This is a genomic window from Polymorphobacter multimanifer, assembly GCF_014205635.1.
Lineage (GTDB): Bacteria > Pseudomonadota > Alphaproteobacteria > Sphingomonadales > Sphingomonadaceae > Sandarakinorhabdus > Sandarakinorhabdus multimanifer.
The window spans coordinates 1-55,643 of sequence record NZ_JACIIV010000014.1 but is presented as its reverse complement, the minus strand read 5'-3'; the positions used below and the strand labels follow the sequence as shown (position 1 = coordinate 55,643).

The following is a 55,643-nucleotide window of genomic DNA, read 5'->3' as shown; positions in this document are numbered from 1 at the left end:
CCCGGCAACAACGATGCCGCCTTCCTCCGCATCGGCTCCGATGGCCATGGCGGTCGCCTCGGCGAGCCGGTGTCGCTCACGCTGCTGCCCGATACGCTCGACATCAAGGTCTGGGCCTTCCTCATGGTCGAGGCGCGCGAGCTGCTCGATCTGGGCGGCATCGATGATTTCGACCTGCGCGGCTTCTCGATCGGTTTCGGGGCTGGCTGGACGATGCAATGGGGTGCCAGGCCGATCGTGCTGCGCGTCTCCGCCAAGCTGCTCGCCGGCATGGGCACCAAGCCGCTCACCATCGTCGCCGGGCTGTTCGTCGAGGGCGAGCTGCGGCTGTTCGTGGTGTCGCTGTCGGTGCGCGGCGAGGTCAAGGCGCTCATCACCGAGCAGTCGCAGAGCTTCACCGGCAAATTCTGCGGCAAGGTCGATCTCTTCCTCGTCTCCTACGAAGGCTGTGTGGACGTCCGCTTCGGCAGCGGCGACGATCCCGGCATTCCCGTGCCCGACCATCCGCTCACCCAGGTCGATCTCACCGCGCGCGACGGCAGCATCACCGGCCGCGCCTACAAGCCGGGCGAAGCGCAGCAACCCGATCTCGGAAACATCGTCTGGCCGGACACTGTACCGGTGCTCGGCTTTGCCCAGCCCATCGCCAATGCCCTGCAGGGATCGGCCTTCGCGCCCGATCCTGCCGAGCTGCCCGGCGTCGCCTGGAGCGGGAGCACCGAGCTCAAATACGCCTTCCGCCTGAAGAAGCTTGTCCTGCGCCGGCGTGGCGGTGCCGCCCTCGCCGGGCCGCTCGAAAGCGTGTGGTGGTGGCCCACCCACCGCGGCGGCGTGCTGCTGCCCGATGATCCCGCCCCGTCGGAGCAGGAAGGCCGGCAGCTTGCCCTGCTCAGCTGGCACCCCGCCCCCTGGAGCCGTTCGATGATCGGCGGCGGCGAGAGCACCTCGGCCGATCCGGTGAACACGATCGAGGCGCTGTGCAAAGCGGCGCCCGGCGCCACCCGTGGCTGTGTTCGCGCAGACCGTGCAAGCCGCGATGGCTTCGGGCGCACGCGGCTCGTCGGCGACGCGGGCACACGCTTTGCCGCGCACATCACCGAGGCCATGCCGGGCGCCTCCTCGATCGCCGATGCCATGGCCGCGGTGTCGATGGCGGGCTGGGAAATCGAGCCCGGCGGAGCGCGCCCTCTCGCCACTGCGATCGACCTTCCCGGTGGCCCGCGCGGCCTCACCGCCGGCTACCGGCTGGCGCGGATCAGCAATGGCCAGCAGCTCGTCTCCAGCCTCGGCGCCAGCATCCTGCCGACGACGGCGCTGTTCGGCGCGGTGTTGACCTTGCGCGTGTGTGCCGAAGCGGGGCTCGCCACCCAGCAATCTCGCTGCGACGATTTCAGCGATCTCAAGCCCGGTGACAAGGTGCCCGACGGCCAGTTGCGGCGCGGCGATACCCGCTATGAATGGAAATCGCCGGACGTGGCCGCCACCTCGCCGATCGTGGACCATTTCCCCAGGGAAGGCGATGGCGCGGCCGAGCTGTGGTTCGGGAGCAAGGGCATGATCGCGCGCTTCCTCAAGCCCGTCGACAGGGTGCTCGCCGAAGTCGCCTTTGCCGAGGGTGGACCGGTGACGATGATGGCACATGATGCCAACAACCGCCGCATCGGCCTGGTGCAGGGCAGTGCCACAGCGGAAAAGCCGCATGAGCTGCTGATCGAGGCCAAGGACATCGCCTGGGTGCATTTCGTCGGCGGGGCCGCGCCCAATTCGCGCGGTATTTCGCGCAAATCCGGCGGCTCGCTGCTCCGCCTGTGCCTTGGCGCGGAGGGCAGCGACGAAGACATCGCCGCCGAGCTGCTGGTTGCGGAACTGCTCAAGGCATCGAGGGATACCGATCACGCCGGCAGCACGACACCGCCGGTGCGCGGCTGGACTGCCGATGGCAAGCCCGTGCGGCTCGCCATCAAGGCCGAGCCGCATCCGGAGCCCGGCGAACGCTGGCCCCGCTGCTCGCTGTTGCGCATCGAAGCCGATCCGGGCGTGGCGGTCGCGCGCTTCGAGGTGGCGGCCTGGCCGCACGGCGATGTGTCGGTGCTGGCACTGTGCGGCACCGATTGGCAGAGCCAGATGCTGCAGCAGGCCGATGCCGCAGCGCGCACCGACACCGCCGCCGCCCTCACCGACAAGGCCGACCCCGAGACGAGCAGCGAACGGCCCAACCTGCTCGACGCCGGCACCGAATACGAGATCGTCGTCGGCGTCGAATGGACCGGCTGGCGGCGGGACCGCGATGCCCCTCCAGGCACCCTCCCGCCGCCGCTGGGCGATGGCCTGCGATGGACGGCCTTTCTGGATGTCGTCCACCGCTTCAGCACCGCCCACCTCGCGCTACCGCCCGTCGCCGCGCTGCCGATCGATGTGCGCAAGGAGAATGTCTTCGATCCGCGCGCCCTTTCCCGCCACATCATCGGCTTCGCCCCCGATGGCACCGGTGCGCCGCACTTCCTCGATGATCGGCTGCGCGTGTTCCTGCGCGTCGATCATGTCGAGCCGATGCTGGCCCGCTATGGCCGCGCCCTCCGGCTCAAGCTGCGGCGCACCGATCCGCCCGCCTCCAGCCTCGCCGCGCCGAACGGCAGCGGCCCCTCGCTGCGCCCGCCCGATCTCGCCATATCCCTGTCGGTCGCCCGGCTCGACACCGACCGGATGCAGACCGCGGACCGGCGCTTCGTGAACGCCGCCCAAGTCGCCCCCTGCCTCAAGCCGCCGGCGCTGGGCGGCCGCACGCTGCTCATCCAGGCCGACATGGCCCCCGATGCCGCCTATGATCTTATGTTCACCGCCCCGCCGCTCGCGAGCCCGGACGAGGACGCCGTGGTGATCGCCCGCACCAACTTCCGCACCTCGCGCTACCGCGGCCCGGCGGACATGCTCTCCGCCATGGATTTCGCGGTCGACGACCTTGCCGTCGATCCGCGCCTGCCCTTCGATGCCATGGTCCAGCCCGACACCGCGCCAACGAGTGCAAGCGCCGACGATGCCAGCTTCGAAACCCGGCTGCGCGCGCTGGGGCTCGATCCCTGGCCGCTGCCCCCCGCTCCGCGCGCCGTCGCGCTGTGGCATTTCGGCGGCGGCGTCTTCCGCCTCCACGGCGTGATGCTGGAGACCGACGAACCCATGGACCGCCAGGGTCGCATGGCGATCCGGCGCATTTCGCTCGGCCAGGTCCGCTCGCGCCGCGATCCCGCCACCGGCACCACCGCTCGTGAATGGGTGCAAGGCCCCGCGCTGCAACGCATCGTCCGCAATGCCGCCACCACCAGGGCAATCTGGATGGCAGCCGCCCCCATCGCTGCCGCCGCCGGGCAAGCCATCCGCATCGATTTCGACGATGGCACGGCCTCGTCCTTCGCGCTCAAGGCCATCGGCAGGGCACCGCGGCTCGCCTTGCAACAGGGGCTCGCATGAAGGCGCTCGCTTCCACCACGCTGCTTGGCGGCATCGCCATCCACGACAAGGCGGATCCCCACCTCGCCCCCGGCGGGCACCTCCGCCTCATTCCGCACCCCGCCCTCGGCCTGCCCATCGCCCCGCTGGTGCTCCGCAAGACCGTCATCGATCCACGCCAGCTCGCCGCCAACGCACGCACCGATATCGTCTGGCGCACCGACAAGGGCATACAGCTCACCCCGCCGTTCACGCTGCGCGCCGGCATGGTCGTCACCGGCATTCTGCCGCCCGGCAGCCGCTGCCTGTGGATCGAGGTCGATGCCACCCCCGGCCGCACGCAACTCCTGCCGCTGCCCGGCATCGCGCGCACATTGCCCGGCGCAGTCGTAGCGCTCCCCATGCTCGATCGCGGCCTCGCCCTCCGCCCCGAACTGTTGGCAACCCTCACCAAGAACACGCTCCAGGTCGCCCAGATCGAGCCGACTGCCCGCGGCGATGCCATCACCCAGAGCCGCTCGGCTGCGCCCTATGCGCTGGCCGCCGGCCGCATCCGCCGCATCCGCCTCACCGGCAGCGGCGTGGTGCGTGGCGTGCGCTGGCTCGAGGAGCGCGAGCTGGTGAAGGAAAATCTCTACGCCAAGGAATGGCGCCGCTGGTCGCTGCCGGCAAAGCCGGGCGCCCGCTATGCCGCCCCGGCGACCGCGCTTGCCGATGCCGAAACCCGCGTCGGCAGCGGCGCGCCGCAGCGCGAGCAGATGCCCGATGTGCCGGGCGCCACGCCTGCCACCGCCCCAGCCTATGCCGCCAACGGCGCCGCGCGCGCAGCCCGCGAACTGAACCGCATCAGGAAACGCTTCGAGGAAGGCGCCACCGGCTCCCCCGCCACCGACCACTCGCTCGCCGCAGGCCTCGAACGCCTCATCAACGATCTCTCCGCCCCGGCCGGCACGCTCGAAGTGCAGGTCCCCAGCTTCGACGAGGCAACCGGCCAGCCGGTCGGCCGTGTCGATGTCAACCTGCTCTCGGCCCTCCAGATGGCACAGCTCGATCCCGGCATGGCACGCTGGCTCGGCTTTGCCGATACCGATCTCGAAGTCCTGCACCTGCCCCCAGGCTCGCTGGTGGTCTATTGGGTGGACGGCTGGTGGGAAGGCCCCGACGCCAAGCGCAGCCTGCGTGGCCGGCTCATGGCCCGGCTGGCGGGCAACAAGGACGATACGCTGAAAGCCTTCGAGGCGACATTCAAGACAGCAGTTCCGAAGGGCATCGGCGACATCGTCCAACTGCAGTCGGTCATCCCCATGCTCGTCGGCCAGCCGCCGACACGTCCGCAGCCGCCGGTCATCGGCGCGCTGCGCTCGGGCGGCTGGACCACCGATCTGGTGCCCCCCGCCGCCGCCCGCCAGATCACGCTGCCGCTCGGCCGCCTGCTGCCCGGCGGCCTGCTCGCCTTCGCCCGCCTGGGCGGCCCCGCCCCGCAGAGCCTGCACGAAAAGGCCGCCGATGGCACCGCAATGCCGCTCATCGCCGCCGAGCTGCCCGATGCCGCCGCGCCGGGCCAGGGCGAACTCTTCGACCGCATGGCCCCCGCCGATCCCGTGCAATACCGCGTCGCCCAGTCCGACTGGGCCGGACGCTGGAGCGAGTGGCGACAGGCGCAGGCGCCGGTTGCCGAGCGCCCCGCGCCGCCGCGCCCGGTGCCCGAGCTGTTCTACACCCAGCCCGCAGTCAACGGCGTCGGCCCAGTCGGCAGCCTGCCCGGCAAGGTGAGCATCCGCCTCGATGTGCCCCGCCCTTCCCAGCTCGCCCCCGGCAGCCTCGCCATCACCACTCTCGAATTCACCCTCGACGGCACCACCGAAACAATGCCTGTCGGCAACAGCAGCAGACTCGAATTCAGCCGCAAAGGTCCGCCGCTGCCGCGCGGCGGGCAAGGCGTCACCACGCTCACCGCCCGCTGGAAGGACAGTGCCGACCGCTTCTCGCAGCCCTGCCCCCCCACCGAGCGCCGGATCTTCGATCCGCGTCCGCCACTCGGCCTCACCATCGCGGAAGACCTCGCCTATGGCTCGCGGCCCGATGTCACCGGCAAGTCACGCATCGCACTGGCATGGAAGCCGACCACCGGCCAGGCCACCACCCGCCTCTACCAGAGCGACGAGACCACCCTCATCCGCACCCTTGAAAAGCGTGGCGGCCATGACGCCCTGCTGGCGCGGATCGCCGCCGCCGCCGATGCGCCGGCGCGCGCGGCGCTGTTCGTCAAGCACAAGGCGCTGTTCGGCCGCGGACAGTTCGGCCTCATCAACCCCGATGGCTTCACCGGCACGACCTTCGAGCATCGAGTCTCGGGCAGCCTTCGGGTGCTGCTCTTCTACCGCATTCTCCCCGTCAGCACCGCCGGCGTCGAAGCCGATTTCGCCACCAGCGCCCTCATTCCCTATGCCATCCCCAACAGCGGCCCGCCCGCCCCGCCGATGCTGGTGGTCCGCCCGGTTCGCGATGGCAGCGTGCTTCGCCCCGCCGTCGCCATCAGCGTGCCGCAGGGCGGCGTGGCGGCGCGCGAGTTCCGGCTGCGGCGCTCACCGTCCGAAAGCCGTGATCCGCTGCGCATGCCCATCGTCCACCAGGGCCCGGTGCCGCCGCTCCCCGCCAACGCCGGCCCCGAAGCGCGGCAGGAAGTGCCGAGCTTCTTCGATACCGGCGGCAGCATCGAACCCTTCAACACGCCGCTGCAGATGTGGAGCCGATACAGCTGGGCGGCCGAGGTCCGCGGCGGCCCCGAGCCCGGCGGCACCACGGCGGGCGAATGGTCCGATGCAAGCGCTGCCGTCTCGCTGGCGCTGGTCCCCGATGGGCCGCCCGCCCCTCCCGGCGCCGGGCGGCTGGAAGCCGCGGCGCCAGGCACGACCCGGCTCAGCTTCGCCCATGCCGAGCCGCTGCAGGGCGGCGCGCTCGGCAGCTACAGCATCGATCTCTTCCGCGCCCACCCCGATGCGCCGCTCGAATTCGCCGCGAGCGTCGGTGCCGATGCCGCCCGCACGCCCGATCCAGCCGGCGGCTTCCGCTTCGCCTTCACCCTGGCCGAAGTGCTGCCCCCCGGCACCCGGCTGGTGGCGATGGTCATCGATCCGGCCGGCCGCAGCAGCGCGCCCTCGCTCGCGCTGATCATGCCATGAGGAGGCGAGGATGGGACGCGCGCTGACCCCTGCCCCCTCGGGCCTCGGCCTGGCATCGCCGGCGCTCGGCCCGTGGTTCAGCCGTGACGATATCCGCCTGCAAGCCCCCGATCCCGACCTGTCGGTGGCCTTTTCGCCCTCCACCGGTACCGACTGGCTGCCGCCGGCGCGCGGCATCTTCTCGTTGCATTTCGCCACCTCTCCGCGCCCGGCCGCCCTCGCCCCGCTGCGCGCCGCCGCCGGCACCCCGGCCTTCACCGACAATAGTCTGGTCGGGCTGTTTCGCCTGCTCCCCGAAGTCGAGGTGCGCCTCGCCGCCCTTCTCGCCTTCCTGCCCTCCCCCGATGGCACCGCCGCCACGTCGCCGCCCGGCGCCGCCACCCGCCCGGCCCCGCGCTGGTTCGCCACCGAATTCACCACCATCGACACTGCCAGCAGCATGGCCGCCCTCGAAGCCGTCTGGCCGCACGGCTTCACCGTCGACGAAGACACCGAGGCGAAAAAGCTCGCCGCCATGGGCCTCGGCGGTGCCTCGGGGGCGCTCGTCAACGCCGCGCGTCCAGCCGCGATCCTGCTCGGCCCCGGCGAGGTCATCAGCAGCAGCGACAAGCTGATGGTGCTCAGCGCCGCCCGGCACCGCCTCTGGGCGTTCGACGCGCTGGGCCGCGCCATCGATCCCGGCGCAGTCGCCGCGTGGCTCGCCTGGCTCGCCACCGACCAGTTCGACAATCTCTGGGCGCCGCGCGTCACCGAGCGCACCTGCCCGGTCGATGCCGCGCGCACCGTGGCGCTGGTCGGCGCCCACCAGGGCCCGGTGCCTGCTGCCCTGCTGGCGCGCACCGAGGTCGGCAATGTCGGTGGTGCGGCCACCGATGTCGTCCGCGCCGCCTCGGACGCCAATGCCATCACCATCGGCTTTTCCGCCGCCCCCGATCCCGATGACGCGCCGCTGCCGCGCGCCGTGCTGCTGCCCGCGGCTGCGGCGGCCACCACCCTGTCGCTCTGGCCCTCCGGCGCGCTCGCCACCGGCCTCGAGCGCGATGCAGCACGCGTGCTGCTCGTCGATGTCGAGGCGCATCTCACCGGCCAGCCGCGCATCGCCGCCGGCACTACCCCCAGCGCCGGCGCCAACCGCCGCGCCGCCATCCAGAACCAGGCCGCCAGCCGCATTAACGTTGCCCGGGCACTGCGCGGCGATGCTGCACCCCAGGCCGTCGCCCCCAGCCTCGATCTCGCCGCCGCAGCACTCGTCACGCTGCTCGAAACCGCCCTCCCCGTCACCCTCGTCGCCCCGCAGCTCGATCGGGATTTCGGCCCCTTCGCGCCGATGGAGGAGGTCAGCGCCACCTTGCCCGATGCGCTCCCCACTCCGGTCGTGCAGGCGCTCGGCGGCGGTGGCTCCGGCGGCGATGCCGTCAGCAGCCAGCGCGTGCTGATGACCTTCAGCTTCGATGCCGCCCTGGCCGGCGCCATGCTCCGCATCTGGCCCAACGCGGTCGATCTCGACAGCGGTCGCCGCCGCGCCGCCGATGGCGGCACCGGCCGGGTGCGCGCCGATGGCACCGCCAGTCTCGTTGTCCAGCTCGCCCCCGGCGCCAACACTGCCGCCCTGCTCGGCGGCGTGGCGCTCCTCGCCCATGCCGGAGGCTCGCGCCTCTATGGCGAGTTCCGCTTCGAGCGGCCGCTCGCCAGCACCGCGTCCACTACCGACTGGAGCAATGCCGGCGGCGCCATCATCGCCTGCGAGCAGGACAGGTTCGACACAAGCGCCGCTGCCGAGGCCGCCGGGCTTCTTCCCGGCGTCACGCTCGTCCATGACGATGGCAGCGCTGCCGCGCTCATCACGCCGGGCACCGCCCCCGCCGCCACCGGCTCGGTGGGGGCAGCTCTTGCCGCCGGCGACCGGGTGGAACTCAGCGTCCCCGCCTTCCGTGCCGAGCCGCGCGGTGCCGCCCCCGCCATCTTCACCGCCACCGGCGCCACCGCCACCGAGCTGGCCCGGAATGGGAGCTTCCGCGCCGGCGGCGCTGGCATGCCGCTGCCCAGCCAGCGCATGCTCGTCAGCGCCGCCGCCGGCTTCGATGCAACATCGGCCCGTGCCGTGCTGGTGCCACCCTCGGCGCTCGCCCGCCTCCACGAGATCGGCCCGGTGCAGCTCGGCCACCCCGGCGCCCCCGCCGCCGCCGAGCATATCGGGGTCGGCGCCGACATTGCCGGCCCGGCCGCCCTGCTCATCGCCGAGGCGCTCGCCGCCGGCGTCGATGCCGACACCCCGGCGCTCGTCGCCGCCGCCACGGAACGCGCCGCCAGCGTGCCTCCCGATCCGGCGGGTGCAGCACTCTGGGTGGCAGCGCTCCGCACCGAAGCCGCCGGCGCCGAGGGCGAGCCCGGAATCGCCGCCCATGTCGATGATGCCAGCCACCCCTATCCGTTCGATGGCGACGAGGCCGCCCAGAGGCAATGGTATGCCGATCATCCGAACATCACCGTGCCCGCCCCCGGCAGCAACGATGCCGCCGCCCGCCAGCGCGCCATGGCGCGCCGCGCCCTCGCCGCCGGCCGCGGCCTGCAGGAAGCCGCCATCGCCCTGTCCGCCGCCTTCGCCCGCGCCGAGGATCTCGTCTATATCGAAACCCCCTGGCTCGATCTGGAAACCGCCGGCAGCAGCGACGACGAGCGCAACCCGGTGCAGGCGCTGGTCGATCGCCTGCAGGCGCAACCCGCCCTCCATGTCGTGCTCTGTGTGCCCATCCAGCCCTTCACCGGCGCCCCCGCCGATCTCGTCCGCGTCCGCGCCCATGGCCTGCACACCGCCATCGCTGCGCTGCGCGCTGCCGGCGGCGAGCGCTTCGCGGTGTTCTGCCCCAGCGCCGGCATCGGCCGCACCCCGCGCCTCGCCAGCAGCGTCGTGCTCGTCGACGACGCCTGGGGACTCATCGGCTCGGGCGATCTCAGCCGCCGCGGCCTCAGCTTCGATCGCAGCCTGGCGGTCGCGCTGTTCGACGAACAGGCAAGTGCCGGGCGCAGCGAGACGCTGCGCCGCGTGCGCCGCATCCTCATCGGCGCCCGGCTCGGCCTCGAAGCCCGGCTGGTGCCCGACGAAGGACCAGCCCTCGTCCGCGCCCTGACCGACCTCCAGCTGCGCGGCAGCAACCGCGTCAGCGACGCCAAGCTGCCCGAGGAAAAGATCCCCGTCACGGCCGGCGATCGCAGCTTCTGGACGCGCGACGGCTCGCAGCCCCCCAATCCCGTGGATCTCGCCGCCCGCCTGCAAGCGCTTTTCGCCGCCAGCCACCTCAATTGACCGGCAGACCGGGGCCAGGGCCGCAGCGCCCGATTTGCGCCGCCTGCCCCAAGCCTCTACACCGCCCGCAAAACCAGCGCCCCCTCGCGGCAGACCATCGAAAGGCCCTTTCTTGAGCAACGAAACCAAGGCCAAAGTCGGCGCGCGCCTGACGCTGCGCAACGCCACCTTGCGAGACGCCAAGGACATTCTCGCCCTTGTCGATCGCTCCTACACCGATGTGGGCGGCTACACGCTGGGCATGATCCAGGGCCAGATCAGCACCTTTCCCGAAGGCAAGATCATCGCCGAATATGATGGCGTCATCGTCGGCTATTGCGCCACCTTCATCATCGATGAAACAACCGGCTTCGCGCCGCACAGCTGGCTGGAGATCACCGGCAGCGGCTATGGCTCGCGCCACGATCCCGATGGCGACTGGCTCTATGGCATGGACGTCTGCGTCGATCCCGCCTTCCGCCGCCTGCGCATCGGCCAGCGCCTTTACGATGCCCGCCGCCGGCTGTGCGAGCATCTCGAACTCAAGGGCATCGTCTTCGGCGGCCGCCTCCCCGGCTATGCCAAGCGCCGCAAGAGCTTCGAAACCCCCCACGCCTATCTGGAGGCGATCCAGGCGCGAAAGGTGCACGATCAGGTCGCATCCTTCCAGCTGCGCTCGGGCTTCGAGCCGATGGGGATATTCGACAATTACCTCAGCTCCGACAAGCAATCGCTCGGCTTTGCCGCCAAGATGGTCTGGCGCAATCCCAATGCCGCCCAGGAGCCGCAGCCCAAGCGACTGCTCCGCGCCGATTCCGAAGCGGTGCGCATCGCAACCGTCCAGCTGCAGATGCGTGCGGTCAAATCCTATGAGGAATTTGCCAGCAACATCGAATATTTCGTCGATGTCACCGCCGATTACCGCGCCGATTTCGTCGTCTTCCCCGAGCTGTTCACGCTGCAGCTGCTCTCGATGATGGACCGCAAGCTCAACCCCGAGGAATCGATCGAGGCGCTCACCGCCTTCACCCCGCAGATCATCGAAACCTTCCAGAAGCTGGCGATCAGCTACAACATCAACATCATCGGCGGCTCGCACCCCACCCGCGTCGATGGCGATATCCACAATGTCGCCTATGTCTTCCTCCGCGATGGCTCGGTCCACAGCCAGGAAAAGATCCACCCCACCCCCAACGAACGCTATTGGTGGAACATCAAGGGCGGGGACAGCATCGAGACGATCGACACCGACTGCGGCCCGATCGGCGTGATGATCTGCTACGACAGCGAGTTCCCCGAAGTCGCCCGCCGCCTTGTCGACCAGGGCGCCCGCCTGCTGTTCGTCCCCTTCTGCACCGATAGCCGCCAAGGCTATCTCCGCGTGCGCTATTGCAGCCAGGCCCGCGCCATCGAAAACCAGTGCTTCGTGGTCATGTCGGGCAACGTCGGCAACCTGCCCGGCGTTGAGAACATGGACATCCAGTACGCCCAGTCGTGCATCCTCACCCCGTGCGATTTCCCCTTCGCCCGCGACGGCATCGCCGCCGAAGCGAGCGAGAATGTGGAGACCGTCACCGTCGCCGACGTCAACCTCGCCGATCTCAACTGGGCACGCGCGCAAGGCTCGGTTCGCAACCTGCGCGACCGGCGCTTCGATCTCTACCGGATCGAGTGGCTCAACCCCTGAGCTGCAAGGGCACGGCCGCTCGCCCAGAACAGCAGGATCGCCGCCAGGCACAGCCCGGCAGCAGCGGCAAACACGCCGCTGCTGCCATGCGCGCCCTGCACCAGCCCCAGCTGCTGCGCCCCGAACGACGTGCCCAGGTTGAGCATCGCCATGAAGGCGGAAAATTGCGTCGCCGCCACCAGCCGGTCACACGCCGCCATGGCGCGCGCATAAACCGACACCGAAAGCAGCACGAACAGCAGCGCATGCACCACGAAATAGCCGCCGAATAGCAGCGGCTGCGGCCAAAGCGGCCCGGCCAGCGCCATGCCGCCATGCAGCGCCGCCAGCAGCAGCAAGGACACCACCACCGCCCGGCCATACCCCAGCCGGTCCGCAATCCAGCCTGAAGCCGCAATACCGAAAAGTCCGCCGGCAATGTCCGCCCCGCCCGCAAGCCGCGTGAAGCCCTGCTGGTCCCAGCCCAGTTGCTGCACCGCAAAAACCGGCACCAGCGCCGTCTTCAGCCCATAGGCCGCAAACGCCACGAAAATCCCCAGCGCCAGCAACACATTGGCCGGCCGCACCATCACCCCGGCCAGCGTCGCCAGCAGCCGCCACAACCGCGGCGGCGCCGGCACTGCCCCATCGGCATCCCCCGGCGTCCATGGCAGCAACCGCTCGCCGGCACGCTCGCGCAGCAGCAGCGGGAGCAGCAAAATGGCCGCAATCGTCGCCGCCGGCGCCAGCACCGCCGCGGCAAAGCCCCAGTCGGCAATCAGCGCGCCGCAGATGATGGCAGAGCCGGCAATCCCCAGCGTCTTGCCGCCCCACATAAGTCCATTGGCGGTGCCGCGTTCATCCTCCGGCACGATATCGATCGCCATCCCGTCGATCGCCACGTCCTGGAAAGCCGCCGCCATGTTGATGAGGAAGCCGCTCAGGCTGAGCAGAAACAGGTCGCCCGGCTGCGGCGCCTGGAGGCTCATCGCCACCATCGCCCCCACCAGCACCAGCTGCGCCCCGATGATCCACGGCCGCCGCCGCCCCATCGCCGGAAACTGGAAGCGGTCCATCAGCACGCCGTTGAGCATCTTGAAGCTCCACGGCAGCAGGATGATCCCGATGAAGCTGCCGATCTCGGCCGCCGACGCGCCATTGGTCGCCAGCCACGCCGGCACCGCCACATAGAGCAGCCCCTCGGGCACCCCTTGCGCGAAATACAGCGCGAACAGCGTCAGGCTGCGCCACCGCCGCCGCTCTGCCAGCACCGGCAAGCGCCGCGGTCGTCTGTTCAAATCCATCGGGACCGGCTTGGGCTATCGCTGCAAACCCGTCAACCGATCCGCATGGTCGGGGCGAGAGGATTCGAACCTCCGGCCCCCCAAAGCAAAAAACAGCAGAGGACGGAGGTTCGCTACCTCCGTCATCGCATGGTCGGGGCGAGAGGATTCGAACCTCCGGCCTCTGCCTCCCGAAGGCAGCGCTCTACCAGGCTGAGCTACGCCCCGACGCCAGCGGAACCGGCGCTATAGCCACACCGCCCGGCCCGCGCAACCACACAGTTTGCCCTCACCCCAGCAGCGCCAGCATCTCCGCCATATCGACGATCTTCTCGCGCGGCGCCCCCGGCCGCGCCCGCGCCACTTCGGCGGCATCGAGCGCCTGCCAATCGGCAAAGCCCGTCGCCCGCACGCCGCGTGAGGCGAGCAGCGCATCGAGCCCCGCACCCCCGGCAGCGCCACCCGCCAGCCCATCCGCCACCATCGCCTCCACCACCGAGAACCCGTCGGGGCGATTGGTGCCGATCGTTCCCGAAGGCCCGCGCCGCGCCCAGCCGCTGGCATAAAGCCCCGCCCCGATCCGCCCCGCCGCATCGCTCTCGAAGCGCCCCAGCTGTTCAGAAAACGGCACCCCCGCCAGCGGCGGTGTCCGATAGCCGATCGCCGCGATCACCAGCCCGCACGGAATCGCATGCAGCTCGCCGGTGCCGACTGCGCGCCCGTCCTCCAGCCGCGTCGTCTCCACGATCAGCCGTTCCGCCTTGTCATGCCCCTCCACCGCAACCGGCCGCCGAAAGAACTCGAAATGGATCGTCACCGGCTTGTCCGACCGCTCGGCCGCCGCAAACCCACGCAGATGCGTCACCATCTTGCGATGCCCCGGCTCAAGTGCGGCATCCTCCTCCAGTGGCGGCAAGTCACCGGCGCGCAGCAGCGGCTGTGCCCGCTCCAGATGCCCCAGCTCACCCGCCTCCTTGGTGGTGAAGCTCGCCTGGTGCGGCCCGCGGCGCCCGACGATATGCACATCGCGCACCCCGGACCCTTCCAGTGCCATCAGCGCATGCTGGGCGATATCCGATGTCGCGAGCTCCGCCGGCGTCTTCGCCAGCACCCGCGCGCAATCGATCGCCACATTGCCGTTGCCGATCACCGCCACGCCGTGATGCCCCAGCGGCACCTCCAGCCCCGCAAAATCCGGGTGCCCATTGTACCAGCCCACGAACGCCGCCGAGCCGATCACGCCCGGCAGATCATCCCCCGGAATCCCGATCGGCTTGTCGAGCGGCGCACCCAAGGACAGCACCACCGCATCATAAAGCCCGCGAAGCTCGTCGATGCTCACATCGCGCCCCACCTCGACATTGCCGATGAAGCGCACCCCTTGGCCTCCCGCCGTGCCGTCATAGCGCTTGGTCACCGCCTTGATCGACTGGTGGTCGGGTGCCACCCCGGCGCGGATCAGCCCATAGGGCGTCGGCAGCCGGTCGATGATGTCCACCTCCGCCGCCCCGCCCCAATGCTTCAGCGCCGCTTCGGCCGTGTAGAAGCCGGCCGGCCCGGCCCCGATGATGGCGATCTTCAAAGACAATGCGGCCTCCAATGGAAAGTGCTGCCGCGTAAAGCGTGCCGGCAACGCCCGGTCAAGCAAGCACGGCTTGGGGATATGGACAATCAAGCTATCAATGGCCTCCGGCGGCTGGGGCCGCGGGCCCCAGACCCCATATGTTTCGATCTCGCCAAAATCAGCGGCAAACAGCCTTGGCGCTAAACAATTTCGGGGTCTGGGGCCCGCGGCCCCAGCCGCCGGAGGCTCAACCTTGCGGAGCCGAGCTGCTGGAACTCGATACAGCCTTCTTCCCCGCAAACCCGCCGCATTGCGCCAATCCGCCACCCTGCTAGAGCAGGCGCATGACCGCAGCGCTCGAAACCATCCGCAACTTCTCGATTATCGCCCATATCGACCATGGGAAGTCCACTCTCGCCGACCGGCTGATCCAGACCACTGGCGGCCTCACCGCGCGCGAAATGTCCGAGCAGGTGCTCGACAACATGGACATCGAGAAGGAGCGCGGCATCACCATCAAGGCGCAGACCGTGCGCCTCAACTACACCGCGAAAGACGGCAAGTCCTATGTCCTCAACCTGATGGACACACCCGGCCATGTCGATTTCGCCTATGAAGTCAGCCGCTCATTGGCCGCCTGCGAAGGTGCCCTCCTCGTCGTCGATGCGGCACAGGGCGTCGAGGCGCAGACGCTGGCCAATGTCTACCAGTCGATCGAGCATGATCATGTCATCATCCCGATCATCAACAAGATCGATCTCCCCGCCGCCGAGCCCGAGCGCGTCTGCAAGGAGATCGAGGACGTCATCGGCCTCAGCACCGAAAATGCGGTGATGACCTCGGCCAAATCGGGAATCGGCATCGAGGATGTCCTTGAAGCCATCGTCCGCGATATCCCTCCGCCAAAGGGCAGCATCGAAGCACCGCTCAAGGCGATGCTCGTGGACAGCTGGTACGATCCCTATCTCGGCGTCGTGATCCTCGTCCGCGTGATGGACGGCGTCCTCAAGAAGGGCCAGCAGATCGTCATGATGGCCGCCGGCACCACGCATCTCGTGGACCGTGTCGGCTGCTTCCGCCCCAAGCTCGAATATCTCGATGCCCTCGGCCCCGGCGAAATCGGCTTCATCACCGCGCAGATCAAGGAAGTCGCGCAGACCAACGTCGGCGACACCATCACCGATGTCCGCCGCCGCACCAACGAACCGCTCCCCGGCTTCAAGACCGTGCAGCCGGTGGTGTTCTGCGGCCTTTTCCCAACCGACGCCGCCGATTTCGAGAAGTTGCGGGACAGCCTCGGCAAGCTCCGCCTCAACGACGCCAGCTTCTCGTTCGAAACCGAAAGCAGCGCCGCCCTTGGCTTCGGCTTCCGCTGCGGTTTCCTCGGCCTCCTCCACCTCGAAATCATCCAGGAGCGGCTCACCCGCGAATACGACCTCGATCTCATCACCACCGCCCCGTCGGTCGTCTACAAGATGCTGCTCCGCGACGGCAAACTGCTCGAGCTCCACAACCCCGCCGACATGCCCGATCCGAGCACCATCGAGCTCATCGAGGAGCCCTGGATCGAAGCCGTCATCTACGTCCCCGACGAGCATCTCGGCTCCATCCTCAAGCTCTGCCAGGACCGTCGCGGCATCCAGAAGAACCTCACCTATGTCGGCGGCCGCGCCCAGCTCACCTATGAGCTGCCCTTGAACGAAGTCGTCTTCGATTTCTACGACCGGCTGAAGTCGATCAGCCGTGGCTATGCCAGCTTCGATTACCACCAGATCGGGCACCGCGAGGGCGATCTGGTGAAAATGTCGATCATGGTCAACGCCGAGCCCGTCGACGCGCTCAGCATGATCGTCCACCGCGGTGCCGCCGAAGCCCGCGGCCGCCACATGTGCGAGCGAATGAAGGATCTCATCCCCCGCCACCTCTTCAAGATCCCCATCCAGGCCGCGATCGGCGGAAAAGTCATCGCCCGCGAAACCATCGCAGCACTCCGCAAGGACGTCACTGCCAAATGCTACGGCGGCGACGCCAGCCGCAAGCGCAAGCTCCTCGACAAGCAGAAAGAGGGCAAGAAGCGCATGCGCCAATATGGCAACGTCGACATCCCCCAGGAGGCCTTCATCGCTGCCCTCCGGATGGGCGACGCCAACTAAAACCCCTCTCCCGCAACGCGGAAGAGGGAGGGGCGCGCGGGACGGTGAGGGCCAGATCCTCCGACGGCTTGGGCATCGGCGGTTGCTCATCCATCAGCCTTCAGGCTCCACCCCCGCCAGCGCCGCGCGCAACGCGTCCGCCGCGCCGTCCGCCAGCCCCCGCTCATAGTCCGCATGCGCGCTGCGCCACACCAGCACCGCCTCGCGCATCAGCGCCACCCCCACCGGCGTGATCCGCAACCGCTTCGACCGGCGGTCCTCGGCATCGGGCTCGATCATCACCAGCCCGCGCCGCGCCAGCGGCTTCACTGCGGCAGTCAGCGTCGAAGCGCTCATCGCCAGGAACGGCGCCAGCTGGCCGATCGCCGGCGGCACCGGCCGGTTGATCGACACCAGCAGTGAGAACTGGTTGTTGGTCAGGTCGAACCGCCGCAGCGCATTGTCGAAATGCCGCGCCAGCCGCCGCGCCGCCCGCTGCGTCGCCAGGCACAGGCAGGTGTCGCGAACATGATGAACCGTCTCGAGTGGCAGAAGGTCGGGTGTCAGAAGCTCGGGGGTTGAACTCACCATATTAGTTTGATATCAAACTATACTAGAGCATGCAACGAGCAATGGAGAATTCGATGGCCACTCCCAGCTTCCAGGGCGTCATCCCCTATCTCGCCATGGCAGGCCGCACCCGCGAAGCCTGTGATTTCTACATCGCCGCCTTCGCCGCCGACATGGTCGAACAAACCCCCCACCCCGACGACACCCCCGGCATCATGCACGCCCAGGTCTTCATCAACGGCGGCGCGCTGATGATGACCGATCATGGCGGCACCAACCCGGACGGCAGCCCGGGCAAGAGCATCGAGACCGGTTTCGGCCATCTGCAACTGGTGGTGGAAGACGGCCAACGCTGGTGGGACCGGGCGGTCGCCGCCGGCTGTACCGTCCTCGAACCCTTTCAGCACCAGTTCTGGGGCGATGACTGGGGGATGCTGCAGGATCCGTTCGGCCTCCACTGGGCCGTGCTGCAACCCGGCCAGGCCTGACGAAAGGCGCCGCGATGACCACGCCCAAAAACCTCATCTGCCTCTGGTTCAACGGCGATGCCGAGGCGGCCGCTGCCTTCTACGCCGCCACCTTCCCCGACAGCGACGTCACCGCCGTCCACCGCGCCCCGGCCGATTATCCCGCGGGCAAGGCCGGCGATGTGCTCACCGCGATGTTCACCGTCTGCGGCATCCCCTGCATCGGCCTCAACGGCGGCCCGGACTTCCCGCAGTCCGAAGCCTTCTCCTTCCAGATCGCCACCGACAACCAGGCGGAGACCGACCGCTACTGGAATGCCATCGTCGGCAACGGCGGCCAGGAAAGTGCCTGCGGCTGGTGCAAGGATCGCTGGGGCCTCAACTGGCAAATTACCCCCCGCGTCCTCACCGACGCCCTGGCGGAAGGCGGCGATACGGCAAGACGCGTGTTCGAAGCGATGATGCCGATGCGCAAGATCGACATCGCCACCATCGAAGCCGCCCGCCGCAACCCGGAGGCCTGACCGGCCGTATCTGCGGACATCCGCGCGACGATGCCAGACAGCAACTTCACTTTCCGACGAGAATCTGACACCTTCGCAGGCAGTGGCGTATCAGGCCGATCGATCGGCCTGTCTTTCTTGGGGGAAGAGGGATGGCACTTGCACGCTGGCTGAGAACAGCCGTTCCCTTCGCACTCGCAATTGCCGGGGTCGCCCTTGTCGGCCACCGCGCGCTCGTCGCCGCCGATCACTTCGATCCGCCGGCGCGCACCGGCAGCGATACCAACACGGTGGGCTTCGATGTGGCGGCCGACATCGCCGATCTCTACGCCTTCCACGATGACGCAAATGTCTATGTTGCCATCGGCTTCGGCGGCCCATCGGCAACCAGCCTGCCCGGCTTCTACGATCCCGATGTGCTCTACACGATCAACATCTCCAACACCGGCTCGCGCGCCGACACCGAAATCCCGATCGAGATCAGGTTCGGACGTGATGGCGTCAACCCGGGCATCGAGGTGCGGGGCCTGCCCGGCGTCGGCACGCTCCAGGGCCCGGTCGAAAGCAACCTGGTCACCAGCAACGGCATCACCGTCCGCGCCGGGGTCTTCGACGATCCCTTCTTCTTCGATCCCCAGGGGCTTCGCAATTCCCGCGCCACCGGCACGCTGTCGTTCAACAACCAGCGCAACCGCTTTGCGCGGCTCAACTCCACCTTCGTCGTCCTGTCGATACCGCGCCCGCTGCTCGACCGCGGGCAGCCGCTCGATTTCTGGACGTCATCTGCACGGATCAGGGGGTAACCGCCATGACCAGCAACAAACTGTCGCTCCCGGTTGCCTCCGCCATCGCAATCGCCGCCTTTCTGGCCGGCTGCAGCGATGGCTCGCCATCGCCTTCCCCATCGGCGCAGGCCCCGGCCCCCGGGCCGGCTCCCACCCCGGTACCGACCCCTGCCCCGACACCCGCCAACTTCAACGTCACTGCGTGCCTAAACCAGATCGCAGTGCCCGGCCGCACCGTCGCCAGTCTCGTCGTGCCCGATACGCTGCAGCTCGATCTCACCCAGCCCGCCGGCTTCCCCAATGGCCGCCGCTATCTCGATCCTGTCGTGGATATCACCCTTGCGGCCATCTTCCTCGATCTGCGGCGGCATCCGGTGACGACCTTTGCGGCGCTGCCCGTCAATCCCAACGGAATCGATCAGCCGCTTCCCGGGACTTTTCCCTTCCTCGCCCCGCCGCTCGGCAACCCGCCGACCTCGAACGGCGCCGGCAGCAACTTCCGCTTCCGCACCGATCCGGCCTCGGCCTATGTCCGGGTCGATCGCGCCGGCATGCCGGCGGTGTCGACGGCCCTCGTCTCGGGCAACCCCAGCAAGAATGCCTATAACGACGATACCCCCGCCATCGACGCGACCGCAAAATGGGAGCCTGAGCTGGCCAACACCTTGACCCTGCTCACCAACGTGCTCGCCGATGATTTCCAGCGCCTCGGCCTCACCATCTGCGCATTGCCGTCCTGAGCGGATGACCGCCACCACCTCGCCCGCACCGCCCGCCATCCTCAAATGGGGCCTGCTGGCACTTCTGGCCATCGCTGCCCTTTGGGCGATCGACCGGCTGGCCAGCGAACGCTCGGTGCCTTCGGTCGGTACATGGCCGGATTCGCCCTATGCGTCCGGCGGCTTGCCACGCTCCCAAGCTGATGCCCTTGCTCGCGCCGATCTGGCCGTTGCCAACGCACGCGCTACGGCCAGCGCAGCACCCGACCAGTGGCTGATGCACGAAATCCTTGCCGGGGAATATCTGGGCCGCGCGCAGCTTTCGGGAAATTATGATGATTATGCCGCCGCCGAGGCCGCCCTCGATACGGCGTTCAAGGTCGCCATGCCGGGCAGCGGCCCGCACATGATGCGCGCCAGCCTCGAATTCACCATGCACCGCCTCGCCGGCGCCGAAGCGCAACTCGCCGCGATGGACCGCTATGCGGTGCCGCCCGACATCGGCGACCGGGCAGAGATGGCAGCAATGCGCGGCGATATCGCCTTCTACCGGGGCGAGTATCAGGCAGCCCTCGGCCATTATGACGAGGCCGATGCGCTTGTGCCGGGAAGCACCGGCTTCCGCCGCGCCATCCACACCGCCCGCACCGGCGCGCCGGACCGCGCCGAAGCGCATTTCGTCCAGGCCGAGCGCGCCTATCGCTGGCCCACCCCGCAAACGCGTGGCTATCTCCAGCTCCAGCGCGGCATCGTCAACCTCGATCGCGGTCGCCTCGATGCAGCAATGGACCATTTCCGCAAGGCCGATGAGCTTTTCCCCGGCCGCTGGCTCATCGAGGAGCATATCGCCGAAGTGCTCACTCTGCAGGGCAAGACGCAGGAGGCGGAAAAACTCTACCAGGCCATCGTCCGTCGCACCGGCCACCCCGAATTCATCGACGCGCTCGCCGGCATTGCCGAGGCAAAGGGAAACACTGCGGAAGCCCGCCAGCTCCATGCCCGCGCATCCGCCATCTGGGCCAAGCGGCTCGAGCAATTTCCCGAAGCCACCTATGGCCACGCCATCGACCATTGCGCCGCCAACTCCGATTGGCCGTGCGCGCTGCGGCTGGCCGAGCAGAACCACACGGCCCGCCCGTTCGGCGAAGCCAAGATCAAGCTCGCCGAAGCCCTGCTCGGGAATCGCCGCACCGTCGAAGCCCGGGCAATGATCGAGACGGTGCTCGCCTCCCAATGGCGCACCAAGGATCTCCACCGCGTCGCGGCGATCGTCTACCGCGCCAGCGACATGGCCGCCGAAGCGCAGGCGCAGGAAAGGCTCGCCCAGCCCGACCGCTAAACGGCGATGATCAGCCCGTGCCGCTTCTTGCCCGCGGAAACCTTTCCCCCCGGCCCCACCATCACGCCCTCATCGACAACGGCTTCGCCATCGACCCGCGCGCCGCCGCCCGCCACCAGCCGCCGCGCCTCACCCTTGCTGGCGGCAAAGCCGAGCCCGACAAGCGCATCGAGAATCGTTACCGGTTCGGCCACCGCAAACTTCGGCAACGCCTCTCCCGCACCGCCGCCAAAGGTCGCCGCCGCCGTCGCCGCAGCGGCATCTGCAGCCTCCTGGCCCCGGCAGAGTGCGGTCGCCTCGGTCGCCAGCCGCACCTTGGCGGCATTGATGTCGCCTGCCATCACGCCGTCGATCTCGGCCAGCGACAGGTCGGTGAACAGCTTCAAAAACCGCGCCACATCGCGGTCATCGGTGTTCCGCCACAACTGCCAATAGTCGAAGTCCGGCAGCAGATCGCGGTTGAGCCACACCGCCCCGGCCGCGGTCTTGCCCATCTTCGAGCCATCGGCGCGGGTGATCAGCGGCGTCGTCAGCCCCCAGGCCTGCCTGCCCTCCACCCGGCGGATAAGGTCGGCCCCGCCAACGATATTCCCCCATTGGTCGCTGCCGCCCATCTGCAGCACACAGCCGAACCGCCGGTTGAGCTCGAGGAAATCATAGGCCTGCACGATCATGTAGTTGAATTCGAGAAAGCTCAGCGGCTGCTCGCGGTCGAGCCGCAGCCTGACGCTGTCGAAGGTCAGCATCCGGTTGATCGAGAAATGCCGCCCGATCTCGCGCAAGAACGGCACATAGGAAATCGTTGACAGCCAATCGTCATTGTTGACCATCACCGCATCGCTGGGCCCGTCCCCGAACACCACGAACCGCTCGAACGCCGTGCGGATGCTCGCCATGTTGGCCGCAATCGCCGCATCATCGAGCAGCGGCCGCGCATCGTCCTTGCCGCTGGGGTCCCCCACCTTGGTGGTGCCGCCGCCCATCACCACGATCGGCCGATGCCCGGCCGCCTGCAGGTGCCGCAGCATCATGATCGACACCAGATGCCCGATATGCAGGCTGGGCCCGGTGCAATCGAAGCCGATATAGCCGGTGATCATGCCCTCCGCCGCCGCCGCATCGAGCGCGCCCGCGTCGGTCAACTGGTGGATGAAACCACGGCTTTCGAGCGTGGCGAGAAAAGGCGAGGCAAAGGTCATGCCGCAGCCCATAGCGTGGCTGACATGCCCCCGCCAAGCCGCTAGCGTGTGCCCATGAAACCCTTGCTTGCTTTAGGCCTGATGTCCGGCACCTCGCGCGACGGAATCGACGCCGCCCTCCTCCTCACCGATGGCGAAACCCGCTGCGAACCCAAGGGCTTCCTCTCGATCGGCTATGAGCCCGATTTTCAGGCCCGCCTCGGCGAAGCCTGTGCCCGCGCCACCGAACTCGTCCGCCCCGGCCCCGATCCCCTCATCGACGCCGTCGCCGCCGAGCTCGCCGGCCTCCACACCATCGCCGTCCACCGCCTTCTCGCCGCCACCGGCACGCCCCGCGAAGACGTCGCCCTCATCGGCTTCCATGGCCACACCATCGCCCACAAGCCAGCCCCGAAATCAGGAAATGCCGGATGGACCTGGCAGATCGGCGACGCCGCCCTGCTCAGCACCGCCACCCGCCTGCCGGTCATCCACGATTTCCGCAGCGCCGATGTTGCCGCCGGCGGCCAGGGCGCGCCCCTCGCCCCCGGCTATCACCGCGCCCGCTCGGCCAGCCTCGGCCGGCCAATCGGCGTCCTCAACCTCGGTGGAGTCGGCAACCTCACCTGGTTCACCGACGATGCCTGGGGCAGCTTCGACACCGGCCCCGGCAATGCGCTCATCGACGACTGGGTCCGCCAGAACGGCCGCGGCAGCTATGACAAGAACGGCGAACTCGCGGGCAGCGGCAGCGTGGCGGAAACCATCCTCACCGCCATGCTCGACCTGCCCTGGTTCGACGCGCCGCCCCCCAAATCGCTCGACCGCGACGATTTCGCCACCACCGCCGCCCGCACCCTCAGCCCTGCCGATGGAGCGGCCACCCTCACTGCCTTCACCGCCGAAACCGTGCGCCTCGCCCTTGGCCATGTGCCGCCGCTCGCCCGCCTCCTCGTCACCGGCGGCGGCCGCCACAACCCGGTGCTGATGGCGATGATCGAAGCCCGCACCGGCGTGCCGACCGGGCCGGTGGAAGCCGTCGGCTGGAACGGGGACGCGCTCGAAGCCGAAGCCTTCGCCTGGCTCGCCGTCCGCTCGCACCAGCGCCTGCCGCTCAGCTGGCCCGAAACCACCGGTGTGCCCGCGCCGATGACGGGTGGGACACGAGTGGGCTGAAAGCAGGAAAGCCAGGCGAGGCAAAGCCACGCCGTCGGACGGGTTCGGCGGCATGAAGTGCGGCCGCCCCGCCGGCCGCGCTTCGCACGCGCCAGTCGATAGCCTCGCTATCGCCAGCCGTGCTCAGCGCCCCCCGTTCGCCAGCCGCATGTCCAGATACCCATCCACCGCACCCATCAGCAGCGGCATCTCGTTCTGGAAGAAATGGTTCGCCCCCGGAATCGTCTGGTGCTCGATGGTGATGTGCTTCTGCGTCTTCAGCTTGTCGACCAGCTTCTGCACCGCTGCCCCCGACACCACCTCATCGGCCTCGCCATCGACGATGATCCCGCTCGAAGGACAAGGCGCCAGAAAGCTGAAATCATACATGTTTGCCGGCGGCGCGATCGAGATGAAGCCCTTGATCTCGGGGCGCCGCATCAAGAGCTGCATCCCGATCCAGGCGCCGAAGGAAAAGCCGCCAACCCAGGTCGTGTGCGCCTCGGGGTTGAACTGCTGCATCCAGTCGAGCGCGCTGGCGGCATCGCTCAGCTCGCCGATGCCATTGTCGAACACGCCCTGGCTGCGCCCCACGCCGCGGAAATTGAAGCGCAGCACCGCAAAGCCGCGCTTCACGAAGCTGTTGTACATCGCCATCACGATCGGGTGGTTCATCGTCCCCTGCGCCGGGTGCGGCTGCAGCAGGATGGCCACGGGAGCGCGGGGGCGGATGGCGGGCTGGTAACGGCCTTCGAGACGGCCCTCGGGGCCGGGAAAGATGACTTCGGGCATGTTGCTCCCATCGCAAAGGCTGTGCGGGCGGTAAACCCCGTCTATAAAGGCCCCATGAGCGGAATCGCAACGAAAAGCCGCATTTATCTCGACCATGCCGCCACCACCCCGGCTTGGGAGCCGGCGCGTGCCGCCATGGCGGAAGCCGCCTCGCTCGACGGCAACCCGTCCTCGCTCCACGCCGAAGGCCGGGCCGCGCGCGCCGTGCTGGAAACTGTCCGCGACGCCATCGCCCGGCTGGCGGGCGTGCTGCCCGAGCAGGTGGTGCTCACCAGCGGCGGCACCGAGGCTCTCCAGCGCGCCATGGCCCCCCATCCCCGCATTCTCGCCAGCGCCACCGAACATGGCGCAGTCCTGGGTGGCCGGCCGGACATCGAGCGCATCCCGGTGCTCCCCTCCGGCCTGCTCGATCTCGCCGCCCTTGAAGCCGCTCTTGTAGCCGCCCTGCGCGCCGGCCCGGCCCTTGTCGCCGTCCAGCACGGCAACAACGAGACCGGCGTCATCCAGCCCATCGCCGCCATCGCCGCCCTCGTCGCCTCCCATGGCAGCCGCCTGCTCGTCGATTGCGTGCAGACCGCCGGAAAGTTGCCCGTCCCCGCTTGCGACTATCTCGCCCTGTCCGCCCACAAGATGGGCGGCCCGATGGGTGCGGGCGCGCTCGTCGCCGCCGCGCACGCACCCCTCGCTGCCCAGCCCGGCGCGCAGGAGCGCGGCCATCGCCCCGGCACACCGTCCCTCCCCGCCCTCGCCGGTTGGGCCGCAGCGCTTGCTGCACCCGTTCCCGACTGGGCCGCCGTCGCCGCCCGCCGCGAGGCGCTCGAAGCAAGGCTCGTCGCGGCAGGCGGCATCGTCCAAGGCGCCGCCGCGCCGCGCCTGCCGCACATCCTTAACCTCGGCCTGCCCGGCGTGGCCGCCACCACCCAGTTGATGGCGCTCGATCTCGCCGGCTTCGCGGTCAGCGCGGGTGCGGCCTGCTCGTCGGGCAAGGCGGGCCCCAGCCATGTCCTCGCCGCCATGGGGCTGGGGCCGGCCGCAGCACACGCCATCCGCATCAGCCTCGGCCCGGATACCAGTGACGAAGACCTCGCCGCCTTCGCCGACGCCTGGACCAGCATGGCACAGCGCCTTCGCCAGCAGGCCGCCGCATGAGCCAGCTCTACCTCGATTATGGCGCCACCACGCCGCTCGACCCTGCCGTGGCACAAGCCATGGTGCCCTGGGGCGTGGAGCATTTCGGCAACCCCCACAGCGCCCATCGCTTCGGCTATGAAGCCAAGGCCGCGGTCGAAACTGCCCGCACCCAGGTGGCCAGCCTGCTCGCCGCCCCGCCGGAGAGCATCGCCTTCACCAGCGGCGCCACCGAGGCGGTCAACTGGGCCCTGAAGGGCCTTCTCATGGCCCCCGGCCAGTCGCGCCGCCGCATCGTCACCCTCGCCACCGAGCACAGCTGCGTGCTCGAAACCGCCGAGTATCTCGCCTCGATCGGCGCCCAGCTCACCATCGTCCCCGTCCGCGCCGATGGCCTTGTCGATCTTGGCGACCTCGAACGCGCGCTGGGCGAAGATGTGGCCGTCGTCTCGGCGATGCTCGTCAACAACGAGATCGGCACCATCCAGCCCATCGCTGCCATCGCCCGCGCCGCCCATGCCGTCGGGGCGGTGATGCACTGCGATGCCGCCCAGGGCTTCGGCAAGGTCGCGATCGATGTCGACGCCATGGGGATCGACCTGCTCAGCCTCACCGCACACAAGGTCTACGGCCCCAAGGGCATCGGCGCGCTCTACCGCCGCCCATTCACCGTCATCGCCCCGCTCCTCCACGGCGGCGGCCAGGAGGATGGCCGCTCGGGCACCCTCCCCACCGCCCTCATCGCCGGGCTGGGTGCGGCCGCGCGCATCGCCGGCGAACGCATGGCCACCGACCACGCCCATGCGCTCGCGCTGCAGAGCCGCCTGCTTACGGGCCTCTGCGTGCCCCATCGCGTCCACGGCACGCTCGACGCCCGCTGGCCCGGCAATCTCAACCTCGGCTTCCCCGCCCTCTCAGGCCGCCCGATCCTGCCGCTCCTCCCCGGCATCGCCGCCAGCTCGGGCTCGGCCTGCTCGGCGGTCACCGGCCGGCCAAGCCATGTGCTCACCGCACTCGGATTGTCGGACGCCGAAGCCAGGGCAGCCCTGCGGCTGGGATTTGGACGCTTCACCAATGCTTCGGACATTGATAGTGCAGTGCAACAAATCAACGCGCTCATCGAGCGCCTGACCGCCGAGGCCGCCTGAGTCCCATGTCCCGCATTCGCTTCTTCTCGCAGGATGGCGCCCTTACCCAGACGGTCGAGGCCGCGGCAGGCACTCGCCTCCTCGAAGTGGCACAGGCCAATGGCCAGCCGCTCGAAGGCAGCTGCGAAGGTGCGATGGCCTGCAGCACCTGCCATGTCCTCATCACCGGCGGAGACAGCGCCGCCCTGCCGCCACCGAGCGACGAGGAGGAGGACATGCTCGATTTCGCCGTCGGCGCCAGCCGCGCCTCGCGCCTCGCCTGCCAGATCGTCCTCACCGCCCAGATCGAGACGCTCGATGTCCGCATGCCGCCCGGCGTGGTGGACATGAGCCGCCGATGACCGGCAGACATCCAAGTATCAGCCGCCGCACCCTTGTCGCTGCCCTGCTCTGCACCCCCGCCATGGCCCTGGCGCAGGGCGCCAAAGCACCGTCGCCCTTCGACATTGATGTGCTCGCCCTCAAGCCCGGCGAGTGGATCTGGGATCCCGCCGTCGCCCCTGCCGGGCCGATGCTCGTCGTCGTCAACCTCGCGGTGCAGCGCGCCTACATCTACCGCAACGGCATCCGCATCGGCGCCAGCACCATCTCCTCGGGAAAGAAGGGCAAGCGCACCCCCACCGGCGTCTTCCAGATCCTGCAGAAGAACCGCGATCACAAGTCCAACCTCTACAATGATGCCCCCATGCCGTTCATGCAGCGACTGACCTGGGACGGCATTGCCATGCACGCGGGCAACCTCCCCGGCTATCCCGCCAGCCATGGCTGCATCCGCATGCCCTATGCACTCGCCGAGCAGCTGTTCACCGCCAGCCCCATGGGAATGACCGTGGTCGTGCTCGACGAGGCAGTAGCGCCCGAAACCGTGTCGAGCAGCGCCGTGCTCGCCAGCCTCGCCCCGGCCGCCAAGGGCACCACCGCAGCCCAGGCCGACCCGCTCACCGAAGCCGAAGTCGCCCGCTGGTCGCCCGAGCGCGCGCCGGAAGGCCCGGTCACCATCGTCCTCACCACCGCCAACAAGCGGATCATCGTCTATCGAAACGGCGTCGAGATCGGCCGCAGCCGCGTCGGCGTCCCCGATGGCTTCCGCATCGGCACCCGCGCCGCCCAGTTCGCCGGCCGCGATGCCGCCGGCAACGCTCGCTGGATCTACCTCGCCCTCTCCAGCTACCAGGCCCGCACCGGCCAGGCCGTCGAGCAGGAAGCGCTCGACGCCATCGACATTCCCCCCGCCTTCTTCGCCCAGCTCCGCGGCATCGTCGGCGAAGGCACCACCCTTCTCGCCACCGATGGCGGCATCCTGGGCGGCAGCACCGGCAAGCAGCTAACGGTGCTGACGAACGATTGAGCCCCCTCGCCGCCCTCTTGCTCTGGCGAACGTTCTTCCCCATATGAGCCGCGGGAGTCGGGCGGGCAGCGTTGTCGCCAACCCGGTCAGGTCCGGAAGGAAGCAGCCGCAACGAATTTGCGCTGGGTCGTTCCCGGCTCCCACCGCGCAGCGCGCCAAGCGATAACGAAGTTAACGCGCGAGACGCGCAAGCGCGGCCAGCGAGGCGGCTGGCGCTGCGCCAGCCGAACTCGTCTGACGTCAGACGCGGGCTTTGCCCGCGGCCCACCCCCGGCATAGCCTGAGCATCCCCCATGATGACGCCGCCCCCCCAAGCCGCTACACCATGCGCGCAATGACCGAATCCCCCGACTCCAGCCTGTTCGGCGAAGACGTGCCGCTTGCACCACCGGCGCCAGCCTATCGTGTGCTCGCGCGCAAATATCGCCCCGGCAGCTTCGCTGGCCTCATCGGCCAACAGGCAATGGTGCAGACGCTCGGCAACGCCATCGCCCGCGGCCGGCTGGCACAAGCCTGGCTGCTCACCGGCGTGCGCGGCGTCGGCAAGACCAGCACGGCCAGGATCATCGCGCGTGCCCTCAACTGCATCGGCGCCGATGGCCAGGGCGGCCCCACCATCGATCCCTGCGGCAAGTGCGTGCACTGCACCCAGATCGCCAGCGGCAGCCATATGGACGTCATCGAGATGGACGCCGCGTCCAACACCGGCGTCGACGATGTCCGCGAGATCATCGAGGCGGTGCGCTATGCTGCGGCGTCGGCGCGCTTCAAGATCTACATCATCGATGAAGTCCATATGCTGTCGCGCAACGCCTTCAATGCGCTCCTGAAAACCCTCGAAGAGCCGCCCCCGCACGTCAAGTTCATCTTCGCCACCACCGAGGTGCAGAAGCTTCCCATCACCGTGCTCAGCCGATGCCAGCGCTTCGATCTCAAGCGCGTGCCGGCCGATATTCTCGTCCAGCATTTCGCCACCATCGCCACCGCCGAAGGCATCGCCGCCGATCCCGAGGCGCTGGCGCTCATTGCCAGGGCCGCCGAAGGCTCGGTCCGCGACGGCCTTTCGCTGCTCGACCAGGCGATCGCGCACGGCAGCGACGCGGTGACCGCGGAGCAGGTACGGGACATGCTGGGCCTCGCCGACCGGGGGGCCGTGCGCACCCTGTTCGGCCATTGCCTCGCCGGCGATGCCGCCGCAATGCTCGAAGCGCTTGCCGCCCAGCACGAGCTCGGCCGCGAGCCCGAAGCGCTGCTTCGCGAGATGCTGGCGCTGGTGCACGCCATCACCCGCACCCGCGTCGCGCCCTCCGAAACGGCCAGCCTGAGTGCTGAAGAGCATGAGGCGATCGGCGAATGGTCCACACGGCTGGATTTCCCCGTCCTCCACCGCTTGTGGCAGTTGCTGCTCAAGGGGCTGGCCGAGGTTCAAGCCGCCCCCGATCCGCTGCAGGCCACCGAAATGGCGCTGCTGCGGCTGATCCACGCCAGCAGCCTTCCCGATCCCGGCGCGCTCATCAAGGCGCTCACCGAAGGCGCCGTGCTGCCCGCCGCGGCAGGGACAACCGCGCCGGCCCCATCGCCCGCGGCCCCGAAGCCAGCCGCTGCGCCAGCGCCAGCACCGGCCGCAGTCGCGCCCCCGACCATCCCGCTGCCCACCGATCTTGCCGCCATCGTGCGGCTGTTCGAAGCCAACACCGAGCCCGGCCTCGCGCACATGCTCGCCGAGCAGCTGCGGCTCATCGACTATGCCCCCGAGGCCGTCCCGCCGCGGCTGGCACTCGCCACCGGCGTCGGCGCGCGCCGCGACGCGCTCGCCGAGATCGGCCAGTGCCTCGCGCGCTGGACCGGCGTCCGCTGGGATGTGCAGTTCCGCGAGAGCGGCGGCGGTGCAACGCTGCGCGAAGCGTCGCTCGCCGCACAAGCGGCGCAGCTCGCCGCCGCGCGCGCGGATCCGCTCGTCGATGCGCTTCTTACCCGTTTCAAGGGCGCCGAGCTGATCGGCGTCGACATCAGCGAAAGGACTCAACATGCCCAATCTCGATGAACTCATGGCCGCCGCCCGCAACGTGCAGGAGCAGATGGCCAAGGCCCAGGCCGAACTCGACCGGATCGAAGTCGAGGGCATGAGCGGCGGCGGCATGGTGCGCATCCGCGCCACCGCCCGCGGCCAGGTGCGCAGCGTCCAGCTCGATCCCTCGCTGCTGACCGCCGAATCGCGCGAAATGCTCGAAGATCTGATCGTTGCGGCGTTCAACGACACCAAGGCCAAGGCCGACAATGCAGGCAATGCCGAAATGTCCAAGCTCACCGCCGGCATGCAGCTGCCGCCGGGCTTCAACCTGCCGGGGATGTAAGGCGAAAAGCGCCTCCGCAGGCCCTGCTCACCGCAGGCAGCTATCGAACCCGCTGTTCGCCACCACACGGATGCGCTTCTCGATCGCGCGCGAGTAGCGGCGGACGAACGGCCCCGGCGTGCCCGCCTTGCGCTTGATCGGCTGCGGCAGGATCGCCGCCAGCCGCGCCGCCTGCTGCGCCGTCAGCCTGTCGGCAGTGGAGCCGAAATGATGTTTCGCCGCCGCCTGCGCGCCATAAACGCCCGGCCCCATTTCGGCGATGTTGAGATACACTTCCATGATCCGCGGCTTGCCCCAGATCAGCTCGATCAGCAGCGTGAACCACGCTTCCAGACCCTTGCGCACATAGGAGCGGCCGGGCCACAGAAACGCATTCTTGGCGGTCTGCTGCGAGATGGTGGAGCCGCCGCGCAGCCGCTCGCCCTCGGCATTGCGAGTCGCGGCCTGCTTCATGGCCTCGACGTCGAAGCCCCGATGCGCACAGAAAGTGCCGTCTTCCGCACCGATCACGGCGCGCGGCAACACCTTTGCCATCTCCGCCAGCGGGGTCCAGTCGCGCTCGACATGCCGCCCCTGCAGCATGTCCCGCGCCATCGGCCAGGTCACCGGCACGGGGATGAACCGATAGGCCAGCACCCACCCCAGGCTCAGGATGACGAACCACATGACGAGCTTGGCAAGCAACGAGAAGAGCCAGCCGATCGGCCGCTGGCGAAAGCCACCCTTGCGGGTGCGGGAGGAACTGGCTGGCAGCCGGCGCACGGTCATGGGCCAACAGACCGCAGCCGCTGCCGGTCGTCAATCACCCCGGATCATTTGTCCTGTTCATCATCCTGCGTGTCATTGCGTCCCCGCAGCAGCATCGCGGTAAAAACGAGGCTGCAGATCAGCATCACCACGCCCCGCATGCTTTCTGTCTCGGACTCGGTCATCGCCACGTCGACCGGCTTGGCCGGTGTCGCCACAGCCTGGACCGGTCGCGCAGCCGGCTGCAGCATCACCGTAGCCGTCACCGGCACGAAAGCAGCAGAGGCCAGCGCAGCCGCGACGGCAATCCGTATCGCCAGCGATCCAGCAGTCCGGCTCCTTCGCATCATCGTCTCTCCCATCCAGTGCACTATCATGCTGCAATGCAGCGTAAACTGCAAACACCGGATCGGCGAAAACGTCGCATGACTTCAATATTTAACGATTGGCGTGCCTGCCCCCGTCATGCTGCCCCCGTCAGGTTGCCCCCGTCAGGCCGGCTCGGGCAGCAGCCGCTTCGAGGTCGCAAGGCTGTGCATCGCCTGCGAAAGCTTCTCGAACGCCCGCACCTCGATCTGTCGCACCCGCTCACGGCTGATGCCATAATCCTGGCTCAGCGCCTCCAGCGTTTCCGGCTCGTCGAGCAGCCGGCGGCGGGTGAGAATGTCCCGCTCGCGCTCATTCAGCGTCGCCAGCGCCTCGGTGAGCAGTCCATGGCGCTGGTCGCGCTCCTGCGCATCGGCCACCATCTCGTCCTGCAACGGACCCTGGTCGGCGAGCCAGTCCTGCCATTCGCCCTCGCCCTCCTCGCGCAGCGGCGCGTTGAGGCTCGAATCACCGCCCATCGACATGCGGCGGTTCATCGAGATCACCTCGTCTTCGGTCACCCCGAGGGTGGTCGCGATCTTCAGCGTGTCCTCGCCGCGCAGATCACCATCCTCGATCGCGCCGAGCTTGCTCTTCAGCCGCCGCAGATTGAAGAACAGCTTCTTCTGCGCCGCCGTGGTGCCGATCTTCACCAGGCTCCACGACCGCAGGATGTATTCCTGGATCGCCGCCCGGATCCACCACATCGCATAGGTGGCCAGCCGGAAGCCCTTTTCGGCGTCGAACTTCTTCACCCCCTGGATCAGGCCGATGTTGCCCTCGGCAATCAGCTCCGCCACCGGCAGCCCATAGCCGCGGTAGCCCATGGCGATCTTGGCAACGAGCCGCAGGTGGCTCGTCACCAGCTTGGCAGCGGCGTCGGGGTCCTCATGCTCGGCCCAGCGGCGGGCAAGCATGTATTCCTGCTCGGGGGCGAGCAGCGGAAACTTCCGGATCTCGGCCAGATAGCGGTTGAGCCCGGCTTCGCCGCCGAGCGCTGGAATGCTGGTCTTTGCTGGCAGATTGGCCATGTCTACTCCTGAACTTCGGCGCTCGAAAGACGACCGATCAACTCCACTATATCCCGCGGGAGGGCAGATTCGAAAGATAGTCTTTCTTGTGTGAACGGATGCAGAAAGCCCAGCGTCGCGGCATGCAGCGCCTGGCGGCGAAACCCGAGGTCCGCCAGAACCGCCGCCAGCTTGCCCGGCATCCGCCCGTAAACGGGGTCGCCGGCGAGCGGATGGCCGATCGATTCCATGTGCACCCGGATCTGGTGGGTGCGCCCTGTCTCCAGCCGGCACTCGACAAGGGCGGCCCCTTCCAGCGCCCGCAGCATCCGGAAATGCGTCACTGCGCGCTTGCCCCTGCCGTCGCTCACCAGCGCCATCTTCTGGCGGTTGACCGTGGAGCGCGCGAGCGAGCCCTCGATGCGTCCCGCCGGCGGCACCGGCACCCCGGCAACCACAGCCATGTACCGCCGTTCTACGGTATGTGCAGCAAATTGCCGGGCCAGTCCTTCATGAGCAGTATCCGTCTTCGCCACCACCAGCAGCCCGGACGTATCCTTGTCGATGCGGTGGACGATGCCCGGCCGCGCCACGCCGCCGATTCCCGAAAGCCGCCCCGCGCAATGGTGGAGCAGGGCATTGACCATCGTGCCATCGAGGTTTCCCGCCGCCGGGTGCACCACCAGCCCCGCCGGCTTGTCGACCACCAGCAGCGCCTCATCCTCATGCACGATCGTCAGCGGAATGTCCTGCGCCAGCGTGTCGGATGGCCGCGCGGCGGGCACCACCACCTGCAGCGCCTCGCCGCCCTTCACCTTGAGCGCCGGGTCGCGCAGCAGCGTGCCATCGGCGCGCCGGACCTGCCCGGCCGCAACCAGCGCCTTCAGCCTCTCGCGGCTGTGCGCGGGAATGCTCGCAGCGAGCGCCCGGTCGAGCCGCCAGCCCGCCATGCCGGCGTCCAGCACGCAATCGATCGACTTTTCAGGCCCCATAGACTAGGCGATGTCGGGATGATCGTTCGGATTGCAAGTGGTATCACGGAGCAGTTGCTCGCTCATGCGGCAGCGGACGCACCACACGAGGCCTGCGGGCTTCTGCTCGGCACGGCGGGGCCCGAGCATTCCGATATCCGCGTCGCCCGCCCGGCGCCCAACGTCGCCGCCGATCCGGCCCGCCGCTTCGAGATCGATCCCGCCATGCTGCTGTCCGCGCACCGCACCGCGCGCGGCGACGGCATGGCGATCCTCGGCCATTACCACAGCCATCCCGATGGCAGCACCCGCCCCTCGAAGCGCGATGCAGCGCGCGCACTGCAAAATGGCCAGATCTGGATGATCATCGGTGGCGCGGCCATCACCGCCTGGATCGCCGCGGCCGATGGTGCCTTGCACGGTCGCTTCCACGAAATCGCGCTGGCGCCGCTCTGATGGCGACCGGCGCCGTCAAATGGTACGATTTGAAGAAAGGGTTCGGGTTCATCACTCCCGATCATGGCCCGCGTGATGTGTTCGTTCATGCTTCTGCTTTACAGTCGGCAGGAGTGGACACGCTGGCTCCCGGCCAACGTGTCGAGTTCGAACTCACCCAGGGGGGCGATGGCCGTCTCCTGGCCATGGGTCTGCGAGTGAAGGCGAGTGTTGCATGAGTGAAACGATTACCGAAAATCAGGCAGCCCTTGTCGTCCGCTGGCTGTGCCACGACATGGCCACCCCGGTGGCGACGCTGCTCACGGCCAGCGAATTGCTGGGCGACACCGGAGATGCCGAAATCAACGGCCTGATCACCGCCGCCATCCGCAAGCTTTCGGCGCGGCTGCGGCTGGTCCGGCTGGCGCTGGGCGCGGCCGGCAACAGCATGAATGCCGCAGCGCTTGCAAAACTGCTCGGCGAAGGCCTGCCCGACACCCCGCTCGCTCTCGATCTCGATGGCAACCCGGACTTGCCAGCCAGCCTCGTGTCGGGTGTCGCCCTCATCCTCTCCGACATCAGCCGCACCGCTCCGCTCGCCATCGATCCGGCAGGCGCTCGCTGGACCAACGATCACCCCCTGCCCGACACCGCGGCGAGGGCCCTTGACGGCAACCCCGAGGCCGATGGCCGCAGCGCCATGATCGGCCTCATCGCCGCCCATGCCCGCAGCACCGGATGGGCATTGCAGGCGCAAGGGTCGGGTGTCGCCTTCGTCCAGGCCTGAGGGCGTCAGCGCTCGCCCGCCGGGCCGCGCGGCACGCTGAGAATCCGCACGATCCCCCGCAGCGTCCGCACCTCGCCCTCGCTGAACTGCGGCCGCGTGAGCAGGTTGCGCAGCGTCAACCGCGCTGCTTCGGGCCGGCCGGGCGCCGGGCTGTAATAGCGGTTGGCCACCAGCCGCGCATCGATGTCGGAAATCAGATTCTCCAGCTCCGCCATCGGCGCCGGACCGCTGTAATGTTGCAGCGCCTCGGGCACCATCGTGTCGGCCTGCCGCATCCACTCATAGGCGCACACCACCACCGCCTGCGCCAGATTGAGCGAGGCGTGCTCGGCGCTGGTCGGGATGGTGCACACGGCATGCGCCACTGCCAGGTCCACTGTCTCCAGCCCGGTGCGCTCCGGCCCGAACAGCAGCCCGCCCGGCAGCTCGACGGCGCGCAGCTCCGCCACCGCCCGCTCGGGCGTCACCACCCGCCGCGTGATCGGCCGCATCAGCATCGCGGTGGCAAACACCAGGTGCAGATCGGCACAGGCCTCGGCCACCGAGCCGAACACCCGTGCGTCGTCGAGGATCGCATCGGCCCCGCTCGCCGCCGGCCCCGCATCGGCATTGGGCCAGCCGTCGCGCGGGTTCACCAGCCGAAGGTCGGTCAGCCCGAAGTTCATCATCGCGCGCGCCACCGCGCCGATGTTCACTCCAAGCTGCGGGCGGACCAGAATGACCGCCGGAGGTCGATGCGTCATGCTGCGGGGTCAGCCGGCCGCGTCACATCCGCCAGCGACCCCACGAACGTTTCGAAATCGCGCGCCTCGCGGAAATCGCGATATACGCTGGCGAAGCGGATATAGGCCACCGGATCGAGCGCCTGCAGCCCCTCCATCACCATCTCGCCGAGCGTGCCGGCATCGATTTCGGACTCGCCGATCGATTCCAGCCGCCGCACCACGCCATTCACCATCCGCTCGATCCGATCCGTCTCGATCGGCCGCTTGCGACAGGCAATCTCGATCGAGCGCGCGAGCTTGTCGCGGTCGAACACCTCGCGCTTGCCGCTCTTCTTCACGATCACCAGCTCGCGAAGCTGGATCCGCTCGAAGGTGGTGAAGCGCCCGCCACATGCCGGGCACTGCCGCCGCCGCCGGATCGCCGCCCCATCCTCGGTCGGCCGGCTGTCCTTCACCTGGCTGTCGTCATTCCCGCAAAAAGGGCAGCGCATCAGTTCTTCTTCGTGATCGTACGCAAATACCCCAGTCCAGCACCCACGACCCCACCGAAGATCGTCCCCACGAACGGCACCACCAGCCCGAGCGCCGCCCCGGCCGCCGCACCCGTCGCCATATTCTTGCCGAGCCGCGTGCTCCACACCTGCTTCGCGGTGTCGCTCGCCTGCTTCGCCGCATCGCTCGCCATCGCCTGTCGCGCCAGTGCGCCGGCCTTGTCATAGGCCTTTTCGCCCACTTCGGAGACCTTCTTGCCGGTGTCCGAATCCATGAAGCGCTTGCCTGCCTCGGCGGCATCGCCGGCAAGTTCCTTCGCCTTGGCCGCTGCCTGCTTCGCGGTGTCGCTGGCCATGGCCTCGCGCCCCAGCGCCTCGGCCTTGGCAAAGGCGTTTTCGCTGGCTTGCGCCACCTTGCGGCCAGTCTCGCTGTCGAGCAGCTTGCGACCGGCCTCGGTCGCCTCTTCGGCCAGCTTGTCGATCTTGTTCGGCTCGGGTGCCTTCGGCTCGTCCATACCGCTCATGTCGCGTCTCCTCAGCCTGCCGGATAAATGGGAAAGCGCGCGCAAAGCGCCCGCACGCGGACATTGACCGCCTTCTCCACCTCGGCGTTGCCATGCTCCCCGTTCGCCGCCAGCCCGTCAAGCACATCGGCGATCATGTCGCCGATCGCTGCAAACTCGGCCTGGCCGAAGCCGCGCGTCGTTCCCGCCGGCGAGCCCACCCGGATGCCGCTGGTCTTGGTCGGCGGCAGCGGATCGAAAGGCACGCCATTCTTGTTGCACGTGATCCCGGCACGCTCGAGCGCCTCATCGGCTTCCTTGCCGTTGATGCCCTTTGGCGTCAGGTCGATCAGCGCCAGATGCGTGTCGGTGCCGCCCGCCACCACATCGCAGCCGCGCGCCACCAGCTTCGCCGCCAGCGTCTGCGCATTGGCGATCACCCGGGCGATATAGTCCTTGAACTCGGGCTGCAGCGCCTCGCCGAACGCCACCGCCTTGGCAGCAATCACATGCATCAGCGGGCCACCCTGCAGCCCCGGGAACACCGCCGAATTGAGCTTCTTGCCGAGCGCCTCGTCATTGGAGAGAATCATGCCGCCGCGCGGCCCCCGCAGCGTCTTGTGCGTCGTCGTCGTCACCACATGCGCATGCGGCAGCGGCGAGGGGTGCAGCCCGGCCGCCACCAGCCCCGAGATATGTGCCATGTCCACAAGGAAGGTCGCCCCCACCTTGTCGGCGATCGCACGGAAGCGCGCAAAGTCTATCACGCGCGGATAGGCCGAGCCGCCGGCGATGATCAACGTCGGCCGGTGCTCGAGCGCCAGCGCTTCCACCGCATCATAATCGATCAGCTGGTCCTCGCGGCGCACGCCATATTGCACGGCGTTGAACCATTTCCCGCTCATCGCCGCCTTGGCACCATGCGTCAGATGCCCCCCGGCATCGAGGCTCATGCCCAGGATCGTGTCCCCCGGCTTCGTGCACGCCAGCATCACCGCGCCATTGGCCTGCGCCCCCGAATGCGGCTGCACATTTGCCCAGGCGCACCCATAAAGCTGCTTCGCACGGTCGATCGCCAGCTGCTCCACCACATCGGACGGCGCGCATCCCTGATAGTAGCGCTTGCCGGGATAGCCTTCGGCATATTTGTTGGTGAACACCGATCCCTGCGCCTCGAGCACCGCGCGGCTGACGATGTTTTCCGACGCAATCAGTTCGATCTGGTTCTGCTGCCGGTCGAGCTCGGCCGCCACCGCCGCCGCCACCGCCGGGTCACCGCTGGCAAGCGGCGTGTCGAAAAAGCCCGAGGCTTCCATCAGCGAAACAGGATTGGTGCTCATCGATTCACTCCTCGAACGGGCCCGAGCCCAGTTTTGACACGCGGGCGGCGTGGCGACCACCCTCGAATTCCGTGGCCAGAAACTCGCGCACGCAATCGCGCGCCACATCGATGCCGATCAGCCGGCTGCCGAGTGCGATGCAATTGGCATCATTGTGCTGCCGCGCCAGCCGCGCCATCAGCCCGCTCGACACCAGCGCGCACCGTGCCGCGGGGTTGCGGTTGACCGCAATCGAAATGCCGATGCCCGAGCCGCACACCGCAATGCCGCGCGCCGCCCGGCCATCGGCAAGGGCAACCCCGAGGGCCGCGCCGAAATCCGGATAGTCCACACTCGCGTCGCTGTCGGGCCCCAGGTCGAGCACCTCATGCCCGGCTGCGCGCAGCTCACTCGCCAGCACGGTCTTCAGCGCATGGCCGGCATGGTCCGAGGCAAGGGCGATGATGGACAAGAGCGGCGAATCCGAACCGTGGTGACTCGCCGTGCTTTAGGCGCGGTCGACATGAATGTCATGCCCCCAGGATGCGTTCGGCAGTCAGACAGGCCAGGTGGTGCCGGGTCGGTACTCCGTTCCTATTTCCTGTTCCTTGAGGCCAAGTGCCTTGGCGACTTCCTTCTTCTTGGCGAAGCGGGCAGTCACATGCATCGATGTGATACCCTGCCGCATTCTGCCGATGCCATAGGCGCCAGGCTCGTTCGATTTGACGATGACTTCGATCGCGTGCGCCGCTTCCCCGGCGAAAGCAGCATTCTCGAAATCGATGTGCCCGCGCGTCCTGATATTCGTCGCCGCAGTGTCGTCGAGATCATAGGCAATCAGCCAGGCATTATTGGAAATAGCCGAACCGGGTCTATAAGCCTGCTGAAGGTCGAAAACCCACATCGCCGAACCATTGTGTGACATGAGTTTCTGTCCGACAGCTGTAGGTGCGTGCTGCCGTGGAACCCAGCGAACCAATGTCCACACAGCCTTTTCCCCCGCCAACACAGTATTCGCACACAATATAAATGCGCGCGTCCTGTCCGGCAAGCATTTTTGAAATCCAGCAGCGCCAGAAATCAGCGTTATTCGAAGCTCAGGTCACCGCTGTCGGGCTCGCGCAAGTGCAGTGCGATCGCATCGTCGGTCACATCCTCGAGCCGCGACGGAGACCAGCGCGGATTCCGGTCCTTGTCGATCAGCTGCGCCCGAATGCCCTCGAAGAAGTCATGGCCATGCCGGATCTGGCAGACCATCCGATATTCGGTCTGCAGCGCCTCCTCGATCTCGGCATCGGCGGCCATGCGCAGCCCCAGCAGGCTGAGCTTGCACGAGGTGGGGGACATGCGGCGGATGATCGCCGCCTGCTCCTGCGCCCAGGCATCGCCGCCATCGAGCGACGCCAGGATGTCCTCCACCCGGTCATGCCCGAAATGATAGTCGATGCCATCGCGAAAGGCTTCGAGCGGTGCGGCCCCCGCCGGATCATCGAGCGCCGCCAGCACTTCTTCCACCGGCTCCTCCGCCTTCGCCAGCAGGTCGCGCAGCACGTCCAGCCGATCCACCGGCACGAAATGCGTGGCGATGCCGGCGTGCAGGCAATCGGCCGCCTTCAATTGTGCCCCCGTCAGCGCCAGCCAGCTGCCCACCTCGCCCGGCAGCTGCGCCAGCGCATGCGTGCCGCCCACATCGGGGATCAGCCCGATGCCGGTCTCGGGCATCGCGAACACCGTCCGCTCGGTCGCCACCCGGTACGGGCCGTGGATCGAAAGCCCCACGCCGCCGCCCATGGTGAACCCGTCCATCAGCGCCACATAGGGGATACCCAGCCGCGCGATCGCCTGGTTGAGCCGATACTCGTCATGGAAAAAGCCTTCCCACAGCGCCTGGTCGTCACGACCCTCGCGGCCGAGAAGCGCCACATCTCCGCCGGCGCAAAAGGCGCGGTCCCCCGCCCCCTCGATCACCACCAGTTCCGCACCCTCCGCCGCCGCGGCGAACAGCGCCCGGTGGATCGTCAGCGCCATCGGCCGGTTGAGCGCGTTGAGCGCCTTCGGCCGGTTGAGCGTGATCCACAGCGCGCGCCCCCGCCGCTCGATCAGGACTTCAGGCTGCACGTCAGGCTGCACGGGAAGATCGTCGGTCATTTGCGCTCCACGAGATTGGGGGCTGTCGTCGCCGGGATCGGCACAGCACTTGTCGTCAACCGCGCCAGCAGCGTCCCGGCCTCATCGAAAAGATCGGCCTCCATGAAGGCGATGCGCTTGCCGAGCTTGAGACACCGCCCTTCGGCAAACAGCGGCACCCCCGATTTCGCCGGCGCAAAGAAGCTCGCCTTCAACTCGATCGTCGGAATGCCGATGCGCTCCCCCGATTTGACGATCGCCGCAAACGCCGCCGCATCATCGAGCATCGCCACCACGAAGCCGCCCTGCACATGCCCCATCGGGTTGCAGCATTCCGGGCCGGGCTGGAACTTCATCCGCACCCGCCCCGCCGCACTGTCCACCTCGAGGAGCTCCTGCCCGAGTAGAATGGCAGTCGGCGGCACGAACTTGTTCATCCGCTCGAGCAGCTCGGCATCGGTCATCGCCATCAAAGCACCTCGGTTCGCATCAGTCCAAAGCCTTGGAGGGCCGGTGCCAACCGGTCAACCTGTGCATCCGCGCGGGTGAACACTGCAAAGCCTCCCCCCGGCCCGTCTTCATCGTCACCCAGCAGCACCTTCACCCGCCGCGCAATCCCGGGCCCGCCGTCATCGAAGCCCAAGCCCGGAAAGCCCAATTCCACCCCGGCCTGCGCCAGTTCCGGCTGCAACAGCGGAAAATGCGTGCACGCCAGCACCACCCGGTCCATCCGCTCGCCGCCGGGTTGCGAGGTCAGCCCCGCCAGCTCGGGCGCCACATCCGCCGCCGTCACTGCCTCGCCGGCAAGCTTCGCCTCGGCCAGTTCGACCAGTCGCGCCGAGCCATGCCGCAGCACCAGGCAATCGGCTGCAAACTCCGCCGAAAGCCGGTCGACATAGGTCTGCCGCACCGTCGCCTGGGTCCCCAGCACGCCGATCACCCGGCTTCGGCTGGCAAGGGCAGCCGGCTTGATCGCCGGCACCGTCCCCACCACCGGCACATCGAGCGCTGCGCGCACATGCGCCAGCGCAATCGTCGAGGCCGTGTTGCACGCGATCACCACCAGCCGCGGCCGATACCGCTCCACCAGCCGCCCCAGCAACGCCGGCACCCGTGCGGCAATCTCCGCCTCGCTCTTCGTCCCATAGGGAAAGCCGGCATTGTCCGCCGCATAGACCACCGGCACCCCCGGCAGCAGCCCCCGCACCGGACGCAGTACCGACAGCCCGCCCACGCCCGAATCGAACATCAGAATTGGCGCTTGGTCAGCCACTGGCATCGGCCCCTGTCGGTCTCGGCAACAGGCCACCCTTGGCCCGCCCGCCCTCTTAGCCCGCCCGCCCCCTTAGCCCGCCCGCCCGCGTCCGTCATCCGGCCAATGCATCCGCCCGCGGCTCATCGATTTGAAAAGAATTATCGTCATGCTACCTTAAGTTGGGAAAACAGCGTTTTTTTTGCGTCGCTTCAAGGGGGCATCACCATGATCCGCACACCATTGGCAGCCGCAACGCTTGCGCTCTCCGGTCTTGCAATCCCGTCCGCATCGTTCGCTACCACAACCATTTCCACCAGTGCGTTTACCGTGTTCACCGATCTTCGCGACGTCACCACCGAGGGTCTGAGCATCGGCCCGATCGCCAAGGTCGAGGGCACCACCTCCCCCGGCTATGACCTTTCGAGCGCCGGCGATGTCTCCATCACCCAGATCCTAGGCCCGGTCGGCACGGTCATCGCCGGCTATGATCTAGTCACAGGCGCTGGTGTCGCGGTCGCCAGGGCCAATGGCACCACGCCGTTCGACACCTCGTTCGGCAGTGGCGGCGCTGCTGTCGGCGGGGTCAGACTCGACGTCTCGAGCGCCTTGGTCGGCATGCAGGCCAATTTCGCAGTCACCCTGCGCGCCGCCACTATTGCATCGGAAACCACCGTCACCCGCATCGGCGATGTCGCAACCCTCACCGGCACCTCGACATTCTCCAATCTCGATCTTGCCGGCCCGAGCCCCTTCACTCTGAACCTAGGTGCCAATGCGCAGATCGATCCCAATTTCGTCGCCTTCGATGCCGGCGGCCTGCGCATCATCCTCAACGAGCAAACCCTCACCGGCAACGGCACGACCAGCCAGTCGCTCGTCACCAACGCCATCCGCATCGTGTTTTCCGACTATATCCTCGGGGACCGTGCCATCACCGGGGACGTCATCTTCGCCCAGTCGCGCGCCACCATCGATATCCTGCCGTCCGCCGTCATCCCCGAGCCCGCAGTCTGGCTGCAGCTCATCGCCGGCTTCGGCCTCGCCGGCCTCATCGTCCGTCGCAGGCGCACGGCCCCGCAGCATCAAGCATAGCCGCTTGCTCCCCCACGGCAGCTCGGCTAGCCGCTGGAGCCGTGGGGCCACTCAAAACCGTCATCCGCCATCCGCTCGCCAGCCTGCGGCTCGCCTTGCGCGTCGCCGCCCTGCTCGTCGCCCTCGCCATCACCCTGCCCGGCCATTGGCTCGCCAAGCCCCCCTCCCCCTGGCCCCGCCGCTTCCTCGCCGCCACGTCGCGAATCCTGGGTGTCCGCATCACGTCGCAAGGCCGACCGCTGCTCCACGATGTCTTCCACGTCGCCAACCACATCGGCTGGATCGACATCCCCATCCTCGCCAGCCTCACCGGCACCGCCTTTGTGGCGCAGGACAAGATCCGCGATTGGCCGATCGTCGGCTGGCTCGCACGCCTCAACAACACCGTCTTCGTCTCGCGCACCGATCGCCGCAGCGTCGGCACCCAGGTCGAGGAACTCCGCGCCGCCCTTGCCGAACGCCAGCCGGTGGCGATCTTTCCCGAAGGCACCACCACCGATGGCCGCAGCCTGCTGCCCTTCAAGCCCGCACTGTTCGCCGTGCTGATGCCGCCACCACGGCGCATCGTCATCCAGCCCGTCGCCATCTGCCTCGACGATACTGGCCGCGATCTCGCCTGGATCGGCGAGGAAACCGCTCCCGAGAACGCATGGCGCGTCTTCACCAGCCCCCGCCCCATCCATTGCCACCTGCGCTTCCTCGAACCCTTCGACCCCGGCGACCACCCCGATCGCAAGACCATCGCAGCCCAGGCCCGCACCCGCATTGCCGCAGCACTCGCCGAACATTACGGCCATCCGGTCCCGTGACAGCCCCGCGGCCACGCGCTAACAGCAACGCATGACCTACCCAGCCACCCGCCTCCGCCGCACCCGCTCCGCCCCCTGGAGCCGTGCGCTGCACGCCGAGACGATCCTGCGCCCGTCGGACCTCATCTGGCCGCTGTTCGTGACCGAAGGCCGCGGCGTCGTCGAGCCGATCCGCACCATGCCCGGCGTCAACCGCCTCTCGGTCGACAAGCTCGCCGAAGCCGCGGCGCAAGCCGTGTCGCTCGGCATCCCCTGCATCGCCCTCTTCCCCAACACCCAGGCCGATCGCCGCAGCGAAGACGGCGCCGAAGCCCTCAACCCCGACAATCTCATGTGCCAGGCGATCAAGGCCCTCAAAAACGCCCAGCCCGGCCTCGGCGTCCTCACCGACGTGGCGCTCGATCCCTACACCAGCCACGGCCATGACGGCCTTCTGGCGGAGGACGGCCGCATCCTCAACGATGCCACCATCGAAGTCCTCATCGGCCAGTCCCTCAACCAGGCGCGCGCCGGCGCAGACATCATCGCCCCCTCGGACATGATGGACGGCCGCGTCGGCGCCATCCGCGACGGCTTGGAAGGGGAAGGCTTCGATCTCGTCCAGATCATGGCCTATTCCGCCAAATATGCCTCGGCCTTCTACGGCCCGTTCCGCGATGCCGTCGGCTCCAGCGGCCATCTCAAGGGCGACAAGAAAACCTACCAGATGGACCCCGCCAACGCCCGCGAGGCGCTGCGCGAAGTCGAGCTCGACATTCTCGAAGGCGCCGACTCGGTGATGGTCAAGCCCGGCATGCCCTATCTCGACATCATCCGCAGCCTGCGCGACGCCTTCGACGTGCCGATCTTCGCCTATCAGGTGAGCGGCGAATACGCGATGCTCGAAGCCGCCGTCGCCGCCGGCGTCCTCGACCGCGACCGCGCCGTCCTCGAAACCCTCACCGCCTTCAAGCGCGCCGGCTGCTCGGGCGTCCTCACCTACCACGCCCCGCTGGCGGCCAGATTGCTCGGCTGAAGCCGGCGACACCACGCGCGGTTGCGGCGCTGCGCATCGCAGGCTAGGCGCACCCGATGCGTGTTCCCGCCGCCTTGCGCGATGAAAGGTCCGGCCGGGTACTGGCATTCCTGCTGGTGCTGCTCATCCACGTCGGGTTGGCACTGCTCATCCTCCTCCTCGGCCCCACCATCAAGCTCGCCGAAATGGGCCGCAACGCCATCGAGGCCTTCAACATCCCCGCCCCCGAAGCTGAGCCCGAAGCCGAGCCCGAGCAGGCCGAGCCGCCACCCCCGGCCGCAGCGCCAACCCCGCAGCCCAGGCCGACCCCCCAGCCCGCCCAGCTCCCCACCATCGACGCCCCCGCGCCGCCGATCGATCTCGGCGTGCTGCCGATCGAGCTCGATATACGCAAGATCCCCAACCGCCGGGTCGAGCAGGAAGTCGCCGAAGCCGAAGCCGAAACCAACCAGCCCGACAGCAAGGTCGTCAGCACCGGCCGCGTCTATGGCCCCTCGCTCAACAGCACGCCCTCGTTTCTGGCGGGCAAGACGCTCTATGCCGCCGAATGGCACCGCGAGCCCACCGACGCCGAACTCGCCTTCTACCTGCCGAAAACCGGCATCCCCCGCGGCGCCTGGGCCACCGTCGCCTGCCGCACCGTCGCCAATTTCCGCGTGGAAGACTGCCAGGAAATGGGCGACAGCCAGCCCGGCTCGGGCCTGTCGCGCGCCATCCGCAACGCCGCCTGGCAGTTCCGCGTGCGCCCGCCCCGCGTCGATGGCCGGTACAAGGTCGGCGAATGGGTGCAGATCCGCATCGATTTCACCGAGCCGCCACCAGCCGGCTAATATTGGCCATAACGCCCCTGCACCGTCTCCAGCAGCGCCGCACTGTCATAGCCGATGCCATCCTTGAACACGATCTCGACATTCTCGATGTCGTCGATCCGCCGCGACGGGTCACCCTTCACCAGCACCAGGTCCGCCACCTTCCCCACCGCAATCGATCCCAGCGCTGCGTCCACCCCCAGATAGATCGCCCCGTTGAGCGTGCCGATCCGGATCGCCTCCAGCGGCGAGAAACCGGCATCCACCAGCAGCTCGATCCCGCGCTGGTCCCCGAAGCCGGGCAGCACATGCCCCGCCCCCGTCGGGTCCGGCCCCGCGATCAGCAGTCCGCCCGCCGCCACGAATGCCCGCTCGAGCGCCATGCCATTCCGCCATTGCAGCGCCCCCGCCGCCGCACGCTCGGGCGTAAACATCAGCGCGGCCAGCCGCGGATAGAGGTAATCGGTCCGCGCCTGCGGTGTCATTACCGCCAGTTGCCTGGGCGACAGCGGCCGCGGCTTCGCCCCGCGCGGCTCGAACACCGGCAGCGTCGAGGTCAGCGCCACCCGCTTCGCCACCAGCGTGGCAATCAATTCCTTGGCTGCCACCGAGTCCGCCGTCATCGCCGACAGCGTCGGCCCGCCACTCGTCGGCGGGCACACATCGGGCACCTTGCCGGGGTCGCCGCCGGTGTTGGCGAAAAAGCCATGCTCCAGATTGTCGATGCCGAGTGCGGCCGCCTCGGCATACGTCACCGCGCACAAATGCCCCGTCACCTTGATGCCCCGCGCATGCGCCGCCGCAATCGCCGCCGCCAGGCTCGCCCGGTCGATGAACATATAGGCCTTGAACGAGGTCACCCCCTGGTCCGCCCAGTAATTTACCATCGCCGTCGCCGCCGCCGGGCAGTTCAGCCGCCCCATCTGCACGAACGGGCTGCCCATCCCCTCCAGATAGGGTGCGGTCACATCCATGCGCGGCCCCGGCAGCCGCCCCGCATCGATCTCGGTCTTCATGTTGAGGTCGGAAAAGGGCTCGACACTGCCGCCGGTGCGGATCGTCGTCACCCCGCCCGCCAGATACAGGCGCGGCGAGGAAAACGCCATCTGCGGGATGATCAGCGGCGGCTCGGATTTCAGCGCCGCATCGAGGTTGGGGCGGCTGATGTAATATTGGTGGTCGTGCATGCCGATCAGCCCCGGCATCAACGATCGCCCCTGCCCGTCGACCTGCCGATAGCCCGCCGGCACCGGCGCATCGCCCGCCTGCACCGCCATGATGCGATTGCCCTCGATCAGCACCGTGCGGTTCGCCATCGCCGGCGCCCCGGTGCCATCGATCAAATTCACATGCACGATCGCGGTGCGCCCAGCCGGAACCTTCACGAACGGGGCCACCGCCGGCCCCGGCACGGCGGCCGGCGGCAACAGCCGCGCGCTCATGTCGAGCTTCGCCGGCCCCGCCGCCCCCAGCAGCACCGCCCCCGCCAGCACCAGAACCATCCACATCGACATAATCCCGACCCAACTTGAACCCCACCCCTGCATCGCCTAACGCAAAGCGATGAGCAAGATCCGCGCCGCCATCCTCGGAGCCTCCGGTTACACCGGCGCCGATCTCGTGCGCCTCGCCCTCACCCACCCCGAGATCGAGATCACCGCACTCGCAGCGGGCAGCAAGGCCGGCCAGTCAATGGCCGCCATCTGGCCGCACTTCACCCCCTATGCGCTGCCGCCGCTCACCGCGGCCGAGGCGGTGGACTTCGCCGCTGTCGATGTCGTCTTCGGCTGCCTGCCGCACGCCGCCTCGGCGCGGCTGCTCGGTACGATCAATGAAGCCACCATCATCGACCTCTCGGCCGATTTCCGCCTGCGCGATGCCGCCACCTATGCCGAATGGTATGGCGGCGAGCACCCTGCCCCGCATCTGCTCGAAAGCGCCGTCTACGGCCTCACCGAATTCGCGCGCAGCGAGCTCCCCGGCGCCCAGCTCATCGCCTGCCCCGGCTGCTACCCCACCGCCGTGCTGCTCGCCCTCACCCCGCTCCTCGAATCCGGGTTGATCGGCGCAGAGCGCATCACCATCAACGCGCTGTCGGGCGTGTCAGGGTCGGGCCGTGGCCTCAAGGAAGCCAATCTCTTCGCCGAAGTCGCCGAAGCGGTGCACCCCTATGGCCTCGGCCACCACCGCCACATGCCCGAAATCGAGCAGCAACTCGCCCTCGCTGCCGGCGCTCCCGTCACCATCAGCTTCACCCCGCATCTGGTGCCCATCAACCGCGGCGAGCTTGTCACCTGCATCGTCGAGCTTGCTGAAGGCCAGACCCACCTCAGCCTGCGCGCAGCGCTTGCGGACCGCTACGCCCATGAGCCGTTCGTCCACCTCCTTCCCGAAGGCCAGGCCCCTGCCACCCGCATGGTGCGCGGCTCCAACCACGCCGTCGTCAACGCCTTCGCCGATCGCATCCCCGGCCGCGCCATCGTCGCCGCCGCCATCGACAATCTCGTCAAAGGCTCGTCGGGCCAGGCCATCCAGAACATGAACGTGGCGCTCGGCCTCCCCGAAACCATGGGCCTCGAAGCCGCACCCTTGTTTCCATGATCGAAACCGAGCGCCTCATCTTGCGCAACTGGCGGGAAAGTGACCGATCCGAAGCCCACGCCATGGGGCGCGATCCGGCAGTCATGGAATATCTTGGCCCGCTTCAAAGCTGGGCAGATACGGATGCGATGATTGCAAGGCTGCAAGGCATAGCGGGAAAACATGGTCACAGTTTCTGGGCCATGGAGAGCCGAGACGATCAGCAGTTTCTCGGGTTCTGTGGCCTCAAGATTGCGCCTGAAGATATCCCTGGAATCGAAAACGCCATCGAAATCGGTTGGCGCCTGAGGCGCAGCAAATGGGGCCAGGGCTATGCCCGCGAAGCCGCTCAGGCCACCCTCGAATGGGGTTGGTCCAATCTTGCGGTGGATCGCATCATCGCAATCACCACGCCCGGCAACCATCGAAGCCAGGCCCTCATGCTTCGGCTCGGCATGGTCTACCGCCCCGATCTCGATTTCGACCATCCGAAACTGGCGATCGGCGATCCGCTTCGTCCGCACGTCACCTACGAAATCTTCCGCCCATGACCCTCCACCCCTTCAACGGCATCGGCCCCACCATCGACCCGAGCGCCTTTGTCGCCCCCGGCGCACAATTGATCGGCGATGTCACCCTCGGGCCCGACAGCTCGGTCTGGTACAATTGCGTGCTGCGCGGCGATGTCGAACGCATCACCGTTGGCGCCCGCTCCAATATCCAGGATGGGTCGGTAGTCCATGTCACCCGAAAGCGCCACGGCACCGAAATCCATGATGATGTGCTCGTCGGCCATATGGCGATAATTCACGGCTGCGTGCTCGAATCGCACAGCTTCATCGGGCTCGCCGGCATCGTCATGGACGCCTGCGTGATCGAAGCCGATGGCATGCTCGCCGCCGGATCATTGTTGCCACCCGGCAAGCGCATCGGCGCCGGTGAACTCTGGACCGGCCGCCCCGCCCGCTTCACCCGGGCGCTCACGCCCGAAGAAATCGCCCGCAATCGCGCCGGTGCTGCCGGCTATGTCGAACTGGCCCGGCAGCACCGCACGTCACTGGCAGGGCAGCGCTAGAGCGCCACCCGCCCGCTGTCACCCATGTCGGTCGGCTCGCCCGTGGCGGCCGTCACCAGCATCTTGATCCCCGCCATCACGGCATTTGGGCCATCCCAATAGTCCGCATCGTCGGCATGAAAGCCAATCAGCACGATCTTGGGATCATCGGGACCATCGAAATACTGCTTGAGCGGCGCGCTCCACAGCTCATGCACCTTGGCACGATCGACGACGACATTCGCACGCCCCATCAACGACACATAGCTGCCCTTGGCGCCATTGCTGAACGCCAGCGTCACATCTGAATCCGCCTTGAGGTCGGCCAGCTTGCTGGCACCCGTCTCGGTCATGAACCAGATAACCCGTTCGCCCTTCACGAACTGCGGGGACATCGGGTGCGAACGGATGCGGCTGCCTTCCAGGCTGGAGAAGGTGCAGACATGCTCACCTTCGATCATCTCGAAAATCTTCTCGGGCGTCATAACATCGGTCATTGCGAAAGCTCCTTCAGGCTGCTTTCCCAACCCCGCCGATCCGAATTGGTTCCCTGGGGCGTCGTCGGCCACGCTGCCGCCTGCGCCGCCGCCCAGGCGATCCAGGCATCGTCCTTGGCTATGGCCGTGTCGGCGGCTTGCGCGGCGGCACTGGCAACTGCGAAATCCACCCACCCGCCGGCCGCGCAAGCGGCGCCCTGAGCCGCGCCGGGGGGACCGGAAACGGCAGCTGCTCCACCTGCATCGGTGCCACCGCCACTGGCACCGGCTGCCGCCCAGCGCAGCCGGAGGTCATCATAACGGCGGCCGAGATCATCAAGGTCAGCCCCAAGCGCATGGTCGGTCTCCTTCGAAATTGCCCCTTGCCGGTCGGCGAGCGCCCGCACCAGCCGCCCCTGCACGGCGGCCGCTTGCGCCGCAGCTGCCTCGAACGCCGCCCGATCGATCGTGGATTGTGCCGCAGCGCCTTCGCGCCGCGCCGCGCCCAGCCGCCCTTCATGCCAGCGCGCCACGACCCAGAGCAGCAGCACGCCGCCGAACGCCATCCAAACCCAGCCCGGCACACGCCGCGCCAAACCCAGCATCCCCATCATGCCGATCCCCCATCGCCATTGCCCGAGGCCGAGAAGTCGGCCCCCATGAACCTCGCCGAGACCTGGCGCAGCGCCACCGTCATCGCGAGGCCGGTCAGCACCAGTCCGAGCAGCGCCAGCACTGCATAGAGCGCCGCGCCGATGATCCGCAGCCGCGCCGCCGCCAGCGCCGCCGGCCAGGGCGCGTTGAGCACGTTCCACGCGAGCCACACCGCCAGCGCGGTGAGCGCGAGGCCGGAGCCCGCAAACACCAGGGCCAGAACGGTTCGCCGCCAGTTGAAGTCGCGCACCAGCACATCCGTCCCCCGCCACAGGAAGACAGATAACCTATATGGTTCGTTATGTCAAGGTCTGATAACCGTCCCTGAGTTCGCGCTTGAGCACCTTGCCGATTTCGGAACGCGGCAACCTCTCCACCACGCGCAGATCGGCGAGCCGCTGCATCGCGCCCAGCCTGGCATTCGCCGCCGCCAGCAACGCCGCCGCATCCACCGGTCCATCCACCGTCACGAACGCGACCGGCGTCTCCCCCCAGCGCGCCGAAGCCACGCCGACGACCGCCGCTTCGCATACCCCGGGCAACCCCTCGACAACCCCTTCAAGGTCCGACGGATAGACGTTGAAGCCCCCTGAAATGATCAGATCCTTCTTCCGGTCCATCAACGTCAGAAACCCGTCGGCATCGAACCGCCCGATGTCCCCGGTCCGGATGAACCGCAGCCCATCAGGACTTTGCCACTCCGCCGCCGCCGAAGCCTCGGCCAGATTGTGATACCCCTTCATCATCGCCGGCGATCGCCCGACCACCTCCCCGGTCGCTCCCGCCAGCAGCTCGCAGCCCTCGTCATCGATCAGCCTGATGTCGGACCCTGCCGCCGGCTGCCCCACCGTCGCCAGCTTGTCCGGATGCAGGTGGCACGGCAGGATGCAGGTGCCACCCCCTTCGGTCATCCCGTAATATTCGGTCAGCCCGCCAGGCCAGCGCGCCAGCACCTCGGCCTTCAGCGCCGCCGAGAACGGCGCACTGGTACAAAACTTCGCGCGGTAGCTCGAAAGATCATGGCTGTCGAACGTCGGGTCCGCCATAAGCCGCTGATATTGCACCGGCACCAGCATCGCATGGCTCACCCGGTGCGCCACGCTCAGCGCCAGAAACGCCGCCGTGTCGAACTTCGGCAGCAGCACCAGCGTGCCCCCCAACCCCAACGTCGGGATCACGCTCACCAGCGTCGTGTTGGAATAAAGCGGCGTCGAAACCAGCGTCACGCTGTCCGCGCCATAGCCCTGCACGGCGCCGCGCTGGATATGTGCCCAGCGCATCGCATGCGGCTGCACGATGCCCTTCGGCCGCCCGGTCGTCCCGCTCGAATAGATGAGGTTGAAGGGCGCCGCCGGATCGATCGCCCGCACGGGAGGCGTCTCTCCCGTATTCGGCAACCAGTCGAGCAAACCCGCCACCTCGTCCGCCCCGAAGGTCACCACCGCCCCGGAATCCGCCACCTGCATCGCCAGTGCCTCGGCCCCCAGCTTGTCGGCGAGCGGTGCTACCGCATGGCCGGCCCTCAGCGCCCCCAGCCACAATGCCAGATACCAGGGGTGCATCGGGCTCGAAATTGCCACGACGCTTCCGGCCGGATGCACCGCCAGATGGCACGCCACCCGGTCCGTCAGCGCATCGAGCACCTGCCAGCTCACCCGCATCTCGCCCATGATGATTGCAACCTTTTCAGGCGTTTGCCCCGCATGGATGCGAACAAGATCGGGCAGGCTGGTGAATTGATCGGGCAGCATGATGGTCCTTCAAACAGCAACAACAGGCATGATCACGGATCGGCGCGGCGCGGTGATCACCGGCCAATGCCCGGCCAGCGCATCATCGAGCGCCGGATCGCCGGTGTCGAGGGACAGCATCGCCAGCCCCATCAGCTTTTCCGCCGAAGCCAGCACCTGGAAGCGCGCACCGCGCAGCACCCTGGCACTCAGCTGCTGGTTGCCGCGCCCCAGCAACACCCCCTGCCCGCCGATCACCCCCAGCAGCACCAGCGGGGGCATTTCCGCCGCCAGCGCCGCAAGCTCGTCTTCGCGCGCGTTCATCACCAGCGGCAACCCGAAGCCATAGGCATCCACCCCGAGCAGCGTCCCCCCCGGCGCCAGCCGGTCCTTCACCGCCAGCATCGTCGACCCGCAACCGATGAACGCCAGCGGCGTCGCCCGCACTGCATGCGCCGCCGCCGCACACGCCGCCGCCAGCGCTGCATCATGCCGCTGCGGCGCCGTCGCCTTCGCCGGCTGCACCAGCCCCGGCAGCACCGGCGTCGCCAGCGCCCCCAGCAACTGCGGCCGCCCGTCGCCGTCCCGGTCGACAACTTCGGCCATCCGCGTGGCAAACCCCGGCCGCAGCTGCGCCAACGCCGCTGCCACCGCGCGCGGGCTGCGGCCGAACACCGCGCTGTGCATCTTCACCCCCGCCGGCACCCCCAGAACAGGCAAATCCACCCCCAAAAGGTCCGTCGCCGTCCCGTCCCCGCCCGCAAAAACCAGCAATTCCACCCCCGCAGCCGCCATTGCCGCCCCCGCCGCGACCGTATCCGCCGCCCCGCTCGGCCCGGCGGCCCGATGCACCACCTGCGGCACCAGCCCCGCCGCCCGCACCGGATCCTCGCCCATCGCCCCCGCCGATGTCAGCACCTCATGCCCGCAGCCCTGCAGCGCCAGCGCCGCCCGCGCTCCTGCCCCTGCGACACCACCGCGCGCCAGCGCCAGCGTGCCCAGCGCGCCATCGCTCCCGGCCAGCCCCATGGGGCCGCCGATGCCTGCCACCGGGTTGACAATCAGGCCGATCCGCACGCACTCTCCTTTGTGCGGATAGCATATGTGCTGTTCGCTCTCAGCACAACAACGGCAAGGCCAAATGTCCAACGGCACCCATCCCTTCATGCCCAATTCGCCCCCCGCCCTGAAGGCGGAGCTGCTCGCCGAACTGGGCCTCACCGACGCCGAGCCGCTGTTCGCGCAGATCCCCGAGGCGCACCGTTTCCGCGGCGATCTCGGCCAGCCGCCAGCGCTGGCCGACGAAGTCTCGCTCCGCCGCCACCTGCGCAGCCTCATCGCCCGCAACCGCTCGGCGGAAGACACGCTCTGCTTCCTCGGCGGCGGCATCTGGCCCCATCACGTCCCAGCCGTCGTCGACGAGATCGTCGGCCGCTCGGAATTCCTCACCCCCGTCTGGGGCACGCCATCTTCCGATTTCGGCCGCAACCAGGCCTGGTTCGAGTTTACCAGCCAGCTGGGTTCGCTCCTCGAAATGCCGCTCGTCGGCCTGACGGTCTACAGCTGGGGTGCCGCCCTGGGCCATGCCGCACGCATGGCCGCGCGCATCACCGGCCGCCGCACCCTGCTGGTGCCCGCAGCGCTGTGCCCCGAGCGCCGCCTCGTCCTCGAAGGCTATGCCGCCAGCGCCGATCCTGCCGCCGCCATCACCATCATCGACATGCCGATGGCGCAAGGCCGCATCGATCTCGCCGCCCTCCCCGCCCTCCTCGGGCGCCATGTCGCCGCCGTCTATATCGAGAACCCCAACTGGCTCGGCCGCTTCGAGACAGATGCCGCCGCCATCGCGGCACAAGCCCGCGCCGCCGGTGCCGAAACCATCATCGGCGTCGATCCGGCCTCGCTCGGCCTTGTCGCCTCACCCGCAGCACTGGGGGCAGACATCGCCATCGGCTCGATCCAGCCGCTCGGCATCCACATGAACGCCGGCGGCGGCCTCGGCGGCTTCATCGCGAGCAGCGACGACACCGCCCATGCCGCCGAATATCCCACGCTCCTCAACTCGATCGCCGAAACCGTCGATGGCAGGATGAGCTTCGGCATGATGCGCTTCCACCAGTCGAGCTACGGCAGCCGCGAAGACGGCAAGGACTGGACGGGCAATTCGACCTATCTCTGGGCCGTCGCTGCCGCCGCCTATATGGCGCTGCTCGGCCCCCAGGGCTTCCACGATCTCGGCAGCGCCATCATCGGCCGCGCCCATACCGCCGCCCGCACTTTCGCCGCCGTCCCCGGCGTCAAGCTGCGCTGGGCCGACGGCTTCTTCAAGGAGTTCGTCCTCGAATATCCCGGCCGCAGCGTCACGCAAGTCAACGCTGCCCTGCTCGCCCATGGCGTCTTCGGCGGCCTTGAAATCGAGCCCCACGCCGCCCTGTGGTGCGTCACCGAAATCCACTCGGCAGACGATATTGCCGCCGCCGCTGCCGCACTCGCCGAGGTCCTCGCATGAAGCGCTACCACGCCCCCGTCTGGGATGAGCCGCTGATCATGGACATGGGCCGCCCCGGTCGCCGTGGCCAACTCTTCCCGCTCGAAGGCGCCGACGCCTCGCTCGTTCCCGAGGCGTTGCGCCGCGCAGCCCCTCCCGCGCTGCCGGAAGTCAGCGAGCCCGATGTGCTCCGCCACTATCTCAAGCTCTCGCAGCAGGTGCTCGGCATGATCGGCATCAGCCTGTTCGGCACCTGCACGATGAAATACAATCCGCGGCTCAACGAGGCGATGGCCGCGCTCCCCGGCATCCGTGATGTCCACCCGCAGCAATCGCCTGAAACCATCCAGGGCCTGCTCGACATCGTCTGGCGCTTCGACACCATGCTGCGCGGCCTTTCGGGCATGGACCGCTTCGGCTTCCAGGCCGCCGGCGGCGCCGATGCCGCCTGGACGATGGCCTGCATGGCACGCGCATACCATGCCAGCCGCGGCGAGGCCGGCCAGCGCACGCAGATGGTCACCTCGATCCAGTCGCACCCCTGCAACCCCGCCACCGCCGCCACCGCCGGCTTCGAAATCATCACCCTGCCGCTCGGCCCCAACGGCTATCCCACGCTCGAAAGCCTCAAGGCCGCAGTGTCGGACCGCACCGCTCTGCTGATGATCAACAACCCCGATGACATGGGCATCTACAACCCCGAAATCACCGAATGGGTGCGCATCGTCCATGAAGCGGGCGGACTCGCCTTTTACGATCACGCCAATTTCAACGGCGTCATGGGCAAGATCCGCGCCCGCGAATTGGGCTTCGATGCCTGCATGTTCATGCTCCACAAGACCTTTGGCGTCCCCAAGGGCGGCGGCGGCCCCGCCGTCGGCGCCTTCGGCTGCTCGCAAGCCCTCGCCCCCTTCCTCCCCGGCCCGCTGGTCATCCAGCAAGGCAAGGGCTTCGCGCTGGAAACCCCCGCCCACTCCATAGGCCGCGTGCGCGAATATATGGGCAATTTGCACCAGGTCGTGAAGGCCTATGGCTGGACTCGCGCGATGGGGGCCGAAGGCATCCGCGAAGCTTCGGACATTTCGGTCATCCTCAACAACTACATGGAAACCCGGCTGCTCAAGATCCCCGGCGTCACCAAATCCCACCCGCACATCACCGGCTGGCGCATGGAGATGACCCGCTATTCGCTCGAAGGCCTGTTCGAAGCCACCGGGGTGAGCGTCATGGACGTGCAGAACCGCATGGCCGATTATGGCATCGATGCCTTCTGGCTCAGCCACGAGCCCTGGATCGTCCCCCATCCCTTCACCCCCGAAGCCGGCGAAGCCTGGAGCCGCGAAGACATCGACACCTGGATCGACGTGCTCGCCAAGGTCGTCGAGGAATCGCATGCCGACCCGGAGATGGTAAGGTCCGCCCCCCATGCCCAGGCGGTCCGCAAGCTGTCGGATGCCGTGCTCGACGAAACCGGCGCCACCACCCTGCGCGCTTTCCGCGCCGAATAGACGCTCCAGCAATGGCTTGGCAGATCGTGCCAAGTTGCTGGATGGGTAGTTATTGCCATAAACGCCTGGTGCCAGCATCCACCCGCACCGTAATTGCCGCCGATAGCGCACGCCTCCCCCCACAAGCAATATCGGGACACTGGCCTTGCATGGCTGCGAGGCGGAAGAGGGGAGTCTCCAAGATGAACATATCGAAAATGTGCAAATTTGTGCTTGCGGGGGCAATGACCGTCACGATGTCGGCACCGGCACTTGCGGTCAACACGACATTTGCCCAGTTCGCGCAGCAATCGGCTGTGCGATTTGTCAGCTATCAGGCGCCAGGCGGTTCCAACACCCTGACGGTGAACGACGGACCAGTGTTCTTCATCGTGAATGCGTTCGGACCGCCGGGCATCTATTCGGCGCTCCTGAACATCTCCGCATCATCGTCAGCGCCGATCACCAACACTGGTCCCCAGTTCGAACAGGTTGGTTGGGGCGGCTCCTATTCGTTTACGAACGAAGGTGTGAATTATCTGACAGTCACGTTCAACAGCGCGATTGTCGATATCAATTGTGCACGGCGGTGACAAACCAGGCCATTGGATCGTCGGCGGCGTGTCGATGAGGGCGGTGTAAAACCCGGCCATTGGTTAGGCTTGTCCCTTTG

The 55,643-nt window shown here is 68.0% G+C and carries 54 protein-coding genes, 1 tRNA gene and 1 other RNA gene (1 of these 56 running past the window's edge); 31 read left to right on the top strand and 25 right to left on the bottom strand.

Annotated elements, in window-relative coordinates:
• The 4 genes from FHS79_RS10700 to FHS79_RS10685 form a co-directional block, all read left to right on the top strand.
• A protein-coding gene (locus FHS79_RS10700) for a hypothetical protein (protein WP_184199504.1) crosses the window boundary here: on the top strand, positions 1–3,465 show its 3' portion. Its footprint begins 3,960 nt before the window's first position; only the last 3,465 of its 7,425 coding nucleotides appear in the window; its start codon lies beyond the left edge, outside the window; it ends in the stop codon at positions 3,463–3,465.
• Positions 3,462–6,626: a hypothetical protein gene (locus FHS79_RS10695; protein WP_184199501.1), complete on the top strand. Its 3,165-nt coding sequence runs from the start codon at positions 3,462–3,464 to the stop codon at positions 6,624–6,626. Before FHS79_RS10700 ends, FHS79_RS10695 begins: the two co-directional genes overlap by 4 nt.
• Before the next feature lie 10 nt (positions 6,627–6,636).
• On the top strand, positions 6,637–9,930 hold the full coding sequence (locus tag FHS79_RS10690) for a phospholipase D-like domain-containing protein (RefSeq protein WP_184199498.1): 3,294 nt from the start codon (positions 6,637–6,639) through the stop codon (positions 9,928–9,930).
• A 112-nt stretch (positions 9,931–10,042) separates the two neighbouring features.
• Complete coding sequence (locus tag FHS79_RS10685) at positions 10,043–11,596, top strand: bifunctional GNAT family N-acetyltransferase/carbon-nitrogen hydrolase family protein (protein WP_184199495.1); 1,554 nt, start codon at positions 10,043–10,045, stop codon at positions 11,594–11,596.
• On the opposite strand, the gene FHS79_RS10680 is transcribed toward FHS79_RS10685, so the two are convergent.
• The 3 genes from FHS79_RS10680 to FHS79_RS10670 form a co-directional block, all read right to left on the bottom strand.
• Positions 11,569–12,879: an MFS transporter gene (locus FHS79_RS10680; RefSeq protein ID WP_184199493.1), complete on the bottom strand. Its 1,311-nt coding sequence runs from the start codon at positions 12,877–12,879 to the stop codon at positions 11,569–11,571. The two genes, FHS79_RS10685 and FHS79_RS10680, sit on opposite strands and share 28 nt — an antisense overlap.
• Before the next feature lie 130 nt (positions 12,880–13,009).
• Positions 13,010–13,086, bottom strand: a tRNA-Pro gene (locus tag FHS79_RS10675).
• Positions 13,087–13,147: 61 nt separating this feature from the next.
• Positions 13,148–14,446 carry an FAD-dependent oxidoreductase gene (locus FHS79_RS10670; RefSeq protein ID WP_184199491.1) on the bottom strand — a complete coding sequence of 433 codons (1,299 nt, stop codon included), beginning with the start codon at positions 14,444–14,446 and terminating at the stop codon, positions 13,148–13,150.
• A gap of 320 nt (positions 14,447–14,766) precedes the next feature.
• On the opposite strand from FHS79_RS10670, the gene lepA reads away from it, so the two are divergent.
• The gene (lepA, locus tag FHS79_RS10665; RefSeq protein ID WP_184199489.1) at positions 14,767–16,575 is read left to right on the top strand and encodes a translation elongation factor 4; all 1,809 of its coding nucleotides are present in this window, start codon (positions 14,767–14,769) and stop codon (positions 16,573–16,575) included.
• A 93-nt stretch (positions 16,576–16,668) separates the two neighbouring features.
• On the opposite strand, the gene FHS79_RS10660 is transcribed toward lepA, so the two are convergent.
• On the bottom strand, positions 16,669–17,145 hold the full coding sequence (locus tag FHS79_RS10660; RefSeq protein WP_184199487.1) for a MarR family winged helix-turn-helix transcriptional regulator: 477 nt from the start codon (positions 17,143–17,145) through the stop codon (positions 16,669–16,671).
• 53 nt (positions 17,146–17,198) lie between these two features.
• On the opposite strand from FHS79_RS10660, the gene FHS79_RS10655 reads away from it, so the two are divergent.
• From FHS79_RS10655 to FHS79_RS10635, 5 genes are all read left to right on the top strand, one after another.
• Entirely contained in the window at positions 17,199–17,612 is a 414-nt protein-coding gene (locus FHS79_RS10655) for a VOC family protein (protein ID WP_184199485.1), read from the top strand.
• A gap of 14 nt (positions 17,613–17,626) precedes the next feature.
• Positions 17,627–18,115, top strand: a complete 489-nt coding sequence (locus tag FHS79_RS10650) for a VOC family protein (RefSeq protein WP_184199483.1) — start codon at positions 17,627–17,629, stop codon at positions 18,113–18,115.
• A 131-nt stretch (positions 18,116–18,246) separates the two neighbouring features.
• The gene (locus FHS79_RS10645) at positions 18,247–18,897 is read left to right on the top strand and encodes a hypothetical protein (protein ID WP_184199480.1); all 651 of its coding nucleotides are present in this window, start codon (positions 18,247–18,249) and stop codon (positions 18,895–18,897) included.
• 5 nt (positions 18,898–18,902) lie between these two features.
• Positions 18,903–19,619, top strand: coding sequence for a DUF4331 family protein (locus FHS79_RS10640; RefSeq protein WP_184199477.1), 717 nt, complete (start codon positions 18,903–18,905; stop codon positions 19,617–19,619).
• A gap of 4 nt (positions 19,620–19,623) precedes the next feature.
• Positions 19,624–20,937, top strand: a complete 1,314-nt coding sequence (locus FHS79_RS10635; protein ID WP_184199474.1) for a tetratricopeptide repeat protein — start codon at positions 19,624–19,626, stop codon at positions 20,935–20,937.
• Here the strand turns inward: FHS79_RS10635 and tyrS are convergent.
• Entirely contained in the window at positions 20,934–22,136 is a 1,203-nt protein-coding gene (tyrS, locus tag FHS79_RS10630) for a tyrosine--tRNA ligase (protein WP_184199472.1), read from the bottom strand. The two genes, FHS79_RS10635 and tyrS, sit on opposite strands and share 4 nt — an antisense overlap.
• A gap of 54 nt (positions 22,137–22,190) precedes the next feature.
• Here tyrS and FHS79_RS10625 point away from each other — a divergent pair, with 54 nt between their 5' ends.
• Positions 22,191–23,291: an anhydro-N-acetylmuramic acid kinase gene (locus tag FHS79_RS10625; protein WP_184199469.1), complete on the top strand. Its 1,101-nt coding sequence runs from the start codon at positions 22,191–22,193 to the stop codon at positions 23,289–23,291.
• A gap of 123 nt (positions 23,292–23,414) precedes the next feature.
• Here the strand turns inward: FHS79_RS10625 and FHS79_RS10620 are convergent, their stop codons facing one another.
• Positions 23,415–24,062 carry an alpha/beta hydrolase gene (locus tag FHS79_RS10620; protein ID WP_184199466.1) on the bottom strand — a complete coding sequence of 216 codons (648 nt, stop codon included), beginning with the start codon at positions 24,060–24,062 and terminating at the stop codon, positions 23,415–23,417.
• Between the two features lie 54 nt (positions 24,063–24,116).
• On the opposite strand from FHS79_RS10620, the gene FHS79_RS10615 reads away from it, so the two are divergent.
• The 7 genes from FHS79_RS10615 (at position 24,117) to FHS79_RS10585 (ending at position 30,040) form a co-directional block, all read left to right on the top strand.
• A complete protein-coding gene (locus FHS79_RS10615; RefSeq protein ID WP_184199463.1) occupies positions 24,117–25,211 on the top strand; it encodes a cysteine desulfurase family protein in 1,095 nt (364 codons plus the stop codon).
• Positions 25,208–26,338: a cysteine desulfurase family protein gene (locus FHS79_RS10610; RefSeq protein ID WP_184199460.1), complete on the top strand. Its 1,131-nt coding sequence runs from the start codon at positions 25,208–25,210 to the stop codon at positions 26,336–26,338. The genes FHS79_RS10615 and FHS79_RS10610 overlap by 4 nt, the downstream gene beginning before the upstream one ends.
• A gap of 5 nt (positions 26,339–26,343) precedes the next feature.
• On the top strand, positions 26,344–26,679 hold the full coding sequence (locus FHS79_RS10605) for a 2Fe-2S iron-sulfur cluster-binding protein (RefSeq protein ID WP_184199457.1): 336 nt from the start codon (positions 26,344–26,346) through the stop codon (positions 26,677–26,679).
• A complete protein-coding gene (locus FHS79_RS10600) occupies positions 26,676–27,686 on the top strand; it encodes a L,D-transpeptidase (protein WP_184199454.1) in 1,011 nt (336 codons plus the stop codon). Before FHS79_RS10605 ends, FHS79_RS10600 begins: the two co-directional genes overlap by 4 nt.
• 50 nt (positions 27,687–27,736) lie before the next feature.
• Positions 27,737–27,827, top strand: an RNA gene (gene ffs / locus FHS79_RS10595) — signal recognition particle sRNA small type.
• 193 nt (positions 27,828–28,020) lie between these two features.
• Positions 28,021–29,730, top strand: coding sequence for a DNA polymerase III subunit gamma/tau (locus tag FHS79_RS10590; RefSeq protein ID WP_184199451.1), 1,710 nt, complete (start codon positions 28,021–28,023; stop codon positions 29,728–29,730).
• Positions 29,714–30,040 (top strand): YbaB/EbfC family nucleoid-associated protein, encoded by a 327-nt coding sequence (locus tag FHS79_RS10585; RefSeq protein ID WP_184199448.1) that lies wholly within the window; start codon positions 29,714–29,716, stop codon positions 30,038–30,040. The genes FHS79_RS10590 and FHS79_RS10585 overlap by 17 nt, the downstream gene beginning before the upstream one ends.
• Before the next feature lie 27 nt (positions 30,041–30,067).
• Here the strand turns inward: FHS79_RS10585 and mtgA are convergent, their stop codons facing one another.
• The 4 genes from mtgA to FHS79_RS10565 form a co-directional block, all read right to left on the bottom strand.
• On the bottom strand, positions 30,068–30,808 hold the full coding sequence (gene mtgA, locus FHS79_RS10580) for a monofunctional biosynthetic peptidoglycan transglycosylase (protein ID WP_184199445.1): 741 nt from the start codon (positions 30,806–30,808) through the stop codon (positions 30,068–30,070).
• 44 nt (positions 30,809–30,852) lie between these two features.
• Entirely contained in the window at positions 30,853–31,188 is a 336-nt protein-coding gene (locus FHS79_RS10575; RefSeq protein WP_184199442.1) for a hypothetical protein, read from the bottom strand.
• A 90-nt stretch (positions 31,189–31,278) separates the two neighbouring features.
• The gene (rpoH, locus tag FHS79_RS10570; protein WP_184199439.1) at positions 31,279–32,184 is read right to left on the bottom strand and encodes an RNA polymerase sigma factor RpoH; all 906 of its coding nucleotides are present in this window, start codon (positions 32,182–32,184) and stop codon (positions 31,279–31,281) included.
• 2 nt (positions 32,185–32,186) lie between these two features.
• Positions 32,187–33,155: an RluA family pseudouridine synthase gene (locus tag FHS79_RS10565; RefSeq protein ID WP_184199437.1), complete on the bottom strand. Its 969-nt coding sequence runs from the start codon at positions 33,153–33,155 to the stop codon at positions 32,187–32,189.
• An 18-nt stretch (positions 33,156–33,173) separates the two neighbouring features.
• Between FHS79_RS10565 and FHS79_RS10560 the strand changes: the two genes are divergently transcribed.
• Genes FHS79_RS10560 through FHS79_RS10550 form a run of 3 tightly spaced genes read left to right on the top strand, consistent with a single transcriptional unit; the run spans position 33,174 to position 34,356 of the window.
• Positions 33,174–33,590 carry a M67 family metallopeptidase gene (locus FHS79_RS10560; RefSeq protein ID WP_184199434.1) on the top strand — a complete coding sequence of 139 codons (417 nt, stop codon included), beginning with the start codon at positions 33,174–33,176 and terminating at the stop codon, positions 33,588–33,590.
• The gene (locus FHS79_RS10555) at positions 33,590–33,808 is read left to right on the top strand and encodes a cold-shock protein (protein ID WP_184199431.1); all 219 of its coding nucleotides are present in this window, start codon (positions 33,590–33,592) and stop codon (positions 33,806–33,808) included. Before FHS79_RS10560 ends, FHS79_RS10555 begins: the two co-directional genes overlap by 1 nt.
• Entirely contained in the window at positions 33,805–34,356 is a 552-nt protein-coding gene (locus FHS79_RS10550; RefSeq protein WP_184199428.1) for a hypothetical protein, read from the top strand. Before FHS79_RS10555 ends, FHS79_RS10550 begins: the two co-directional genes overlap by 4 nt.
• 5 nt (positions 34,357–34,361) lie before the next feature.
• Here the strand turns inward: FHS79_RS10550 and FHS79_RS10545 are convergent, their stop codons facing one another.
• The 9 genes from FHS79_RS10545 to murI form a co-directional block, all read right to left on the bottom strand.
• Positions 34,362–35,099 carry an RNA methyltransferase gene (locus FHS79_RS10545; RefSeq protein WP_184199426.1) on the bottom strand — a complete coding sequence of 246 codons (738 nt, stop codon included), beginning with the start codon at positions 35,097–35,099 and terminating at the stop codon, positions 34,362–34,364.
• Entirely contained in the window at positions 35,096–35,572 is a 477-nt protein-coding gene (nrdR, locus tag FHS79_RS10540; protein WP_184199423.1) for a transcriptional regulator NrdR, read from the bottom strand. Before nrdR ends, FHS79_RS10545 begins: the two co-directional genes overlap by 4 nt.
• A complete protein-coding gene (locus FHS79_RS18850; RefSeq protein ID WP_184199420.1) occupies positions 35,572–36,096 on the bottom strand; it encodes a hypothetical protein in 525 nt (174 codons plus the stop codon). The genes nrdR and FHS79_RS18850 overlap by 1 nt, the downstream gene beginning before the upstream one ends.
• Positions 36,097–36,107: 11 nt before the next feature.
• Positions 36,108–37,415 (bottom strand): serine hydroxymethyltransferase, encoded by a 1,308-nt coding sequence (glyA, locus tag FHS79_RS10530; protein WP_184199417.1) that lies wholly within the window; start codon positions 37,413–37,415, stop codon positions 36,108–36,110.
• 4 nt (positions 37,416–37,419) lie between these two features.
• Positions 37,420–37,866: an RpiB/LacA/LacB family sugar-phosphate isomerase gene (locus tag FHS79_RS10525; protein WP_184199414.1), complete on the bottom strand. Its 447-nt coding sequence runs from the start codon at positions 37,864–37,866 to the stop codon at positions 37,420–37,422.
• Between the two features lie 84 nt (positions 37,867–37,950).
• Positions 37,951–38,298, bottom strand: a complete 348-nt coding sequence (locus tag FHS79_RS10520; protein ID WP_184199411.1) for a hypothetical protein — start codon at positions 38,296–38,298, stop codon at positions 37,951–37,953.
• A 182-nt stretch (positions 38,299–38,480) separates the two neighbouring features.
• Positions 38,481–39,542, bottom strand: a complete 1,062-nt coding sequence (locus FHS79_RS10515; protein WP_184199408.1) for an enoyl-CoA hydratase/isomerase family protein — start codon at positions 39,540–39,542, stop codon at positions 38,481–38,483.
• Positions 39,539–39,991, bottom strand: coding sequence for a PaaI family thioesterase (locus FHS79_RS10510; protein ID WP_184199405.1), 453 nt, complete (start codon positions 39,989–39,991; stop codon positions 39,539–39,541). The genes FHS79_RS10515 and FHS79_RS10510 overlap by 4 nt, the downstream gene beginning before the upstream one ends.
• Positions 39,991–40,800 (bottom strand): glutamate racemase, encoded by an 810-nt coding sequence (gene murI / locus FHS79_RS10505; protein WP_184199402.1) that lies wholly within the window; start codon positions 40,798–40,800, stop codon positions 39,991–39,993. The genes FHS79_RS10510 and murI overlap by 1 nt, the downstream gene beginning before the upstream one ends.
• A gap of 201 nt (positions 40,801–41,001) precedes the next feature.
• Between murI and FHS79_RS10500 the strand changes: the two genes are divergently transcribed.
• The 4 genes from FHS79_RS10500 to FHS79_RS10485 are packed head-to-tail and all read left to right on the top strand — an operon-like array spanning position 41,002 to position 44,522.
• The gene (locus tag FHS79_RS10500) at positions 41,002–41,868 is read left to right on the top strand and encodes a hypothetical protein (RefSeq protein ID WP_184199399.1); all 867 of its coding nucleotides are present in this window, start codon (positions 41,002–41,004) and stop codon (positions 41,866–41,868) included.
• Between the two features lie 41 nt (positions 41,869–41,909).
• Complete coding sequence (locus tag FHS79_RS10495) at positions 41,910–42,677, top strand: lysophospholipid acyltransferase family protein (protein WP_341534439.1); 768 nt, start codon at positions 41,910–41,912, stop codon at positions 42,675–42,677.
• 31 nt (positions 42,678–42,708) lie between these two features.
• Positions 42,709–43,692 (top strand): porphobilinogen synthase, encoded by a 984-nt coding sequence (hemB, locus tag FHS79_RS10490; protein WP_184199396.1) that lies wholly within the window; start codon positions 42,709–42,711, stop codon positions 43,690–43,692.
• Positions 43,693–43,748: 56 nt separating this feature from the next.
• Positions 43,749–44,522 carry a hypothetical protein gene (locus tag FHS79_RS10485; RefSeq protein ID WP_184199393.1) on the top strand — a complete coding sequence of 258 codons (774 nt, stop codon included), beginning with the start codon at positions 43,749–43,751 and terminating at the stop codon, positions 44,520–44,522.
• Here FHS79_RS10485 and FHS79_RS10480 read toward each other — a convergent pair.
• Positions 44,519–46,009, bottom strand: a complete 1,491-nt coding sequence (locus FHS79_RS10480; protein WP_243452816.1) for an amidohydrolase family protein — start codon at positions 46,007–46,009, stop codon at positions 44,519–44,521. The genes FHS79_RS10485 and FHS79_RS10480 overlap by 4 nt on opposite strands.
• Positions 46,010–46,064: 55 nt before the next feature.
• Here FHS79_RS10480 and argC point away from each other — a divergent pair, with 55 nt between their 5' ends.
• Genes argC through FHS79_RS10465 form a run of 3 tightly spaced genes read left to right on the top strand, consistent with a single transcriptional unit; the run spans position 46,065 to position 48,156 of the window.
• On the top strand, positions 46,065–47,102 hold the full coding sequence (gene argC / locus FHS79_RS10475; RefSeq protein WP_184199390.1) for an N-acetyl-gamma-glutamyl-phosphate reductase: 1,038 nt from the start codon (positions 46,065–46,067) through the stop codon (positions 47,100–47,102).
• Positions 47,099–47,632, top strand: a complete 534-nt coding sequence (locus FHS79_RS10470) for a GNAT family N-acetyltransferase (protein ID WP_184199387.1) — start codon at positions 47,099–47,101, stop codon at positions 47,630–47,632. Before argC ends, FHS79_RS10470 begins: the two co-directional genes overlap by 4 nt.
• Positions 47,629–48,156 (top strand): gamma carbonic anhydrase family protein, encoded by a 528-nt coding sequence (locus FHS79_RS10465; RefSeq protein WP_184199385.1) that lies wholly within the window; start codon positions 47,629–47,631, stop codon positions 48,154–48,156. Before FHS79_RS10470 ends, FHS79_RS10465 begins: the two co-directional genes overlap by 4 nt.
• Here the strand turns inward: FHS79_RS10465 and FHS79_RS10460 are convergent.
• From FHS79_RS10460 to FHS79_RS19155, 5 genes are read right to left on the bottom strand one after another with little or no spacing between them, the layout of a single operon-like run.
• On the bottom strand, positions 48,153–48,632 hold the full coding sequence (locus FHS79_RS10460; protein WP_184199383.1) for a pyridoxamine 5'-phosphate oxidase family protein: 480 nt from the start codon (positions 48,630–48,632) through the stop codon (positions 48,153–48,155). The genes FHS79_RS10465 and FHS79_RS10460 overlap by 4 nt on opposite strands.
• Positions 48,629–49,222 (bottom strand): hypothetical protein, encoded by a 594-nt coding sequence (locus FHS79_RS10455; protein WP_207792310.1) that lies wholly within the window; start codon positions 49,220–49,222, stop codon positions 48,629–48,631. Before FHS79_RS10455 ends, FHS79_RS10460 begins: the two co-directional genes overlap by 4 nt.
• A complete protein-coding gene (locus tag FHS79_RS10450) occupies positions 49,222–49,515 on the bottom strand; it encodes a hypothetical protein (protein WP_184199379.1) in 294 nt (97 codons plus the stop codon). Before FHS79_RS10450 ends, FHS79_RS10455 begins: the two co-directional genes overlap by 1 nt.
• A 49-nt stretch (positions 49,516–49,564) precedes the next feature.
• The gene (locus tag FHS79_RS10445) at positions 49,565–51,016 is read right to left on the bottom strand and encodes a class I adenylate-forming enzyme family protein (protein ID WP_184199377.1); all 1,452 of its coding nucleotides are present in this window, start codon (positions 51,014–51,016) and stop codon (positions 49,565–49,567) included.
• A 9-nt stretch (positions 51,017–51,025) separates the two neighbouring features.
• Positions 51,026–52,072, bottom strand: coding sequence for an NAD(+)/NADH kinase (locus tag FHS79_RS19155; protein WP_184199374.1), 1,047 nt, complete (start codon positions 52,070–52,072; stop codon positions 51,026–51,028).
• Between the two features lie 64 nt (positions 52,073–52,136).
• Between FHS79_RS19155 and gcvPA the strand changes: the two genes are divergently transcribed.
• The 3 genes from gcvPA to FHS79_RS10425 all read left to right on the top strand — a co-directional run bounded on the left by gcvPA (position 52,137) and on the right by FHS79_RS10425 (position 55,563).
• Positions 52,137–53,504, top strand: coding sequence for an aminomethyl-transferring glycine dehydrogenase subunit GcvPA (gene gcvPA / locus FHS79_RS10435; RefSeq protein WP_184199371.1), 1,368 nt, complete (start codon positions 52,137–52,139; stop codon positions 53,502–53,504).
• The gene (gene gcvPB, locus FHS79_RS10430; RefSeq protein ID WP_184199368.1) at positions 53,501–54,991 is read left to right on the top strand and encodes an aminomethyl-transferring glycine dehydrogenase subunit GcvPB; all 1,491 of its coding nucleotides are present in this window, start codon (positions 53,501–53,503) and stop codon (positions 54,989–54,991) included. Before gcvPA ends, gcvPB begins: the two co-directional genes overlap by 4 nt.
• Positions 54,992–55,173: 182 nt before the next feature.
• Positions 55,174–55,563: a hypothetical protein gene (locus FHS79_RS10425; protein WP_184199365.1), complete on the top strand. Its 390-nt coding sequence runs from the start codon at positions 55,174–55,176 to the stop codon at positions 55,561–55,563.
• The last annotated feature ends 80 nt before the right edge of the window (positions 55,564–55,643 follow it).

Bases quoted from the DNA above. Each gene is read 5' to 3' on its own strand.
- FHS79_RS10695 (WP_184199501.1), top strand. From the start codon at position 3,462: ATGAAGGCGCTCGCTTCCACCACGCTGCTTGGCGGCATCGCCATCCAC.
- FHS79_RS10690 (WP_184199498.1), top strand. From the start codon at position 6,637: ATGGGACGCGCGCTGACCCCTGCCCCCTCGGGCCTCGGCCTGGCATCG.
- FHS79_RS10680 (WP_184199493.1), bottom strand. From the start codon at position 12,879: ATGGATTTGAACAGACGACCGCGGCGCTTGCCGGTGCTGGCAGAGCGG.
- lepA (WP_184199489.1), top strand. From the start codon at position 14,767: ATGACCGCAGCGCTCGAAACCATCCGCAACTTCTCGATTATCGCCCAT.
- FHS79_RS10660 (WP_184199487.1), bottom strand. From the start codon at position 17,145: ATGGTGAGTTCAACCCCCGAGCTTCTGACACCCGACCTTCTGCCACTC.
- FHS79_RS10655 (WP_184199485.1), top strand. From the start codon at position 17,199: ATGGCCACTCCCAGCTTCCAGGGCGTCATCCCCTATCTCGCCATGGCA.
- FHS79_RS10650 (WP_184199483.1), top strand. From the start codon at position 17,627: ATGACCACGCCCAAAAACCTCATCTGCCTCTGGTTCAACGGCGATGCC.
- FHS79_RS10645 (WP_184199480.1), top strand. From the start codon at position 18,247: ATGGCACTTGCACGCTGGCTGAGAACAGCCGTTCCCTTCGCACTCGCA.
- FHS79_RS10640 (WP_184199477.1), top strand. From the start codon at position 18,903: ATGACCAGCAACAAACTGTCGCTCCCGGTTGCCTCCGCCATCGCAATC.
- FHS79_RS10635 (WP_184199474.1), top strand. From the start codon at position 19,624: ATGACCGCCACCACCTCGCCCGCACCGCCCGCCATCCTCAAATGGGGC.
- tyrS (WP_184199472.1), bottom strand. From the start codon at position 22,136: ATGACCTTTGCCTCGCCTTTTCTCGCCACGCTCGAAAGCCGTGGTTTC.
- FHS79_RS10625 (WP_184199469.1), top strand. From the start codon at position 22,191: ATGAAACCCTTGCTTGCTTTAGGCCTGATGTCCGGCACCTCGCGCGAC.
- FHS79_RS10620 (WP_184199466.1), bottom strand. From the start codon at position 24,062: ATGCCCGAAGTCATCTTTCCCGGCCCCGAGGGCCGTCTCGAAGGCCGT.
- FHS79_RS10615 (WP_184199463.1), top strand. From the start codon at position 24,117: ATGAGCGGAATCGCAACGAAAAGCCGCATTTATCTCGACCATGCCGCC.
- FHS79_RS10610 (WP_184199460.1), top strand. From the start codon at position 25,208: ATGAGCCAGCTCTACCTCGATTATGGCGCCACCACGCCGCTCGACCCT.
- FHS79_RS10605 (WP_184199457.1), top strand. From the start codon at position 26,344: ATGTCCCGCATTCGCTTCTTCTCGCAGGATGGCGCCCTTACCCAGACG.
- FHS79_RS10600 (WP_184199454.1), top strand. From the start codon at position 26,676: ATGACCGGCAGACATCCAAGTATCAGCCGCCGCACCCTTGTCGCTGCC.
- FHS79_RS10590 (WP_184199451.1), top strand. From the start codon at position 28,021: ATGACCGAATCCCCCGACTCCAGCCTGTTCGGCGAAGACGTGCCGCTT.
- FHS79_RS10585 (WP_184199448.1), top strand. From the start codon at position 29,714: ATGCCCAATCTCGATGAACTCATGGCCGCCGCCCGCAACGTGCAGGAG.
- mtgA (WP_184199445.1), bottom strand. From the start codon at position 30,808: ATGACCGTGCGCCGGCTGCCAGCCAGTTCCTCCCGCACCCGCAAGGGT.
- rpoH (WP_184199439.1), bottom strand. From the start codon at position 32,184: ATGGCCAATCTGCCAGCAAAGACCAGCATTCCAGCGCTCGGCGGCGAA.
- FHS79_RS10565 (WP_184199437.1), bottom strand. From the start codon at position 33,155: ATGGGGCCTGAAAAGTCGATCGATTGCGTGCTGGACGCCGGCATGGCG.
- FHS79_RS10560 (WP_184199434.1), top strand. From the start codon at position 33,174: ATGATCGTTCGGATTGCAAGTGGTATCACGGAGCAGTTGCTCGCTCAT.
- FHS79_RS10555 (WP_184199431.1), top strand. From the start codon at position 33,590: ATGGCGACCGGCGCCGTCAAATGGTACGATTTGAAGAAAGGGTTCGGG.
- FHS79_RS10550 (WP_184199428.1), top strand. From the start codon at position 33,805: ATGAGTGAAACGATTACCGAAAATCAGGCAGCCCTTGTCGTCCGCTGG.
- FHS79_RS10545 (WP_184199426.1), bottom strand. From the start codon at position 35,099: ATGACGCATCGACCTCCGGCGGTCATTCTGGTCCGCCCGCAGCTTGGA.
- nrdR (WP_184199423.1), bottom strand. From the start codon at position 35,572: ATGCGCTGCCCTTTTTGCGGGAATGACGACAGCCAGGTGAAGGACAGC.
- FHS79_RS18850 (WP_184199420.1), bottom strand. From the start codon at position 36,096: ATGAGCGGTATGGACGAGCCGAAGGCACCCGAGCCGAACAAGATCGAC.
- glyA (WP_184199417.1), bottom strand. From the start codon at position 37,415: ATGAGCACCAATCCTGTTTCGCTGATGGAAGCCTCGGGCTTTTTCGAC.
- FHS79_RS10520 (WP_184199411.1), bottom strand. From the start codon at position 38,298: ATGTGGGTTTTCGACCTTCAGCAGGCTTATAGACCCGGTTCGGCTATT.
- FHS79_RS10515 (WP_184199408.1), bottom strand. From the start codon at position 39,542: ATGACCGACGATCTTCCCGTGCAGCCTGACGTGCAGCCTGAAGTCCTG.
- FHS79_RS10510 (WP_184199405.1), bottom strand. From the start codon at position 39,991: ATGGCGATGACCGATGCCGAGCTGCTCGAGCGGATGAACAAGTTCGTG.
- murI (WP_184199402.1), bottom strand. From the start codon at position 40,800: ATGCCAGTGGCTGACCAAGCGCCAATTCTGATGTTCGATTCGGGCGTG.
- FHS79_RS10500 (WP_184199399.1), top strand. From the start codon at position 41,002: ATGATCCGCACACCATTGGCAGCCGCAACGCTTGCGCTCTCCGGTCTT.
- hemB (WP_184199396.1), top strand. From the start codon at position 42,709: ATGACCTACCCAGCCACCCGCCTCCGCCGCACCCGCTCCGCCCCCTGG.
- FHS79_RS10485 (WP_184199393.1), top strand. From the start codon at position 43,749: ATGCGTGTTCCCGCCGCCTTGCGCGATGAAAGGTCCGGCCGGGTACTG.
- FHS79_RS10480 (WP_243452816.1), bottom strand. From the start codon at position 46,009: ATGTGGATGGTTCTGGTGCTGGCGGGGGCGGTGCTGCTGGGGGCGGCG.
- argC (WP_184199390.1), top strand. From the start codon at position 46,065: ATGAGCAAGATCCGCGCCGCCATCCTCGGAGCCTCCGGTTACACCGGC.
- FHS79_RS10470 (WP_184199387.1), top strand. From the start codon at position 47,099: ATGATCGAAACCGAGCGCCTCATCTTGCGCAACTGGCGGGAAAGTGAC.
- FHS79_RS10465 (WP_184199385.1), top strand. From the start codon at position 47,629: ATGACCCTCCACCCCTTCAACGGCATCGGCCCCACCATCGACCCGAGC.
- FHS79_RS10460 (WP_184199383.1), bottom strand. From the start codon at position 48,632: ATGACCGATGTTATGACGCCCGAGAAGATTTTCGAGATGATCGAAGGT.
- FHS79_RS10455 (WP_207792310.1), bottom strand. From the start codon at position 49,222: ATGGGGATGCTGGGTTTGGCGCGGCGTGTGCCGGGCTGGGTTTGGATG.
- FHS79_RS10445 (WP_184199377.1), bottom strand. From the start codon at position 51,016: ATGCTGCCCGATCAATTCACCAGCCTGCCCGATCTTGTTCGCATCCAT.
- gcvPA (WP_184199371.1), top strand. From the start codon at position 52,137: ATGTCCAACGGCACCCATCCCTTCATGCCCAATTCGCCCCCCGCCCTG.
- gcvPB (WP_184199368.1), top strand. From the start codon at position 53,501: ATGAAGCGCTACCACGCCCCCGTCTGGGATGAGCCGCTGATCATGGAC.
- FHS79_RS10425 (WP_184199365.1), top strand. From the start codon at position 55,174: ATGAACATATCGAAAATGTGCAAATTTGTGCTTGCGGGGGCAATGACC.